Annotated in this window: 58 protein-coding genes, 1 other RNA gene and 1 pseudogene (2 of these 60 cut by a window edge); 17 read left to right on the top strand and 43 right to left on the bottom strand. The window is 34.2% G+C overall.

Annotation, left to right across the window (positions count from 1 at the left end):
- Nucleotides 1–926, bottom strand: the start of a protein-coding gene (locus tag ATN92_RS16145; RefSeq protein WP_056951724.1) for a hypothetical protein. 2,092 nt of this gene lie to the left of the window's left edge; only the first 926 of its 3,018 coding nucleotides appear in the window; it begins with the start codon at nucleotides 924–926; its stop codon lies off the left edge, out of view.
- A gap of 271 nt (nucleotides 927–1,197) precedes the next feature.
- Here ATN92_RS16145 and ATN92_RS16140 point away from each other — a divergent pair, with 271 nt between their 5' ends.
- Nucleotides 1,198–1,518 (top strand): helix-turn-helix domain-containing protein, encoded by a 321-nt coding sequence (locus ATN92_RS16140; protein ID WP_025086035.1) that lies wholly within the window; start codon nucleotides 1,198–1,200, stop codon nucleotides 1,516–1,518.
- A gap of 174 nt (nucleotides 1,519–1,692) precedes the next feature.
- Here the strand turns inward: ATN92_RS16140 and ssrA are convergent.
- Nucleotides 1,693–2,057: a transfer-messenger RNA gene (gene ssrA, locus ATN92_RS16135) on the bottom strand.
- A 144-nt stretch (nucleotides 2,058–2,201) separates the two neighbouring features.
- Between ssrA and ATN92_RS16130 the strand changes: the two genes are divergently transcribed.
- Entirely contained in the window at nucleotides 2,202–2,849 is a 648-nt protein-coding gene (locus ATN92_RS16130; RefSeq protein ID WP_056951721.1) for a DUF3862 domain-containing protein, read from the top strand.
- A 70-nt stretch (nucleotides 2,850–2,919) separates the two neighbouring features.
- Nucleotides 2,920–3,363 (top strand): hypothetical protein, encoded by a 444-nt coding sequence (locus tag ATN92_RS16125; protein ID WP_056951720.1) that lies wholly within the window; start codon nucleotides 2,920–2,922, stop codon nucleotides 3,361–3,363.
- Here the strand turns inward: ATN92_RS16125 and ATN92_RS16120 are convergent.
- The 3 genes from ATN92_RS16120 to ATN92_RS16110 all read right to left on the bottom strand — a co-directional run bounded on the left by ATN92_RS16120 (nucleotide 3,360) and on the right by ATN92_RS16110 (nucleotide 7,856).
- Complete coding sequence (locus ATN92_RS16120) at nucleotides 3,360–4,523, bottom strand: MDR family MFS transporter (protein WP_056951719.1); 1,164 nt, start codon at nucleotides 4,521–4,523, stop codon at nucleotides 3,360–3,362. The genes ATN92_RS16125 and ATN92_RS16120 overlap by 4 nt on opposite strands.
- A gap of 411 nt (nucleotides 4,524–4,934) precedes the next feature.
- Entirely contained in the window at nucleotides 4,935–6,902 is a 1,968-nt protein-coding gene (locus ATN92_RS16115) for a hypothetical protein (protein WP_056951718.1), read from the bottom strand.
- 195 nt (nucleotides 6,903–7,097) lie between these two features.
- Nucleotides 7,098–7,856 carry a hypothetical protein gene (locus ATN92_RS16110; RefSeq protein ID WP_056951717.1) on the bottom strand — a complete coding sequence of 253 codons (759 nt, stop codon included), beginning with the start codon at nucleotides 7,854–7,856 and terminating at the stop codon, nucleotides 7,098–7,100.
- A 117-nt stretch (nucleotides 7,857–7,973) separates the two neighbouring features.
- On the opposite strand from ATN92_RS16110, the gene ATN92_RS16105 reads away from it, so the two are divergent.
- The 3 genes from ATN92_RS16105 (at nucleotide 7,974) to ATN92_RS16095 (ending at nucleotide 11,479) form a co-directional block, all read left to right on the top strand.
- Nucleotides 7,974–8,300, top strand: a complete 327-nt coding sequence (locus ATN92_RS16105) for an ArsR/SmtB family transcription factor (protein WP_056951716.1) — start codon at nucleotides 7,974–7,976, stop codon at nucleotides 8,298–8,300.
- Complete coding sequence (locus ATN92_RS16100) at nucleotides 8,290–8,907, top strand: cation efflux transmembrane domain-containing protein (protein ID WP_056951715.1); 618 nt, start codon at nucleotides 8,290–8,292, stop codon at nucleotides 8,905–8,907. The genes ATN92_RS16105 and ATN92_RS16100 overlap by 11 nt, the downstream gene beginning before the upstream one ends.
- A 220-nt stretch (nucleotides 8,908–9,127) precedes the next feature.
- Nucleotides 9,128–11,479, top strand: coding sequence for an isopeptide-forming domain-containing fimbrial protein (locus ATN92_RS16095; RefSeq protein WP_056951714.1), 2,352 nt, complete (start codon nucleotides 9,128–9,130; stop codon nucleotides 11,477–11,479).
- A 132-nt stretch (nucleotides 11,480–11,611) separates the two neighbouring features.
- On the opposite strand, the gene ATN92_RS16090 is transcribed toward ATN92_RS16095, so the two are convergent.
- Nucleotides 11,612–12,250, bottom strand: a complete 639-nt coding sequence (locus tag ATN92_RS16090) for a GNAT family N-acetyltransferase (RefSeq protein ID WP_056951713.1) — start codon at nucleotides 12,248–12,250, stop codon at nucleotides 11,612–11,614.
- Nucleotides 12,251–12,560: 310 nt separating this feature from the next.
- Between ATN92_RS16090 and ATN92_RS16085 the strand changes: the two genes are divergently transcribed.
- The gene (locus tag ATN92_RS16085; RefSeq protein WP_056951712.1) at nucleotides 12,561–13,742 is read left to right on the top strand and encodes an MFS transporter; all 1,182 of its coding nucleotides are present in this window, start codon (nucleotides 12,561–12,563) and stop codon (nucleotides 13,740–13,742) included.
- Between the two features lie 39 nt (nucleotides 13,743–13,781).
- Here the strand turns inward: ATN92_RS16085 and ATN92_RS16080 are convergent, their stop codons facing one another.
- Both ATN92_RS16080 and ATN92_RS16075 read right to left on the bottom strand, forming a co-directional pair.
- Nucleotides 13,782–13,991 (bottom strand): DUF3923 family protein, encoded by a 210-nt coding sequence (locus ATN92_RS16080; protein WP_056951710.1) that lies wholly within the window; start codon nucleotides 13,989–13,991, stop codon nucleotides 13,782–13,784.
- A gap of 2 nt (nucleotides 13,992–13,993) precedes the next feature.
- Nucleotides 13,994–14,419 carry a GNAT family N-acetyltransferase gene (locus tag ATN92_RS16075; protein WP_056951709.1) on the bottom strand — a complete coding sequence of 142 codons (426 nt, stop codon included), beginning with the start codon at nucleotides 14,417–14,419 and terminating at the stop codon, nucleotides 13,994–13,996.
- 145 nt (nucleotides 14,420–14,564) lie between these two features.
- On the opposite strand from ATN92_RS16075, the gene ATN92_RS16070 reads away from it, so the two are divergent.
- Nucleotides 14,565–14,885 carry a DMT family transporter gene (locus ATN92_RS16070; protein ID WP_056951708.1) on the top strand — a complete coding sequence of 107 codons (321 nt, stop codon included), beginning with the start codon at nucleotides 14,565–14,567 and terminating at the stop codon, nucleotides 14,883–14,885.
- On the opposite strand, the gene ATN92_RS16065 is transcribed toward ATN92_RS16070, so the two are convergent.
- Nucleotides 14,882–15,559 (bottom strand): YoaK family protein, encoded by a 678-nt coding sequence (locus ATN92_RS16065; protein ID WP_056951707.1) that lies wholly within the window; start codon nucleotides 15,557–15,559, stop codon nucleotides 14,882–14,884. The genes ATN92_RS16070 and ATN92_RS16065 overlap by 4 nt on opposite strands.
- 133 nt (nucleotides 15,560–15,692) lie before the next feature.
- Here ATN92_RS16065 and ATN92_RS16060 point away from each other — a divergent pair, with 133 nt between their 5' ends.
- The 3 genes from ATN92_RS16060 to ATN92_RS16050 all read left to right on the top strand — a co-directional run bounded on the left by ATN92_RS16060 (nucleotide 15,693) and on the right by ATN92_RS16050 (nucleotide 17,129).
- The gene (locus ATN92_RS16060; RefSeq protein ID WP_056951706.1) at nucleotides 15,693–15,938 is read left to right on the top strand and encodes a hypothetical protein; all 246 of its coding nucleotides are present in this window, start codon (nucleotides 15,693–15,695) and stop codon (nucleotides 15,936–15,938) included.
- 77 nt (nucleotides 15,939–16,015) lie between these two features.
- The gene (locus tag ATN92_RS16055; protein ID WP_056951705.1) at nucleotides 16,016–16,882 is read left to right on the top strand and encodes a glycerophosphodiester phosphodiesterase; all 867 of its coding nucleotides are present in this window, start codon (nucleotides 16,016–16,018) and stop codon (nucleotides 16,880–16,882) included.
- Nucleotides 16,883–16,886: 4 nt separating this feature from the next.
- Nucleotides 16,887–17,129, top strand: coding sequence for a DUF3781 domain-containing protein (locus ATN92_RS16050; RefSeq protein ID WP_056951704.1), 243 nt, complete (start codon nucleotides 16,887–16,889; stop codon nucleotides 17,127–17,129).
- Between the two features lie 33 nt (nucleotides 17,130–17,162).
- Here ATN92_RS16050 and ATN92_RS16045 read toward each other — a convergent pair whose 3' ends face one another.
- The 13 genes from ATN92_RS16045 to ATN92_RS15985 form a co-directional block, all read right to left on the bottom strand.
- The gene (locus ATN92_RS16045) at nucleotides 17,163–18,410 is read right to left on the bottom strand and encodes an MFS transporter (protein ID WP_056951914.1); all 1,248 of its coding nucleotides are present in this window, start codon (nucleotides 18,408–18,410) and stop codon (nucleotides 17,163–17,165) included.
- A 304-nt stretch (nucleotides 18,411–18,714) separates the two neighbouring features.
- Nucleotides 18,715–21,333, bottom strand: coding sequence for a bifunctional acetaldehyde-CoA/alcohol dehydrogenase (adhE, locus tag ATN92_RS16040; protein ID WP_056951702.1), 2,619 nt, complete (start codon nucleotides 21,331–21,333; stop codon nucleotides 18,715–18,717).
- Between the two features lie 665 nt (nucleotides 21,334–21,998).
- Complete coding sequence (locus tag ATN92_RS16035; RefSeq protein WP_056951701.1) at nucleotides 21,999–23,675, bottom strand: oleate hydratase; 1,677 nt, start codon at nucleotides 23,673–23,675, stop codon at nucleotides 21,999–22,001.
- Nucleotides 23,676–23,841: 166 nt separating this feature from the next.
- Complete coding sequence (locus tag ATN92_RS16030) at nucleotides 23,842–25,038, bottom strand: acetate/propionate family kinase (protein ID WP_056951700.1); 1,197 nt, start codon at nucleotides 25,036–25,038, stop codon at nucleotides 23,842–23,844.
- A gap of 10 nt (nucleotides 25,039–25,048) precedes the next feature.
- Nucleotides 25,049–26,062 carry a class I SAM-dependent methyltransferase gene (locus ATN92_RS16025; RefSeq protein WP_056951699.1) on the bottom strand — a complete coding sequence of 338 codons (1,014 nt, stop codon included), beginning with the start codon at nucleotides 26,060–26,062 and terminating at the stop codon, nucleotides 25,049–25,051.
- A 245-nt stretch (nucleotides 26,063–26,307) separates the two neighbouring features.
- Nucleotides 26,308–26,781 (bottom strand): ComGF family competence protein, encoded by a 474-nt coding sequence (locus tag ATN92_RS16020; RefSeq protein ID WP_056951698.1) that lies wholly within the window; start codon nucleotides 26,779–26,781, stop codon nucleotides 26,308–26,310.
- Complete coding sequence (locus tag ATN92_RS16015) at nucleotides 26,759–27,037, bottom strand: hypothetical protein (protein WP_143444259.1); 279 nt, start codon at nucleotides 27,035–27,037, stop codon at nucleotides 26,759–26,761. The genes ATN92_RS16020 and ATN92_RS16015 overlap by 23 nt, the downstream gene beginning before the upstream one ends.
- The gene (locus tag ATN92_RS16010) at nucleotides 27,006–27,458 is read right to left on the bottom strand and encodes a type II secretion system protein (protein ID WP_056951697.1); all 453 of its coding nucleotides are present in this window, start codon (nucleotides 27,456–27,458) and stop codon (nucleotides 27,006–27,008) included. Before ATN92_RS16010 ends, ATN92_RS16015 begins: the two co-directional genes overlap by 32 nt.
- A complete protein-coding gene (gene comGC, locus ATN92_RS19245; RefSeq protein WP_056951696.1) occupies nucleotides 27,428–27,757 on the bottom strand; it encodes a competence type IV pilus major pilin ComGC in 330 nt (109 codons plus the stop codon). The genes ATN92_RS16010 and comGC overlap by 31 nt, the downstream gene beginning before the upstream one ends.
- On the bottom strand, nucleotides 27,757–28,743 hold the full coding sequence (locus tag ATN92_RS16000; RefSeq protein ID WP_234032520.1) for a type II secretion system F family protein: 987 nt from the start codon (nucleotides 28,741–28,743) through the stop codon (nucleotides 27,757–27,759). Before ATN92_RS16000 ends, comGC begins: the two co-directional genes overlap by 1 nt.
- Entirely contained in the window at nucleotides 28,736–29,704 is a 969-nt protein-coding gene (comGA, locus tag ATN92_RS15995) for a competence type IV pilus ATPase ComGA (RefSeq protein WP_056951693.1), read from the bottom strand. Before comGA ends, ATN92_RS16000 begins: the two co-directional genes overlap by 8 nt.
- An 86-nt stretch (nucleotides 29,705–29,790) precedes the next feature.
- Entirely contained in the window at nucleotides 29,791–30,768 is a 978-nt protein-coding gene (locus ATN92_RS15990; RefSeq protein ID WP_056951691.1) for a Gfo/Idh/MocA family protein, read from the bottom strand.
- A 1-nt stretch (nucleotide 30,769) separates the two neighbouring features.
- Complete coding sequence (locus ATN92_RS15985; protein WP_056951689.1) at nucleotides 30,770–31,810, bottom strand: Gfo/Idh/MocA family oxidoreductase; 1,041 nt, start codon at nucleotides 31,808–31,810, stop codon at nucleotides 30,770–30,772.
- 170 nt (nucleotides 31,811–31,980) lie between these two features.
- Between ATN92_RS15985 and ATN92_RS15980 the strand changes: the two genes are divergently transcribed.
- A complete protein-coding gene (locus tag ATN92_RS15980; RefSeq protein WP_056951688.1) occupies nucleotides 31,981–32,868 on the top strand; it encodes a MurR/RpiR family transcriptional regulator in 888 nt (295 codons plus the stop codon).
- Nucleotides 32,869–32,901: 33 nt separating this feature from the next.
- Here ATN92_RS15980 and ATN92_RS15975 read toward each other — a convergent pair whose 3' ends face one another.
- From ATN92_RS15975 to murB, 10 genes are all read right to left on the bottom strand, one after another.
- A complete protein-coding gene (locus ATN92_RS15975; RefSeq protein ID WP_056951686.1) occupies nucleotides 32,902–33,630 on the bottom strand; it encodes a YebC/PmpR family DNA-binding transcriptional regulator in 729 nt (242 codons plus the stop codon).
- A gap of 114 nt (nucleotides 33,631–33,744) precedes the next feature.
- On the bottom strand, nucleotides 33,745–34,443 hold the full coding sequence (locus tag ATN92_RS15970) for a hypothetical protein (RefSeq protein ID WP_056951684.1): 699 nt from the start codon (nucleotides 34,441–34,443) through the stop codon (nucleotides 33,745–33,747).
- 121 nt (nucleotides 34,444–34,564) lie between these two features.
- Nucleotides 34,565–35,083: a VanZ family protein gene (locus ATN92_RS15965; protein ID WP_056951682.1), complete on the bottom strand. Its 519-nt coding sequence runs from the start codon at nucleotides 35,081–35,083 to the stop codon at nucleotides 34,565–34,567.
- A 5-nt stretch (nucleotides 35,084–35,088) separates the two neighbouring features.
- A complete protein-coding gene (locus tag ATN92_RS15960; RefSeq protein WP_056951680.1) occupies nucleotides 35,089–36,684 on the bottom strand; it encodes an APC family permease in 1,596 nt (531 codons plus the stop codon).
- Between the two features lie 82 nt (nucleotides 36,685–36,766).
- Nucleotides 36,767–38,578 (bottom strand): glutamine--fructose-6-phosphate transaminase (isomerizing), encoded by a 1,812-nt coding sequence (gene glmS, locus ATN92_RS15955; protein ID WP_056951678.1) that lies wholly within the window; start codon nucleotides 38,576–38,578, stop codon nucleotides 36,767–36,769.
- Nucleotides 38,579–38,845: 267 nt separating this feature from the next.
- A complete protein-coding gene (gene glmM / locus ATN92_RS15950) occupies nucleotides 38,846–40,198 on the bottom strand; it encodes a phosphoglucosamine mutase (RefSeq protein ID WP_056951677.1) in 1,353 nt (450 codons plus the stop codon).
- 20 nt (nucleotides 40,199–40,218) lie between these two features.
- The gene (locus ATN92_RS15945; protein ID WP_056951675.1) at nucleotides 40,219–41,319 is read right to left on the bottom strand and encodes a CdaR family protein; all 1,101 of its coding nucleotides are present in this window, start codon (nucleotides 41,317–41,319) and stop codon (nucleotides 40,219–40,221) included.
- Nucleotides 41,303–42,160 carry a diadenylate cyclase CdaA gene (cdaA, locus tag ATN92_RS15940; protein ID WP_056951674.1) on the bottom strand — a complete coding sequence of 286 codons (858 nt, stop codon included), beginning with the start codon at nucleotides 42,158–42,160 and terminating at the stop codon, nucleotides 41,303–41,305. The genes ATN92_RS15945 and cdaA overlap by 17 nt, the downstream gene beginning before the upstream one ends.
- Before the next feature lie 75 nt (nucleotides 42,161–42,235).
- On the bottom strand, nucleotides 42,236–44,359 hold the full coding sequence (locus ATN92_RS15935) for a Na+/H+ antiporter (RefSeq protein WP_056951671.1): 2,124 nt from the start codon (nucleotides 44,357–44,359) through the stop codon (nucleotides 42,236–42,238).
- A 20-nt stretch (nucleotides 44,360–44,379) separates the two neighbouring features.
- Nucleotides 44,380–45,279: a UDP-N-acetylmuramate dehydrogenase gene (murB, locus tag ATN92_RS15930; RefSeq protein ID WP_056951669.1), complete on the bottom strand. Its 900-nt coding sequence runs from the start codon at nucleotides 45,277–45,279 to the stop codon at nucleotides 44,380–44,382.
- Between the two features lie 112 nt (nucleotides 45,280–45,391).
- On the opposite strand from murB, the gene ATN92_RS15925 reads away from it, so the two are divergent.
- Both ATN92_RS15925 and ATN92_RS15920 read left to right on the top strand, forming a co-directional pair.
- Complete coding sequence (locus ATN92_RS15925; protein WP_056951667.1) at nucleotides 45,392–46,144, top strand: exodeoxyribonuclease III; 753 nt, start codon at nucleotides 45,392–45,394, stop codon at nucleotides 46,142–46,144.
- 12 nt (nucleotides 46,145–46,156) lie between these two features.
- Nucleotides 46,157–46,693, top strand: coding sequence for a 3'-5' exonuclease (locus tag ATN92_RS15920; protein WP_056951665.1), 537 nt, complete (start codon nucleotides 46,157–46,159; stop codon nucleotides 46,691–46,693).
- On the opposite strand, the gene ATN92_RS15915 is transcribed toward ATN92_RS15920, so the two are convergent.
- From ATN92_RS15915 to ATN92_RS15900, 4 genes are read right to left on the bottom strand one after another with little or no spacing between them, the layout of a single operon-like run.
- Nucleotides 46,690–47,154 (bottom strand): GNAT family N-acetyltransferase, encoded by a 465-nt coding sequence (locus tag ATN92_RS15915; protein ID WP_056951660.1) that lies wholly within the window; start codon nucleotides 47,152–47,154, stop codon nucleotides 46,690–46,692. The genes ATN92_RS15920 and ATN92_RS15915 overlap by 4 nt on opposite strands.
- Nucleotides 47,154–47,612 (bottom strand): tRNA (adenosine(37)-N6)-threonylcarbamoyltransferase complex ATPase subunit type 1 TsaE, encoded by a 459-nt coding sequence (gene tsaE / locus ATN92_RS15910; RefSeq protein WP_056951655.1) that lies wholly within the window; start codon nucleotides 47,610–47,612, stop codon nucleotides 47,154–47,156. The genes ATN92_RS15915 and tsaE overlap by 1 nt, the downstream gene beginning before the upstream one ends.
- A 15-nt stretch (nucleotides 47,613–47,627) precedes the next feature.
- Nucleotides 47,628–48,596: a phosphate acetyltransferase gene (pta, locus tag ATN92_RS15905; protein ID WP_056951650.1), complete on the bottom strand. Its 969-nt coding sequence runs from the start codon at nucleotides 48,594–48,596 to the stop codon at nucleotides 47,628–47,630.
- Nucleotides 48,597–48,598: 2 nt separating this feature from the next.
- Complete coding sequence (locus ATN92_RS15900; RefSeq protein WP_056951648.1) at nucleotides 48,599–49,291, bottom strand: uracil-DNA glycosylase; 693 nt, start codon at nucleotides 49,289–49,291, stop codon at nucleotides 48,599–48,601.
- 81 nt (nucleotides 49,292–49,372) lie between these two features.
- On the opposite strand from ATN92_RS15900, the gene ATN92_RS15895 reads away from it, so the two are divergent.
- Together ATN92_RS15895 and ATN92_RS15890 are read left to right on the top strand one after the other, a co-directional pair.
- Entirely contained in the window at nucleotides 49,373–50,254 is an 882-nt protein-coding gene (locus ATN92_RS15895; RefSeq protein ID WP_056951646.1) for a Cof-type HAD-IIB family hydrolase, read from the top strand.
- Nucleotides 50,251–50,802 (top strand): hypothetical protein, encoded by a 552-nt coding sequence (locus tag ATN92_RS15890; protein WP_234032519.1) that lies wholly within the window; start codon nucleotides 50,251–50,253, stop codon nucleotides 50,800–50,802. Before ATN92_RS15895 ends, ATN92_RS15890 begins: the two co-directional genes overlap by 4 nt.
- A gap of 190 nt (nucleotides 50,803–50,992) precedes the next feature.
- Here the strand turns inward: ATN92_RS15890 and ATN92_RS15885 are convergent, their stop codons facing one another.
- The 3 genes and pseudogenes from ATN92_RS15885 to ATN92_RS19700 all read right to left on the bottom strand — a co-directional run.
- Nucleotides 50,993–51,559 (bottom strand): GNAT family N-acetyltransferase, encoded by a 567-nt coding sequence (locus ATN92_RS15885; protein ID WP_056951644.1) that lies wholly within the window; start codon nucleotides 51,557–51,559, stop codon nucleotides 50,993–50,995.
- A 245-nt stretch (nucleotides 51,560–51,804) separates the two neighbouring features.
- Complete coding sequence (locus ATN92_RS15880; protein ID WP_234032518.1) at nucleotides 51,805–52,155, bottom strand: hypothetical protein; 351 nt, start codon at nucleotides 52,153–52,155, stop codon at nucleotides 51,805–51,807.
- Nucleotides 52,156–52,167: 12 nt separating this feature from the next.
- Nucleotides 52,168–52,275: pseudogene (locus ATN92_RS19700) on the bottom strand (TetR family transcriptional regulator); the annotation flags it as partial.
- A gap of 237 nt (nucleotides 52,276–52,512) precedes the next feature.
- On the opposite strand from ATN92_RS19700, the gene ATN92_RS15875 reads away from it, so the two are divergent.
- Complete coding sequence (locus tag ATN92_RS15875; RefSeq protein ID WP_056951640.1) at nucleotides 52,513–52,989, top strand: hypothetical protein; 477 nt, start codon at nucleotides 52,513–52,515, stop codon at nucleotides 52,987–52,989.
- Here the strand turns inward: ATN92_RS15875 and ATN92_RS15870 are convergent.
- From ATN92_RS15870 to ATN92_RS15855, 4 genes are all read right to left on the bottom strand, one after another.
- Nucleotides 52,979–53,857, bottom strand: a complete 879-nt coding sequence (locus ATN92_RS15870) for a sigma-70 family RNA polymerase sigma factor (RefSeq protein WP_056951638.1) — start codon at nucleotides 53,855–53,857, stop codon at nucleotides 52,979–52,981. The genes ATN92_RS15875 and ATN92_RS15870 overlap by 11 nt on opposite strands.
- Entirely contained in the window at nucleotides 53,854–55,698 is a 1,845-nt protein-coding gene (locus tag ATN92_RS15865; RefSeq protein WP_056951636.1) for an N-6 DNA methylase, read from the bottom strand. Before ATN92_RS15865 ends, ATN92_RS15870 begins: the two co-directional genes overlap by 4 nt.
- A gap of 773 nt (nucleotides 55,699–56,471) precedes the next feature.
- Nucleotides 56,472–57,596 (bottom strand): GH25 family lysozyme, encoded by a 1,125-nt coding sequence (locus tag ATN92_RS15860; RefSeq protein ID WP_056951634.1) that lies wholly within the window; start codon nucleotides 57,594–57,596, stop codon nucleotides 56,472–56,474.
- A protein-coding gene (locus ATN92_RS15855) for a holin (RefSeq protein WP_056951632.1) crosses the window boundary here: on the bottom strand, nucleotides 57,593–57,671 show its 3' portion. Its footprint extends 212 nt past the window's final position; the window shows 79 of its 291 coding nt (coding positions 213–291); the start codon falls outside the window, past its right edge; it ends in the stop codon at nucleotides 57,593–57,595. The genes ATN92_RS15860 and ATN92_RS15855 overlap by 4 nt, the downstream gene beginning before the upstream one ends.

The following is a 57,671-nucleotide window of genomic DNA, read 5'->3' as shown; positions in this document are numbered from 1 at the left end:
GTCATTTCAAGTACCATACCAGTTTGAGTATTAGTTCCACTCGTACTGATAAAATAATTTGAAGTTCCCGAGGCGTAAGTTGATTTAACTGTTGAATTATTTATATTGATATTTTTCGAAATACTATCAGATGTAGAACTATAATAAAAACTCCTAGAACTATCTGTAATTGTCGAATCTTTGATAGATAGATCTCCACCTGACGATCCTCTAAATCTAATCGTAGGAGTGGAACTTGTATTTTGCGTTACATAGTTGGCATTAGTAAAAGTCAAATTGGTATAAATATTATTATTGTCTAAAATTGAACCAGTTAAAGAACCTATACCTGAAAATATAATTCCAGCATTTGAACTAGATCTTAGCATTGCTGATCCAGTTGAATTAATTGATGCATCAACAAAATTAATCTGATAATTGTTAGTATTCAGATATCTACTAGCCATATCTATACTGTGTCCGTTAAAAGCAACAACCTTATCATTTTGAAAACTAACCTTATTATCAGCGGCCTTTAGGTCTACGCCAATAATTATTTCCCCTACCGATGTATTATTAGCGGCATCAATAAAATCCTGCCAACTATTGACAGTAACAGAACTCCCCTTAACATCTAACACCGGAACACTGGATATCGATTGCACCCTAAAATTTTTCAATGTAGCATTTATTTGTTTATTTTTTAAACTGAATTCTCCTGAATTATTTATTTGATTTAAAAAGTCTGCTTTATAAGGCTGAGATACCCCAGTATCATTAGAATCATCGGATAAATTACTGTTTAAATTTAATGATTGAGATATTTCGTTATCTGAACTATCCGCTTTTACAAATGTAGTATTCGTTATTAAACCAATTAGGAATATTGATAAATATATCAGAAACAAATTCAATTTATTGCGATGTAAATTTTTTATAAAAAACATGTGATGACCCCCTCATCAGAAATTCCATATGATATCAATCAATGGATTCCTACTGGCAATCTGAAAAAAGAGATATTAAAAACATAACGAAAGAATCTAAAAATAGAAAAAAACTTGATTTTTTCAAAGAAATATCCCCCTTTTCTCTATATATGAGGTATTATAAAACAATTATGCGCATATTTTCAATATTTTAGAAAAAATGACTGTTATTTGACATTTAATTTAGTCTTATCGTAGGGGAGCTTAAGGCTTGAGGTGTATGACTACTATGGCTAAAAGTTACAATGATTTTATTAGACAAAAAAGATTAAGCAAGGGATTAACAATTGAACAGCTTGCCGAAATTTCTCATGTTTCTAGATATACAATCTCAAGGTTGGAACTGGGAGAATCAGGTAGCATATCCTTATCTAAGTTGGAAAAAATTGTCCACGCTCTAGATATGGAGATGGGTGATATTTTTAAACACAGTCTCATTGATGAAAAAACTGATAATTTCTTTAAATTTATGAATACAATGAATCTGAAAGATCGCCAATCTTATGTAGATTTATTCATGGAAATAATCGGCTTCGTTGATGATAAATAAATTGGTTATAAAAAAACAGTAACTAACCGTAGTTAGTTACTGCTCCCTTACTTATTTTTGACGATAAACATATTTATCCAATATACATGCCTAGTATTAGATAAATTATGAAAAAGAAAAAAAGCCAGCTATATCAAGGTATAAATTACCTGATATAGCTGACTCTTATTTGCTTTATGGAGGTGAGGGGAATTGAACCCCTGTCCAAGCGTAATGCTATGCAAGCCTCTACACTCATAGTTGTATTATTTAAAGTTTCGCCACTATGAACGCCATACAACCCGGCTAGCCACAATGACTATTCCGACAATCTCTTTTTAACTATTCAGAATGCGTAGTTAAACGTAGCCCAATATTTTTGAGACCCATTTCCAGCCCTTGGGCGAAACTAGAATGGATCACGCTTAGACTGTTTTTAGGCAGCTAATGCGTAGTTATTATTATTTTTTGCAGTTATAATAAACTGTGCGTTTTAAAGGGACGCAAGGCCCTAAGTGCAACTCACACGCTACTACACATGTCGAATCCAGAACACCCCCATTAGTGTTCACAGTCTATACTATCGAATTTTGTTTTATTTAGCAAATTATAAGTTTATTTATTATGAAAATATTGGTGCATCTAGGATGCTACTTTCAGTAAATACTAGTAAAATACTGAATATAGACGGAGGTATAAACATATTGAATGAAAATGAAAAGAAACCTTTCTATAGAAGAAACTGGTTCTGGATCACGATTCTTTCGATTATTATTGTAGTGTCAGCTACTACCTACATCGCCAACTATTCCTACTATAAAGATGAAGCTGATCAAGCTAATGTGGATCAACGAAAAGATCAATCAGAGAGAAAACAGGCCGAAAAGAATCCTTCTTTGGTTGCTAAATACAATTCCATTAAAACCGGCAAGAATGGCTACTCCAGAAAAGTCATCACTAATCTACTTGGAAATCCTACTGAAACACAAATAATGGATAAAAAAGGAAAAGAAATCACCGCCACATGGAATAAAACTGACAACAACAATCAAGTAATGATTCAAATTACTTTTTTCAAAAACATCGCTAAATCTAAATCCATCCAAGGACTTGATATTGATCGAGAAAATAGTTTGACCCTAGCCGATTTCAATAAACTTAAAAATGGTGACAATTACAACCGTGTTATCTCTGTACTTGGCGATCCTGACGATTATTCTGACATTAATGGAATTAGAACATTAACCTATGTTTCGGACTTATCTGAAGCAGATCCTAGTCAAAATGCTTCAATTGATATTAAGCTATCCGATAATAAAATAATCGCCAAATCACAAGTCAATTTAAAATAAGCCTCTACAAGAGTAGAAAAACTCCTTAATTATTAAGACTAACGGTCTTCATAGATTAGGGAGTTTTTATTTGCCAAAATTGCTTTCAACTTTTCTACAAATGCCAGATGATATTAACAGAGATCAATTACTGTCTAAGGAGATTGCATTGAAAAAAATTATTATAGTGCTTGCCACCATTCTAACCACAATTATTTTAGGCTTCTTTGTTATTCCTGAAATTTCTTACATACTTCAAATAAAAAGTGTTATTAATTCTGAACTGAGCAATGGTAATATTACTTACAAGTCTACTAATCAGAAAATTAAAGATTTCTTACAAAAACATCATTATCAAAAAGTAAAAGATATAACTGAATTTCAAGGTTCAGATGGCAAAAGTGGTTATCTAGTTGCTACCCTGGATAACAAAAATGATTTAGGTATTTTTATATCTTACGAGCACTTCGGTCCCTATTTGTGGAATCCACATATAATTTCCGTTAACCATTTTCCGTCTAATTATTATAACTAATTGTTAACAAGTAATTTTCGATGACCAAAACGCAAAATCACCAAAGACACTGCTAAAATAACAATCGCTACTAAATATAAAAGATTGTAAGAACCATGTTCTACAATCAATCCACCAACTAATGGTCCAATCGCTCTAGCAAAAGTTGAAGACATGCTCAACAAACTTTGATAACGCCCTGCCTCCGATTTTGGTGTCGATTCACTAACCATAGCTGGAATTCCCGGATAAACTAGAGTTTCACCTAAGGTTAAGACAACCATCCCAATAACAAACGCTAAATAAACTTTTGCATTAATAATTGAAGCAAATGCCGCAATAAACAAGATGACTCCAAGTGGTATCTGAATTCTCTTAAACCACGCTTTATTTTCAACCAAACGATTAATTAATGGCAAAACTAAAACAATCACCACTGCATTGATGGTCCACAACAAACTATAACGGCTAACAGGAATCCCTAAATTAGTTAAGTGAGCGGAAATGTTACTGCTCCATTGTGAATATGCCAACCATGATACTCCTAAGAACAACGCAATCAGACCAACTCCTGGTTGTAATTTAGTTTTTCTTACCTTTTTAATCTCATCCTTTGTACCATTTTCAACTACCACTTCTCGATTATTGTAACCAAAGATTACTAATAGGAAAAAAAGCGTTAAGAAGAAAAAATTAGCTACAAAAACCAATGTCATCTGAACTCCAGCAATATAACCACCTAGAGCCGTTCCGATAGCATTTCCTAAATTGGTTCCCATGTAAATTCCATTAAAAAGTTTATAGCGGTCAACATCATCTATCTGCGCCGCAAATGAATTAATGACCGTAAAGGCACTACCAACACCAAATCCTAAGATTGGTAACAAAATCGGATACGCTGGCCAACCATGGTCAAAAATCAAGCCAACCAATGCCAATAATCCAATTAACGTACTGATAATAACCGTTTTATGACCACCCCAACGGTCAAATAATTTTCCACCTAAATAATTTCCTAAAAAGGTTAATATCGAATTGAAAAACAAAACCATCCCAGCGACTGCCAATGACTTGTGCAAATAATTGTGGATAAATATCGTATTGATAGGCCAAATAAAACTAGCTCCGACTGACTCTAAAAAAGCACCCAAAATCAGAGTCTTAGCTGATACTCTTTTCATAATTTCCCCTTAAACACATTATAAAGTTGTGAAAAGTTTATCATCTAAATGCTCATTGTCAACGTATGATATTCTGTAATTAAGGAGGAAGTCAAAATGTCTGATAATAATCCATATTGTCATCAAGGAATGACTTGTTTTTCCAGTTGCCACTGTTCAAGTAAAGATGGAATCTGTCATTGTCCAATGCTTGATGATCAAAAATGTACTTGCAACAGTTATTGTGGCCCTAAAACTCCAACTACAATTTAATTCAAAGAAAAAAATTGAAATAGAATCCAATTCCTTTCAACAAAAAAATCAGTTTAATGTCCCCTTTAATGGTCATTAAACTGATTTTTTATTGATATTTTCTTTATTTAAAACATCTATATAAAAGTCCTAAAAATATTTTACGTGGATACTTTAATTTTAAATACTATCTTCAAAGGTCCAATGTAATTCAGTACTATATTTCCCAGCCGTCGGCAATGTATTTCCAATATAAAGCAGAATTCCTTCGTCTTTTTTCCATCCAATTGATGATATATTATCTTGATCAAAACTCTTAATTAATACATCACTATTTGATAGATTGGTATAATCGTCATTTTGATAATAACGTAATGTCATTCCATCACCTAAAGGTTTTGATTCGGATACCAAAACCTTCATTGCCTTTTTATCTCTTCTTTGATCACTAATATTAATTGTGCTATTAGGTAAATTGTTATCATCTTGACGGTAATATACCTTATTCAGCTGTGAATCTTTAATTGTTCCAAAACTAATATCATTTACCGCAGCATTAAACTTATCATTTACATAGTTTATCGTATGTTTACTTGCACTCTCTTGATAGACCGAACCTCCATAATCATCACCATAATAATAGGGAACTGATTCAAATTTTTCCGCATCAGTTACTCCCGATACTGTTGCATCTATTTTTAATGAATGTGACTGTGCGTTCTCATTAAAATCTATTCCATTAATGATAATATAGGATTCCTTCTTATCTGAGCTGTTATAAACAGTATAATTATCTGAATCTACTTCTTTTCCATCTAATTCAACATTATTTACAAGTGTCCCTTTATGAACAGGAACTACATAACTTCCATTAGTCAAAATCGAATTTTTATTATTATTTTTTAAGTTGAATTCATATGAAATATTATCGTTATTAGTTACCTTATTTAAGGTATCGGAAGTATTACTACCATCATCATAAGTATTATTAATAACTTTAGTAGAGATCGAAAGATCTGGATTATTTTTAACCGTCAATGTTGCCTTATTAGTAGTTAAACTATCCGTTTGAATAAAGCCCAATAAAGAGACGGTTATTTGAGCCTGATACTGTGTCCCATTGTCATCCATAGTCGTTTTGGGGATAGTATAATCAACATAATCTTTGTAATTGCTACTGTTACTTGTCGCTACAGTGGTTTTGTTTCCGTCTTTATCATACTTATACCATTTAATCTGAATACTCCCACTTGTATTCGAATTAGTTCCATCTATATTACCATGCATACTAAACGTTGCCGATTGTCCAACATCAACTGTCTGATCATCAAGTCCACCACCAACTCTGACATCAGTATAGCCACTCGTAGTTGATCCGTCGGGATTTTGCATTTTGGCAGTTACTCTAACCGTACCAACAGCACCACTTTTTGCTATTAATTTATTCGTTGTTCCACCATTTTCAGTATCTTCCTCAAAATTAGCTATTTCAGGCTTATCAACTGAATAGGTTATTTTACCGGTTGCATCCGTTGGCGTCGGATATGCATGAATAAAAGTATAATTTTGTGATAAATCTGAATCTGATTCATTATATATATATTTATTGTCAGCGCTTACTTTGAGGCTGGTGGCATTTACCGGATCCTTAACATGTACAGCTGTTACCTTAGAATATATGTGGGTTTTTAAATAAGGCGTGAGTAAAGTGTAATATTGTGTATCGAGCTGATACCAGGTCGTTCCTGAACTCTTAGGAGTTATTGGAAAATTCATACGGTGACCGCCATCAGATTCCGAAACACTACTCCAGTTCTCACCATAGTCTGTCGATTTATACCATCTATAATGTGGCGAATCAACTGGTCCAGTTAAGACTGTCCAAATGGATCGACTTGCAGAAGTATGAACTACAATTGATTGCCCCACTTGAGTATAATAATCAGTTTCTGGCTGTAACGAGTAACCATTAGAAAACCAAATACCTAAGAAAACAATTGGATCCGAAGTTGGAGTTGCATATGGTTTAACAGTTTGATCATCAGCTTTAACAGTTAGTGAATCATTCTTAATATTGACAAATGAATAGAATATTATCACCAATACTAAAATCAAGCCAAGCCTAACTTTGTTAAATTTTTTCGTCATTATATATCCTTTCTAATTTGACCATTAATATAATATAATAATTTTTTAAATTCATAAAACAATATTACTCAAAATTAACTAAAAAATTACACATATTTTGTATTTTAATGAATATTATTATAAAAAGACATACAAAAAAAACAGACATCTATCGAATTTATAGTACGCGCCTATAAATTCCAACGGATGTCTGCTCTATTTTTCCACTGTCAACTCATGTAAAGTTTGTCCCGATGGTGACTTTAATTGTAGCCAGCCATTAGTTCCTGCAAAATAGAGAAATGTTCCAACTTCATTAACACTTCGTAAAACAATATCTTTTGTCAAAACATTGTCATGTAATTCCTTCTCATGTTCCTGTCGCAATCGTAAGCCAAATCTGCCAGCAAAACCAATCACACCAGATTTAGTCAATGGTGCCTGACCAACCAATATAGCCCCAGATTTAACTAAGAACTGGCTACGTTTTTGCCAATAAACCGTCGCTTTACTACCCTTATAATCAATTTTGAAAGGTACATCTGCTAAGGAAGCCATAAATTTGTGACGTGGTTTAACCCTTTTAACTGGAGTAGTTCTTAAACCAAAAGCAGACAGGATTGGCAACACATTCTGCCAATATTTTTCGTACAACTGTAGTGAAACCTGTGAAATTTGCATCTTATACTCAGCATTGATCTTATAACCCGATTGCACCATATGTTTAGTCAGGAAATAAAAGAAGTCCGTAACGATAAAGTTTTCCGGTACCACAATTTCAATATAGCTCGTAGCGGCCTCGGTATTGTCCAGATCTCCAATTCCTAATCCAATAATCTCACGGTTCTGCATTATCAAGAAGATTGATTCCTTACTGTATTCCTCAGGCTTCGTGAAATAATAATTAATACTTCCCAAATCCTTTAAATCTATGGTTATCTTTTGATCCGAATAATTTCCAGTGAAATCCGTCATGACCAAATCCTCCACAATTTATTAACATACAATAAATAAATCTTACCACAATATTATTTCTCTTGATGGTATGTTATCATTTACATATGTTAAAAATAACATATGTAGGAGAGAAATATGTCACAACTAAAAATCATTGCTCCTGATCTCTTAAACGAATCACAAAAAATTCTAAAGTTGCTTAGCAATCCAACTAGAATTCAAATGCTCAATATTTTGGAACAAAAAGAAATGAACGTCAGCGAGCTCGTCGAATTATTAGGCGTCGAGCAGTCAGTCATTTCTCACCAACTAGCTCTTCTTAAAAATTATCAACTAGTAAGCTCCCATCGAGTCGGAAAGGCTAATTATTATCAATTAGATGATCCTCATATTTTAGATGTTATTAATGAAACTCTAGAACACGCTGATCACGTTATGCGAGGTAAAAAACATGGTGAATAAACTAGATTATGTTAAAAAGAGTCTTCAAATAGAATATCTCTCAACTATTTGGATGGCCTTCGAATTTATTGTTGGTTTCTATTCTGGAATAAAAGCCGGTTCAATTCTTTTAATTGCTTTCGGTTTAGATAGTTTTTTAGAAATCATTTCTGGAAGTACCTTGATTTGGCGTTTAAAAAAAGAATTCAATAATGATTCGGTTGAACAAATCGAAAATGCCGAGAGAAAATCTTCTTTAATCGTTGGTAGCGTATTATTACTGCTATCAGCCTACGTTGTCGCCGTATCATTCTTTAATTTGATTACCCATCAAGCCGCTGACACTAGTATTTCCGGTATCTCAATTGCCATAGCATCGGTCCTATTAATGCCATTCTTCACCTTCAAAAAACGTTCTTTAGGTAAAAGTATTAGTTCTGACGCACTAATTGAAGACGGAATGTGTAATATCACCTGTGCATACATGGCAGGAACTGTACTTTTAGGTGCCATTCTAACTGCCCTCTTTGGTCTATGGTGGGTCGATTCAATTGCCGCCCTAGTATTAGTCTACTTTATCGCAAACGAAGGCTTGGAATCATTCAAAAATGGTTTAAATAAACATTAAATTAAATTTAATGTTTATTTTTTTTAGTGTTTCCTCTATTTTATATAAATATCTATATAAATATGAGGCTGAAAAATTAATCAAAATATCAATTATTCTTTTCGATATAGTATTATAATTACTGTGAATAATAGTATTTACGGGAGGAATTTATTATGAAGAGATTTAAATCTATCAATTTTTATTTGATGTTTTTCTTATAACTTTCATTCTCATACTATTGCTTCCCGTCACGAACGTACACGCAGCTGATCCTGACACCCAAACAAGTTATGATAAAGATATTACTTGGAATTCGGGTACATCCTCAGTAAATTCTTATCAACAATTGGAAATTGCTCCTGGAATTAGTCTAGGTTATGCTTTTGGTTTGACTCAAGATACAAACGGTAACGTAAAATCCATGTCTGATAATACACTTAATCAACCATCAGATACTCAAGGAGGTAACAATATTTACCGTTCAAAAATCAATATTTTTCTAAATGATAATGGAAAATATGTTGGTTCAGTCTTCCAGGGCTCTCATACTAGTACTACTTCATCAGTTAATACGGATCAAGTATCATCCACTTCACCAGATTTTTTAATTGCACCACTTAACACTAGTTTCGGACTTAGTGGTCTAACCGCTAGTAAGTATGCGCTTTTGGGCAGTAGTACTATTGGCCAACCCTCAACTGCATATATGCAAAATAAAAAATTCTATATTGGTAAAGATTCTAACGGACACGCTGCTTACAAGATTGTTGGTGACTTTGTAAGAGGAACTGGGACAGGCAATAATGTTTTTGATTTAAAGGCAGAAATTGTTTTACGCGCTTCGCCAACTAATTCTGCCATCATTCAAAGAGAGTTATTTTTAACCAATAATTCTAGTCGAACACAATCATTCCAGGTTCTATATGGTGAGGATACTAAATTAAGTGATAACGACCGTGTTCTAATAAAAGATTTGGGAAATTCTAACGGTCTATTCATTGAAGATGGTTCCTACAAATTAATGGTTACTAATGAAACTCCGGACGGATTCAATTACTACGCTGGTCAAACATTTAGTAGTAGCGGTATGGATTGGATCAAGGGGTTCGATTCTAAAACCGGAGCCGGTGCTGAGTCAAAGAACTACAAATACGGAGATCCAATAACTGGTACTGCAGCACTTAGTGACTCCAGTTATACTCTAAAGTGGGATCCAACTACCTTAGATCCTGGTGAAACTGCGCACTATGGCTCAACAATGGGTGTTACTGCTAGTCCCTATGCTCTGCCAGTTGTAAGTAAAACTTATACTAATCAAACTAATAGTACCGGAGTCAACAATATCGGTGATAAATTAAAATTCTCTTTAAAAGTTCGTAATAACGGATATGGAAGTTCATGGACCTATGAAAAGCTTAAGGATACTATTCCTGATGGTTTACAAATTGATCCTAATAGTATTGTTCTAACCTATAATGATGGTACATCAACTCCTATTAATGCTAGTGATTATGATGCTTCAACCAAAACGCTGACCATCCCACCGACATTATCTTTAACTGATGGTCAAGAAGCCACTATTTCATACAATGCTAGTATCACTCGAGATGCCAGTGGAAAAACCATTACGAATACTGCTTACTTCACTGGTCACGATACCAAAACATCAAGTAAAACCTATGATGCTTCGGTAGATATTCCAGTCAAAAAGTCTAAATTTGATTTCACATTTAACAAGTACGTCAAGAACGTTACTAAAGGTGAAACCAATTTTACAACAAGCACTAATGCTAATATTGGTGACATTGTTGATTTCTATATGGTTTATAAAGTATCTGCCGGTAGTGACTCTCTATTAGCTGGTACCAAATTAACCGATGATCTTCCTACTGGACTAGTTTTAGATGGAAAAGTTCATATTAAAGGTCCTAAAGATACAACGCCTTATCAATCTTCTCAAATAAATACTGGTATTAACCAGGTCGATGCTGGGGAAAACGTCACATTGGAATTCAATGCTAAAGTAACCTCTGCAGCAGTTGGTCAAGTAACCAATGTTGCTACTGTTTCTGGCGGAGTGAGCTCCTCAAATGAGACAATCCGTGACATGGTTTCTAACGGTGCTTCAGTTAATATTCAAAAGAGTGACGCCTTTACTGAAGTTCCTAGCCTGATAGATTTCGGCTCAGTTAATGTTTATGGAAAAGAAATGGTTCTTAACAATGTTGCCACTAAAGGTGGATTGATTGTTGCTCATCCCGACGACAATAATTTTAACGTTTCCGTTTCCTATGACAATAACAATACTGATACTCAAATGAAGAATTCCAATAATGAGACTTTGCAGGCTGACGACTCAGGCTTATTATTTATCAGACAAAGAACAAGTAAAGTTACCGATGATGGTACTTGGCAACCTATTACAACTGATGGCGTCCCTATTCAGACAGATAATTTTTCAGGAAGTCAAGATACCTTAAACCTATCTAACTACGTTGGTGCAAATGATTGGCAAATTCATTTAGCTCCGGGTACTTCAGCTGGAAATTACAAAGGCATATTATCGTGGAATTTGATTGAATCGATTTAAGAAAATCTCAAGAAAATTTAAATTTCCTTAAGAAAAACACCACTTCAAAAATAATTTGTTATTCTTATGAAGTAGGAATTAGTTGTTTTTAGTAAAAAAAGGACATTCACAATCGTGAATGTCCTTTTTGCTTTAGATAGCCTTTGATAAGACCCAATCTTTAACATCACCATGGCTCAAGTTAACTTTCTTAACTGAGCGTACGGCAAAATTATTCTTTTTATAAAATTTAACGTTCTTTTGTGTATTGGTTTCCAAAATAATATTGCGGTAACCAATTTTCTTAACATAAGGGCTAATATGATTATTTAGCATCTTACTACCAATTCCTTGACCACGTAAACTTTTATCTACAGCTAAATATTCAACAGCACATTTCTTCTTACCTTTTACTAAATCGAAAAGATCTTCGAATTTAAAGATATCGAATGCATTGAAACCATTGAATCCACTCATAAGAATCTGCGGTATCAACTTCAGACCATCCATTGATAGATAATCCCAGTTGCTTATCTGACGACCTTGATTGAATTCAATTAGAGCAACTGCTCTAGGCTTTCCCTTTCCGTCAGCTCCAACATAAACCAAACCTTTTTTCATGAATACATTAACTTCCAGAGCAAAGTATTTATGCAACAACTTATCAAACTTAGCACTAGATCTGAACTCTTGTTGGAACATGTTCTTAGTTGTGATGTATTCCTTAAATGAATCTACTAGTAAATTTATTATCTGAGGCTTATCACTGTTCAAGCCACTTCGAAAATCCAAAATATGACCTCCTTATTAGTCATACCTAACATATTAATACCATCCATACAAAATGTCCATTTATAAAATCATTTTTAATAAATTTATATGCCAAACGTTATTTTTGTTATATATATTTAATGAAATAGTTAGTTTAAAGTATTAGACATTAATATGGAATCATAGTAAGCTATGAGGTAATGTGAGATTTCAAGTTCATATCTAGCCGATATCTAAGTTCTTCTTAGAATATCGGCTTTCTTATCGTCAACTACTATCAGCAGATGGTAGTTTTTTTGAACTTAAAAATATTTATCATTAGGGGGGAAATATGGGGAAAAACAAGAAATCAATCTATATCCTTGTAGTCAGTAACTTTCTAATCTGTTTAGGAATCGGATTAGTTATTCCAGTTACACCATTTATCAAGAACGAGTTTCACTATACGACATCTCAAATGGGGGTCATGACGTCACTTTTTGCCTTCGCTCAATTTGTCGCCTCACCTATTGTCGGTAAGATGTCGGATAAAGTTGGACGTAAACCGGTAATTGTTATTGGTTTGTTCACCTATGCTATTTCAGAATTCATCTTTGCCATCGCAACTAGTTTACCTATCTTTAACATTTCACGTGTTATTGGTGGTTTATCGGCTGCGATGGTTGTACCAACTTCTATGGCGTTGGGTTCTGATCTAACAACTTTAAAAGAACGTGCCAAAGTTATTGGTTGGCTTTCTGCTGCCTTTAGTGGTGGTTTGATCTTAGGACCAGGACTTGGTGGTATTTTAGCTGGCATCACTTATAAAACACCATTTTACTTTGCTGGTGCTCTTGGTATCATCAGTGCCATCTTTACTTTATTCCTATTAAAGGAAAACAAAGAAGTTCTCGAAGAAGAGGCCTTGGAAGCTGAGAAAAAAGCCCAAGAACAAGGTTCTATCAAATCAATTTTAACTTTACCGATGGTCATGCTCTTCGGAATGATCTTGGTTTCATCCTTTGGTTTGCAAGGATTTGAAAGTATTTATAGTATCTACGTTAACCAAGTTTTTAACTTCGGTTTAAGTACCATCGCTCTAGTTTTAACTCTAAACGGAATTATTTCTTTAATTCTACAAGTTGCAGCTTTCAATTGGATCATTAATAAAATTGGAGAAATGCGTTTGATCAGTATTGCCTTTTTACTAAGTGCCGTCTGCGTCTTCTGGATCACTCAAGCACATTCACACGTCGAAGTCATCGTGGCAACGCTAATCATCTTTTCATCATTTGATTTATTAAGACCTGCTATTACAACTCTATTGACTAAATCTAGCCGTTCCAATCAAGGTCTTATCAATGGTATGAATATGTCATTGACTAGTATCGGGAATGTTATTGGACCACTAATGTCTGGAGCATTAATGGATTGGAATACTCATTATCCGTACTTAGTCGTAACAGTTATTCTGGCTGCATCTTACTTACTAACCTTTGTCGTTAGAAAGCATCCTATCGTACCAGCTGAATAAACAAAATCCTGATCAAATTTAATTGGTCAGGATTTTTTATTACTTAGATTTTCTTTTGATAAAAAACAATACTAATAATTGACATAAACAAACAAAAATAAAGCATCCACCTAAAACAGCTAACGAAACCATTCGTATTGTCGGATTCTGAATAACTCCAGCTCCGTCAATTCTTCTATTTAAAAGATAAATTGCACTAGCAACAAATAGTACTAACCAAGCAATATTAATTCCCCACCAAACTTTCATTCTTATCCCCTTTTCCATAACATCTGATATTCAACTTCATTAGTTGATTCATCAATACCTTCATGATCCACCTTAAACTCATTTTGTAGATAGAATTTTTTAGCCTGGATATTTTTGGCATAAACATCTAACGACAATTCTGAACATTCTTGTTTCAAATAATCTAATAACTTTCTGCCTACTCCACGACTCCGATATTCCTTTTTCACAAAAATTCCAGCCAAATAATTCCCATGTAAACCGGCAAATCCTACAATTTGATTCTTATCAACAAACACATATATATCAGCTTCTTTAAACTGTTCCTTAACAGAATTCAAATTGTCAATCCAATAATTCCTTTGTATAAAAGAATGAGCCTCCAAGTTCCCCTGTAACCAAATATCACTAACAATTTCAATTTCATCTGGTTGCATCTTTCGAATCATATTTGCCATTTCTCCTCAAATTTGCTATTCTTTATAGAAATAATTATACACCGCCGGGTGTCAACTAAAAAAAGTACTCTTATAAATTCCATTAGGCCATAGAAGGAATTTATAGGGGTACTTTATTTTTTTGGAGGAAATTATTATGAATTGGATTTATTTAATTATCGCTGGAATTTTTGAAGTCGTTTGGTCAACCACTATGAAATTAAGCCACGGCTTTACCAAAATCAGTTTCACTATTTACACCATTATTGGCTTATTTCTCAGCATGTTCTTTCTCGCCATTGCAGTTAAGAGAATGCCAATGAGTTTGGCTTATCCTATCTGGACCGGGATTGGAGCTGTTGGTTCCGTTATCATTGGAGTTGTCCTCTTTGGTGACAAATTATCACCACTGACTTGGGTCTTTGTAGCTCTTTTATTAATAAGTATCATTGGTATTAAGATTTCATCTGGTAATTAATACTTGTCTCGTAAGTAAAGTAAATAAGTATAATATCCACCAACTATTAATAACAAAACAGGAACTATCCAAATTGTTCTTACAAATAGCCACTTCTGAAGAAGAGCTGATGATACAGCTCCTAAAGCAAAACCGAGTACTAATTCAAAATAGATCACTGCTGTGGTTACATCACTCTTACGACCATGATAAAAATATTCAACAAAGGAAATAACAGCTTTTTTCAAATTACCTGTTGAAAAGACATTATTATATCCCATACCTTCAATTTGACTGAAGGCTACATTTTGCATCGCCATAACAAATGCTAGTGGTGGCACAATATAGATATTAGAAATTGTCTTAGGCATAAACCCAACAATTACACAGACCACGAACTCTACAATAAGGCTGGTTAAGCGCCAATAATGACTACGATTATTTTTATGTTTCATAATTTCAACGGTTATAATTCCTAAAACAAAGAACAACATTGTAAAAATTTTGGTCATAATCCCTGGTAAATTTTGCCGTGCAATATCTACACTGAGGAAAACAATATTACCCGTTTGACCTGCTGCTAAAACTCGACCGCGTTGAACATACGTATAAGCATCAATAAAACCACCAATAAATGTTAAGCCGATGGCTATCTCTTTTAATTGGAATAATTTAAAACTTTGATATCTTTTCATCTGTAACCTTCTTTTTATGACAATCATAATTTTATCAAAAAATAAGATAGTTTGCTTATTCCTTCGCCTTAATTTAATGACAGCGCAATCATTATGGTATATGCTGTAATTAATTAAGAGAGGATGCGATATTATGTTGTTACCAAAAGATGTTCAAGAAGAAATCAATCATTACAATGAAGAAAGTTTTCAATTACTTCACGATAATCCTTGGCTAATTCCAGCAATCCTAGGTTGCATGACATTACCCGCAGCTGTATGTATTCATGGTTTCTGGAAGAATAGACAATTAAAGAAGCAATTAAAAATCGAACGTGAAAAGACAAGACAACTAAATCTTCAGAATAAACATACTCATTTACTTTCACGTCATCTATAGAAGCGTCACCGTTATTTACGGTGGCACTTTTTTTATGTTTCAACTATGATGGAATATATCACAATAAGGGGAAAATCATGTTAAAAAAGAAATTTATTGCATTCTTACTTTTTTTCACAGTCCTATTAGAATTACCTATTTCATTAACTAACGTGGCTGCAGCGGCTGCACCAAAGGCCAAAGACCTTACCTCGATAACTCAAAGTGTCAATCACGCTTCACCAGAAACACCAATTATTTTTTCACATCGTGGTAGTCCTTATAACAATCCCGATCACTCTTTCAGTGGTTACAATCGTGCTATAAAGGATGGTACACAATATATTGAGCAAGACGTTTGGCTCAGTAAAGATAATAAATTATACGTTTCTCATGATGATAATTTGAAAAAATCAACTGGTTCAAATGTAACAATTTCTAAGTCAACATCTGCTAAATTGGACAAAATTAAACTACGTAATGGTGAAAAACTACATCAGTTAAAAGATGTCTTTAACCGTTATGGTAAAAAAGTTCACTACATAATTGAAACTAAAAAGAATGCTGGCGACAATACTGACACTGAAAAAACACTTGCTAAAGAAATCAAAAAATACAATATGAAGAATAATTTGATTATGCAAGATGAGAGTATCCCTGGTATCAAAGCTTTTCATAAATCATTAAAAAATGTACCTATCCTATGGCTACTAGATTCAGTTACCGAACGTCAATACAGTGAGGAAATTGAAAATGCTCCTCGCTACATCAAATTTATCTCTATTCGTTTGGAACAATGGACACCTAAATTAGTTAAACTGGCCCACAAAAATGGCTTCAAAACTAATGGTTGGATCATCAACACTTATAACGACAATTACAATGCCCTCAATACACTTAAATTAGATAGTGTCTTTACCAACAACACTAAAGAGACCGCTCATCTGATAGATAAATGGAAGTAATAATATGCCCAATCAAAAAACATTTTTAGAAAACATTTGTTATACGCCACTAGTTTTCGGGCGATTCAACAAAAAATTAAATTTGAATTTATCAGAACTCGAAATCAAACAGTTAGTTAATCAAATTATTAGTGCCGACAATACTATTTTTCAAAAAGAAGGAAAAAACTATTATCTTCAACATGAAAAAATTGAACTAGTAATTAATTCTTTTAACTACCGCTTAATTACCGCTAATAGAATATAAAAAAAAACTGAAATCAGATGATTTCAGTTTTTTTTATTTAGAATTCTTGACCATTCTAGGTAAAATAGCAAAAATAACTAATCCAACTAAGAACAATACACTTAATGAAGCTGCTCCAATAGTCGATTTACCAGTTAGTTGTGTAACAATCGCTACAATAAATGGACCCATAACTGCTGAGAATTTTCCTAAAATATTGTAAAAACCATAGAACTCACTACCTGATTCTTTAGGGATAATTTTCCCAAAGTAAGATCTGCTCAAAGCTTGCAAACCACCCTGACTAGTACCCACCAAAATAGCTAAGACCCAGAAATCAAAACTGGATTTTAGATTTAAAGCATACAGACAAATTAAAAGGTAAACTACAATTCCTAAAAGAATACCTTTTCTAGTAGAAGTTTTATCAGCAAACCAACCAAATAGAATGGAAAACGGTACTGCAATTAATTGTACGACTAACATAACAATCATTAATTCAGACGTTTTTATACCGATGTCCATCCCAATAGCGGTTGCCATTGTAAAGATAGTATCGACTCCATCTATATAGAAGAAATAAGCCACTAAGAACCAGGCTACTTGTTTATACTGTTTAATGTGTTTAATAGTTTGAAAAACTCGTTTAAAACTCCCTTTCAAAGGAGATGCTGTTGATTTAACAGAGTATTTTTGAGTAACATTTCTTTGTAGCGGCAAATAAAATACCAACCACCAAAGCGCTGCAATCACAAAGCTCCAATGAGCTATTCCTGTTCCATCTAATTTTCCAAAACCACTAGTTAATTCCAAAACAAGGAACAGTATAAAGGCAATTACCCCACCCAGATACCCATAAGCATAGCCATAAGTCGATATTTTATTCATTTGCTCATCATTAGACACATCAGTCAAAAAACTATCATAGAAAAGATTACTTACTGAGTAACCAATTGCTGACAGAACATAAACTAATAATAGTAAACGCCACTGTGAGGCAGGAACGAAAACTAATCCTACCGTCATCACTATCCCTAACCAACAAAACATGCTTAACAAGCGTTTTTTGAAGTGAGGATAATCCGCTAATGCCCCCAAAAATGGGGCTAATAATGACACTAAAAGTGTACTAAAACTATTGGCATATCCCCAGTACGCCGTAGAACTAGCTGCTGAAACATGATTAGCTGAAGTCATCGACTTAAAATAAACTGGTAAAACGGCCGTCGTAACAATTATTCCATAAGCAGAATTGGCCCAATCATACATGATCCAACTCCACTGCTCTTTATTAATTTTCAAATTGACACTTCTTTTATTCTTTAAAGAAATCATCAATTAACTACCCCCATCCATTTGCGTGAAGAAAACAGATTTATCTAACGCGAAGGAATTATAGCATGGGAAACGTTTTTTACGATACAAGTAAATACAATCGATTTTAATGACAATTATCTGTCCTAATAGCCATAACATAGGCTTTAAAATATTTTGGATTAAAAATAATATCGGTTAATATACAAAAATAGTCCCAATAACTCATAATCAAGTTATTAGGACTATTTTTTTAGTGCTTGAGAATCCGTTTTAATTCATTCTCAACTTATTATTTTTCAATTCCCTTACCAACATACATGTCTTCAAGGATTTGTTTCAATTCAGAAATTAGTGGTTCTTTAGGATTTGTGAATGAGAATTGATCTCCAAATGCTGCTTCTGATAATGCATCAACATTTTCATCAAATTCCTTCTTATTAATATAGTTATCTTTAAGACTTAACTTGATACCAAGTCCATGTGCAAGATCAATAATCTTCTTAACCAAAGCATCCTTCAAAGCTCTGTCATCTTTACCTGACAAACCAATGTATCTAGCAATAGTTGCATAATCTGAATCTGCTCTAAAGCTTTCGTACTTAGGCCACATAGTAATTTTTGTAGGTTGTTCGAAGTTGTAGTTGATTACTTGTGGTAAAGCAATGATTGAAGCCAGTCCATGTCTGATACCATAAACGTTTGTCAAAGCATCTGTAATTGAATGACCAACACCAGCAAAAGCATTACCGAATGACATACCTGCAAGTGTTGAAGCATTATGCATTTCTTCTTGTGCATCCTTATCACCAGTGGCAGCTTTTTCTAAGTTATCAAAGACTAATTTAATAGCTTGTAGTGCATATGGTCTTGTGTAATCTGAGGCCATATTGGCTACATAGGATTCAATAGCATTGTTCAAAACATCCATACCTGATTCAGCAATGATGTCTTTTGGCATTGTTTCAACAAATTGTGAATCAATGATAGCAACATCAGGCGTTAGGGCATAATCAGCGATTGGGTACTTTGTTCCTGTTTGTGTATCAATAATAGAACTAAATGGTGTAACTTCAGCTCCAGTTCCGTATGTTGTTGGAATAGCAACAAATTGTGCTTTTTCAGGCTTAGGGAACTTGTAAGCACGTTTTCTGATATCAATGAATCCTTGTTTTGCACCAAAGAGATCAACATCAGGATGTTCGTAGAACAACCACATATCTTTGGCTGTATCCATTGTTGTACCGCCACCTAATGCAATAATTGTATCAGGTTTGAACAAATTCATTTGAGTAACACCACGTTTTACAACATCTGTTGTTACAATATTATCAACATCAGAGAACATTGAATATTCAACATGGAACTTGCTACGTTTCAATTCATCAGTAATTGTATCAACAAAACCAAGTTGAACCATGACAGGATCACAAACGATAAAGGCTCTCTTCATACCTTCAAGATCTTCTAGATAACGAACTGAAGTCTTTTCAAAGTAAACTCTTGGTTGTTTAATCCATTGCATATTATTTCTCCGTTTTGCGATTGTCTTAATGTTAAGCAAATCAAATGAAGATACGTTATGAGAAATAGAATTCTTCCCCCATGAACCAGTACCAAGAGTAAGTGATGGAATCATTTCATTATAAAGATTACCAATACCACCAATAGCGGCAGGAGTATTTACCAAGACACGACTAGCTTTCATCTTAATACCAAACTCTGTAGCTAAGTCTTCATCCATTGTGTGAATACCAACTGTGTGACCTAAACCACCAAAGTGTAACAATTCATCAGCTTTTTCGAAGCCTTCTTTATGCCCAGCAACTTTATAAACCGAAAGTACAGGTGATAATTTTTCAGCTGAAAGTGGCTCTTCTGGGCCAACCTTTGATAATTCAACACCAAGTACTTTAGTATCAGTGGGAACCTTGATACCAGCTAATTTAGCAATTTCGATAGCTGATTTACCAGCGATAGGACCTTTAACCCCACCCTCTGGTCTAAACATTGCATCAGCTAATTTCTTATAATCTGATTTCTTAATGAAGTAAATCCTATTCTTTTCAAATAGAGATTTAACTTCGTCATAAATATCAGCATCAACGATGGCACTATTTTCAGAAGCACAAACCATACCATTATCAAATGTCTTTGATAAAACAATATCGTTAACAGCACGTTTGATATTAGCAGTCTTTTCAATGTATGCAGGACCATTACCAGGACCAACACCCAAGGCAGGTTTACCAGTTGAGTAAGCAGCCTTAACCATTCCAGGACCACCAGTAGCAAGAACACTAGCAATACCTTCGTTATTCATCAAGTATGATGTTGCTTCAATACTTGGTTTTTCGATCCATTGAATGACACCTTCTGGGGCACCAGCATCAACGGCAGCTTTTAACATAACTTTAGCGGCGGCAACAGAACAATTTTGAGCTTGGGGATGGAAACCAAAGATAATTGGATTACGTGTTTTCATGGCAATCAATGACTTAAACATTGCAGTTGAAGTTGGGTTAGTAACGGGTGTAACACCTGCTAAAACACCAAGTGGTTCAGCAACTTTGATCAAACGATGTTCTTTATCGTCTTCAATAATGCCAACAGTCTTGTCACGTTTGATTGAGTGCCAAATCTCTTCTGTAGCATACATATTTTTAATAACTTTATCTTCAACCATTCCACGGCCAGTTTCTTTATAGGCTAACTTAGCCAATTCAAAACTAGCATTCAATCCAGCAATGGCCATTTGGTGAACAATATGGTCAACTTGTTTTTGAGTAAAACCGTCCATGATATCCAAGGCCTTGTGAGCCTTAGCAACCATAGCATCAATAACTGGTTTTACATCTTCTTTTTCATCTGATTTTGTAGAAACCTTTGTATCTTTGGAACCTTTCAACATCTGATTACCTCCAAGATTTAAAAATCGATATATTTGTTAACTAATTCACGTTTTATCTTATCACTGTACAATCAATGTTCAAGTTATTTTGTTCAAAAAGCTCAAGTAAACGTTTTCACGTTGATATATCAACACCTGCAACTCAAACGATTGTCAAAAAATAATTTCACATCTTATTTCAATTGTGAATATTTCTTCACAATCTCATCAAAATGCCTATTCTAGGTTGCTTTCCAATTCACAAAAAAAAGAGCTGAATTGAAATTCAGCTCTTGCTTGTGAAAATATTTATCTTTTTTAATGAGATGTTTTGTCGTTTGATGTTAAATTTTATTTGTTTCAAATATAGATTGATTATAGGCATCAACCCCCTTTTTGTGGAGATTTTCGCTTAGGTGTTCTACTCTTAAATACATTTTGTATTGTGAAAATTTGGTCTATTCTATTCTCAATAGTTTTCCTTCTACGTTTCTAATAACTATACTTCAGATTCTAACAACCAAATTTTTATATTTTTCTTCTCAAGTATGCTGCCTAAACGGGTTGCGCAAGGGCAACCTCCTGTGGTTTGCTACAGTGCTGGAATTGCCCGCATAGTACGCGTGCGATTCCAGTACTTAGGCAAATCCTCGGAGGCTGTTCGCCCTTGCTCCACCCTCTCTCTATTATCTAAACATGGTCTTAGTAGCACGTGCCATTACTTTTGGATCTTTCTCATAATGGTGCATTGGTGTCATCTCTGACAATGGAATATTCAACAATGTATATACGGCACGTTGTGCTGCACGGAATGAATATTGTTCCGTAAAGACCATATCGAATGGTTGTTCACAGAATTGACTGATGAAGGCCAAATTCTTACTGTTCTTTGGAACTACATCTGGACGATCTCCGACGGCTCTTTGATTGAACATTGCACTTGCATATGGTAGGTGAACAGGAATTACATTGACAATGCTGTCCATAATTTCCTGTGTATGGTTCTTGATATTGTCTTTGCTTGGATCTACTTCTGCTAAGTGGCCTAATAATTCTTCTAGCATTTCTTTACCTGTCATTTCCATTACAGGCTTTTGTACATAATCACCATTTCTTCTTGGATACATGAAGTAACCCCAGAATGTTGACTCATTAGGCTTTTGTGCCTTGAAGTGTGGTTGATGATGAACAACGATTGACAACAATGGTGTACTGTTAATCCATGTATTCAAAGCATTTCCGGGCTCTTGTTGTGTAATACGTGAAATTTCATTTACCAAGAAGTGGCTGTTGGTTGTAACTGTGAGACTGACCCACTCACTTTGTGTACGATCACCAAAGAATTTGTCAGGATTACCTAGAGAATAGAACTTCTCAGCTGCTTTCTTCCAAAGTGCTGCACTAGGTGCATAATCCATATTTTCCTTAAATGGTGTATTAAAGTCACCAAGTGCTGAACTATCAGTAATTGAACCATTAGTATCGAAGACTAAGTCGTTTTCAGCAATATCAATGTGTCCTTCTTTGTTATCATTGTCGACTTCTTCATACTTGAGTCCAGTAACGATAATATCATCTTGAAGTGGTGTATCTTTGAATTCCAAATCAGTAACTTTACGGTTATTGATGAAGGTTACACCACGATCTTCCAAATACTTGCGCATTGGCAAAATGATACTTTCAAATTGATTGTATGGACTTCTTGTAACACCTTCTAGTGTATTGATACGACTGAATTCAAGAATCATACGATTCATATAACGACGTAGCTCAACAGCTGAACTAGCACGTTTGAAAGCAAATGTTGTTTGCCACATGTACCAGAAATTAGTTGTGAAGAAATGTGGACTGCTTGCAAACCATTCAGCAATACTAATGTTATTTAGTTTTTCTTCATCCTTTTCAGGCATCAACATCAATTTAGATAATAAATAACGATCCTTATTATCAAATTGCATATGTCTGTAATTGTCTTTATTAGGTTTTACACGTGGACCATCGCTATCGATCAAACGTCCAACATCATGTGTTGGATGAGCGTGGTCAAAATTCAAAATGTCATCCGTAACTGTTTGTCCAGGATGATCCAATGAAGGTACTGAACGCAATACATCCCAAAGGTTTTCAAATGTCTCTTCGTTCAACATTCTTCCACCTTTTGCTAGGAATCCTTTGCTGTTCGATAAAGCTTGGTTACCATACTCTGTTTCATAGTCTTTAACTGCAGCACCATCGTTTGCACCATGGTCTTCTAGACCCATCATTGTAATTTGATCGCCATTAAATCCCCCATCACGAATCAAATAAATAGCAGCAGCTAAGTTACCAACACCTGTACCAATCATGTAGGCTTTTCTTGTCATATCATGAACCTCCATTCCAAATTTGCTCTTTTCTATACACCCTTAATATAACAGTAAAAATAAAAAAGTAAAGGCTTACATCGCATTATTGGCAACATTTTTAATCTAATTTTTAACACTAAAAAAGGAATCAAAACAACTTAAATTTGTTTTGATTCCTTGATTTTTAATCACTATATTTTATTAATCTAACTACATCACGAACAATCATTAATTCCTCGTCAGTTGGTACAACCAAAACATCAGTAGTTGAATCTTTTGTACTGATACGACGAATTCCTTTGCCATTTTCGTTAGCTTCTTTATCAATTCTTATACCACGATAATTAAAGTGGTTTACAATGTCCTCACGAATTTCAGCACTTCCAGCACCAACGCCAGCAGTAAAGATCAAGACATCAGCTCCACCCAGTAGGGCAATATATGAGCCAATATACTTAACAATTCGATTGACAAAAATCTTGATAGCCAAATCAGAACGATGATTTTCATCCTTAGTTGCTAACAAATCACGCATATCTGGTGATACACCTGAAAGTCCCAACAAACCAGATTTAGTATTCAAAATTTTTACCATTTCATCAGGATCAGTAATCTTCATCTTTTGCATCAAATAAGCAACCAATGAAGGATCAACATCCCCAGAGCGTGTACTCATAGTAATACCAGCCAATGGAGTGAATCCCATGGATGTATCAACTGATTTACCGTCTTCAATTGCATCAATTGAAGCTCCACTACCAAGATGGGCAGAAATAATCTTAAGGTCAGCTAATGGTCTTTGTAAGTAATCGGCCGCTGCTTGTGATACATAGCGGTGACTTGTACCATGGGCACCAAATTTACGAACTCCATATTTTTCATAATACTCATAAGGAATACTATACAAGTAATTGACCGGATCCATTGTTTGATGGAACGAAGTATCAAAGACTGCTACTTGAGGAACATCTGGCAAAATCTTTTCAAATGCTTCAATTCCAGTTGCTTGACCGGGATTATGTAATGGGGCATATTCAGAAAGATTTCTGATTTGTTGGATCACGCGTGGTGTTACGATGGCTGAATCTTTAAAGATACTACCACCAGCGACAACACGATGACCTACTCCGGTGATCTCGTCATAACTTTTGATTATTTTCAATTCAATCAATTTATCAAGCATCATATTAACAGCAGTTGTATGATCAGGAATGTCTCCCAATTCACTGATTTTCTTGCCATTATATTGAACTTCAAAGACTGAATCTGGTAATCCCAAACGATCTACCATTCCTTTGGCGATAACCTTCTCATCAGGTACTGTATATAGTTTCCACTTCAATGTAGAGCTACCAGAATTAACGGCCATGATTTTAGACATTTAATCTCACCTAACCTTTAAAATTTTTTGCCCAGCTTTGCAACTGGTCTTTAAATCCCTCAAACAACTTAGGGTTATTGGTATCTGGTATTGTGCCCATCAAAACATTTTCCACTTGCTTAGCATTATCGCCATGTTTTTGTAAAACTACGACTGCCTTTTGTGCTTCTTTTGATGCAAATAAGCTTGTTGGCAAATCTAATACAGCTTGCAGATAAACACTTGAAACCATCCATTCAGATAATTTCTTTGCTTGGTCAGTTTGGAAAATCTGTGAAGGTACAATGAATATACCGATTCCACCGTCATTTAAATTATTCATAGTTTGTTCAATCAACAAATGGTGAGCATAAGAATGTCCCTTGTCTGATTTTGTTTTGAAATTCTTAGCATTGTCATCAATTGGATAATAGCCAACTGGTAAATCAGCCACTGCCAAATCAATATCAGTAATATCCCAATCGGCGACACTATCCTGATGATAAGCGTCTAAATTAAGATTCATTACTTCACTAAATGATTTTGTTAAAGAAACTAACGCATCGTCATTATCAAGTGCCGCAGCATTGATATTGAATTTGTCAGTCATATTCAATTGTTCAATAACTTCAATCAGCAAGTTACCTGTTCCAACAGTTGGATCGACTATGTTCACGTCTTTCTTATTTTGAACATTTAGTACCTCATAAGCAATTAAGCTAGTTATCAAACCAATCGCATCAGGAGTCATTAATTTATTAACTTCAGCTTTATCATCTTTTTGAGCTTTGATAATTGATACTGTAATCGCTTGCTTAAGTTGCAGTGGAGTTAGATTTAATTTCTTCATCTCTGCATAGATATTTTCTAACTTAGAAACAGTATCTTTGTCAGGAACACCGTTCTCGACATAAACGCTGCCATCAGAAATATCTGTTAATGTTTCGGCAAGTGATTCAATGTTGTTAACTCTTAAGGACTCCTTTAATAAAGAATTAGCTTGATTCATCTTATCAAAATATGTTTGCATATCTTTTTCTGACATGGTTAACCTCTTTGCTTAATAATTAAAATTTTAACGTTGAAAACGATTTTATTCAAGGACTCGTCAATTCACAATAGTCTATTTTATTACTTTTATTAATTTTCTTGTTAATTTGTTGCTCATAAATCTCATCTAAACGCCGGTATCCCGAGATTTGTTCGCCAATCAAATTACTAGTGTATCCTACAATTAAAATTACGACCGATAATATTAAAATACTATTTAATAAAACCGCACCGCTTCTTTTACAATTTATGTTCATCCAACGTTAAGTACATTTCAGATTTTTCACCGGCTTTATTCACTGTTGTTATGATAACTAAATTTGAGATTTTTTCAATCTTAATTTCTCTTTGATTTACTAAAATAGGCTCATGTCCACCACTGACAACGGTCTTATATCGTAACATTTTATTATCCCCTTTGCCAAAGATATTAAAAACAAAAGCCGGATGCTTATCATTAAGCCACTCCGGTTTTGTATAAGATATATGATTGTCTTTCACTTCATCTATTCTTAAAGCATGGTCCATTTCACTTTGAATCTTCTCTTGAGTTACATGCCAACGTAGCTGATCTCTAAACGTAGTATGTTGCACTGTCCTCATTATCAACAATGATTGTTGCAAGATTCCTAAAGTCATTAAAGTTATCATCAAAGCTAAAATTGATTCATACAGAACAAAGCCCTTTCTTCTAGCTCTTAACTTGATAGACATGATTATTTACCCTAACTTGATATGTATTTCCAATCTTTTGATAGTAATAGATTCGATTCTTTATCGTTACTCTATTAGGCATATGCGAATTTTCCAAATGCAACAATATTATTTTGTGAGCATTGACTCTTTGTTCCCACTGATTGATCAATTTGAACTGTTCACTGACACAAAGCGACAACATAAAAATAATGGTTAAAGAAATCGTTAAGGAAGTTAATGCTTCAACCAGGATAAAGCCGCTGTGTCTTTTCAATAATTTCACCCCATCCCATTTGAATTCGATATTCATACTTACGATGTGTCAGTTTGGATTCAAATATAATTATTTTAGGATCCGACTGACCAGACCTCCTAATAAAATAATCAATCGGACCGTTAGTATTCCTCAAGGTTTTTGGAAAAATCTTTTTCTTTAAAACAATTTTTCCATTAACTGCATACCGCCCAAAAGTAACGTGATCACCACGAATTTTTAGATAAGCCGGTTTCTGATTAAGATAAGAATAATTCATTTCATTTTTAAACGAATTCTTAAACCACTCTAAGGATTCTTTTTCTTCAATACGAGCTTGATAATCTTTGAGGTTCCACACTGATACAGCAACCAAACTACAGACGATTGCTAAACCAATTACTGTTTCAATTAATGTGAACCCGTGTCTACTAGTGTCCATTCTCCGGTTTCTTTATCCTTCTTCAAATCTAATTTAGCATTATTCAACTTATCAAATTGTTTCTGACTAATGTAATTAGCTTTTTTTAATGTGCCTATATTGATTTCATCTTCAGAATGATCTTCCGAATATAACCCAGCTTGACTAACAACAGTAGTTCTTAAAGCCTCATTCGATTTCTTATTGGCGTTATCACGTTGCTTAGTTAAATTGGGAATCATAATCAAAAGTAACAATGAGATTATGAACAAGACGATAACCATTTCAATTAAAGTAAAACCTTTTCTTATTTTCTTCATTACGAGATTCCCTTCATCATTCCATAAATTGGTAACAAAACTATTAAGTAAGTTACGACAATTACAATCGCTATAACGGCAAATAAAATTGGCTGTACTAGTCCTAATAATTTTTTGAGATTACGTTGTGTTTCTTCAAATTTTAATTCTGACATCAACAAGATATCTTGTGCCAATGCCGTTCCACTTTCACCAGCTTGTAAGATAATCTGTAATTGTTTTGGCAACAGTGGTTCTTTTTCGACCAATGTTAATAAGCTTTTCCCACTAATCAAATTATTAATAAATTTAGTCGCCAAATGCTCTTGAATTGAACCTTTTTGAAAGTGATTATTATTTTCACAAATGCTTTGGAGGTTCATTCCGTTAGCCAATTGCATTCCTAATCCTTGTAATATCAAAAAATGAAAAAAGCTCTGATAAATTTTCCCTACAAATGGTAATTTCACAAGAAACAAAGCCCGATCATACTCATCTTTTTTTCTAAGAAAGATTGCTAATGAGAAAATACTTAAGGTTATCAAAAGCAGAACTAGTAAAATTAATCCTAGAAATAAGTCTATTGCCTGACTACCACCTGCGACAGCTAACTGAGGAACAATATAGAGTTTCATCCCTATTAACATTGTGATTAAAAACATTAATATGAAAGCAGGATAAGCCAACAATTCTTTAAATTTGTTCTTCTGTTTAGACTGACTTTGTAAGAGAACCCCAGTCTGTTCTAAGGCTTGAGCCAATCTTCCATGGTTTTGGGCGATAATCAATTGATTATAAATAACAGCGGGTAATTTAAAATGGATCAATGATTGTGAAATCATTTTCCCTTGCTGTAAATCCTGATAAATCAGATCAAATACACTTTTCTCATCGTCCAGTAAACGGAGACAATTGATTGAATCACTTAGTGAAAAACCATTTTTCAAAAGTTTACTAATTAAAATTAAATATTCAGCTTTTTTTGCCGTTGAAAACTTTTTAACCATAAATATATTCCTGATAAGTTTTTTGATTGATTCGACCGACTTGATAGGCTTCTTCTAACATTGTTTGCCAATTTTTATCAGCAACTTCATCTTTTAAATATTTCTCAATCTGTGTTGAATTTAAGGTATCAATAAACAATTCCAAATCATTAAAGGTCGGTATTAAACGTTGATAGGAAATAAAATTAATCCCATTCAAAATATCAATCTCGTCAATTCCAAATTGTCGCAAACGCTGAAGAATGGAATACTTAGATTTTCCATGAATCGTTGACATCACTGTATAACCACAGAGTGCCGCTTGAATGGCCTGCTGTGCTGTATGTTTATCCCTAATTTCACCGATAATTAACACCTCTGGTCGATGACGAAGACTAGTTTTTATCAATTCTTCATAAGTCATCCCTGCATCATCGTTGACTTGTAACTGTAAAAAACTATCTTCAACAATCTCAATTGGGTCCTCAATACACATAACTTTCTTATTAATACTTAATTGTCGTCCCAGAGTGTACATCAAAGAAGTTTTGCCTGAGCCCATTGGTCCAGAAAATAACATCATTCCTTTTCGTCGGGCGATTGGTAAAATTTTCTGAATTAAAATTTCATTCACCATTGAATTAAATTCCTGTGGATAAATTAATCTCACGACCATGGATTCACGATTCTGAAAATCTCCTACTGAGGAAATTCTGATAAAGATACGTTTATTTTGATAGTTAAAATTAAACGATCCTTTCTGTGACCGACGTCGCTCAGATACATCTAATCCACCATTAAATTTTAAAAAATTCATAATGGCAAAACTCTCATCATTAGTTAAATCGGCTACTGTGTAGTTCTGAAAAGAATTACTCGCTTCAATGTGATAAAAGTTATCGTGTGGAAAAAAATAAATATCTGAAATTTTATTGATACATGCTTCCGTTAATAAATTATTGACCATTGTTTCGGCTGTCATCAAATGCCCCCTTTCAGGTAAAAATTACGAAGAAAAAAGCAAAAAAATACTCTCAGTAATCTTTTTTACAATTACTGAGAGTATTTTTAACCTAATTTAATTCCTGAATCTTTCAATGCAGCATCGACAACGTTCATAACGGTCATACTGTGTTGCATTCTTTCTTTAGCGGCTTTCATATCGTGTTGTTTGATCATTTGATTGAAAGTTTTAAACTCTTCATACATGCGATGAGAATGAATTTTTTTATCTACCTGTTCAGATTCAGCACCATTTAGTTGTTCACTGTAATCCTTCATTACATTGGTTGGTCCATCAACAACAATTGATCCTTTATTGCCTTGAATAGTTGAAGTAACCTGAGCTGAACAATCCTTAGCAGCAATGCAGACCACTTTTGTCCCAGGATAATCGAGTACCAAAATACCGGAAGTATCAATTCCTCGCGTTACGTTAGCATAATAATGAACTGCCTTAGGAGCACCCATCAAACCAATTACAAAATGAATATTGTAAATATTCAAATCCATTAGAGCGCCGCCACCTTTTTTAGGATCAAAGACTGGCAAGATTTTTCCAGCTAAAAAGGCGTCATAACGATGCGAATATTGTGAATAATTGCATTCAATTACCTTTAAAGATCCTAGCTCCGGTAAGGCTTGTTTTAGTGATTGATAATTAGACAAGTATTGATTAGTAATTGCTTCAACCAAAATTAGATTTTTAGCTTCAGCTAATTTTTTTAACTCAACTAATTGGATCGAATTCAATGTAAATGGTTTTTCGCAAATAACATTTTTGCCAGCTTCCAAAGCCATTTTAGCAAACTGATAATGTAAAAAGTTAGGCAATGCCACATATACAGTATCAATTTCTGGATCAGCTAAGCACTCCTTTGCATCAGTATAAATCTTCTTGATCTGATTAGTTTTTTGCAATTCTTCCATAGTTGATAAATCTTTTGGTGTTCCCATAATAGCAGTTAATTCCACTTCAGGGATATCGTGAATCATCGTTAGGAAATCTTTGACGATCATGCCAGCTCCAAATATCGCTAATTTCATCCTAATTACCTTCCTCTTCCGTAATTTGATTTATACCCATTTCGAGCATATGAATTTGATAAATAGTCTCTTCATCTTTTACTGTCTTAGGCTTGCCGTTGATGATAGCATCATATAGTCCTTGATAGACACGACTATAATCGCCAACTTCAGAAACAACTTTTTCCTGATGATATTGATCGTTATCATCTAAATAAGTTAAAGTTCCATAATCCTCTGGACGATCAATACCGAAATCATCATGATCTGGCATATAAAAATGCTTCAAATCAACTTCTTGACGATCCATATCCTGTTTCACAAAGACACCTTTTTTACCATAAACCGTAAAACTAGGACGTGGTACTAATCTGAAATAACTCGACTTAACTGAAACCTTCATAATTCCGTAATACATATCAATATCAAAGTAATCGTTCATGCGATTTTCACCTAATAGTTGACGAACATCGTAGTGAACTTTATCTGCTTTGCCAAAATATGAAATAATTTGATCCAAGGTATGGCAGGCATGACCATACAAGAAACTATGACCAACTGAAAATTGTTTTTCGCCTTCAGGAACATAAGGACGGAAATAATCATAGGTCGATTCAACTTCCAAGATATCCCCAAGTTTTCCACTTTCAATCACTTTTTGAACAGTTAAGAAATCTGAATCGTAACGACGATTTTGATAACATTGAATCAATAGATGTTTATCATTTGCCAATTGAAATAATTCTTTGGCTTGGGCTTCTGTTTCTGTAAATGGTTTTTCTACCAATACATTCTTATTATGATTGAGTACTTCTTTTGCTAATTTATAATGTGCTTCAGCTGGGACTGACAAAACCACTAATTGAATTTCTGGATCATTATAAATATCATTTATATCAGTCGTATAATTGATTCCGTCAATCCTCTTCCAAACATCATGGCTGATGTGACGAGCGTAGATTGTCTTTACTTTAATTTGATCCTTTAATTTTAATGAAAATGGTAGATGATAACGGTTAGCACTTTTACCATTCCCAATATATGCGATAGTCAATTTTTTCATAATTGATTCCTCCCTTTATCCATAAACACACTCTACAGGCAAAAGACCAAATTGATAACCTTTTGACTTGAAACTGGTCATTATGAACAAAGATAAGTATCAATTACACCAATCTCATAAACATTATGTTCAATGGATTCGGTATAATCAGTTTAGAAGGAGATCTGCTTATGCTTTTTTCAGATAGAATTACCCATATTAATGATTTAACCGATAACGAACAACGTATCGCTAAATACATCGAAAACAATCTTAATGCCGTCTCGACCATGGCAATTCAAACTTTAGCCTCAAAAACTTATACATCCCATTCGGCGATTGTCCGTTTTGCCAAAAAATTAGATTACAGTGGCTTTCGAGCCATGCGACAAGACATCAGTAAGGATGTTCAACAAAATATTACCAAGCTAAATGATGTCGATGCCAATTTTCCTTTTTCTTCGACTGACTCAGCCCTTGATATTGCCAAAAACATTTCCGACTTAACTATCAACGCTGTAAAAAGAACTTTAGCGCAAATAAGCGAAAAAGAACTAAACGCTGCTGCTGCCAAAATTATGGAAAGCAAACGTCTAGTTCTCTTCGCAATTGGTGACACTCAGATTCGAGCTCGTGGTTTTCAGAGTAAACTTGTTAAGATTAATAAATTTGCCATCATCGCTGAAGAATACAGTGATGAATCATGGACTTCCGTCAATTTGGATGAAAATGACTTAGCAATTTTTCTTTCTTATACTGGTAATAGTTCCAACTATTTGAATCTAATAAAATTTCTAAAACAACAGAAAGTTCCTACACTCTTGATAACAGGTAATCCTGACAGTCAAATGATTCAATATGCCTCTCAAACTATTTCCATCATTCAAAACGAGTACGATATTTTTAAGGTCAGTACTTTTGCTTCCCAAATCACCTTTGAATATCTACTGGATACTCTCTTTGCCATCGTTTACTCACAATCATACAAAAAGAATTTAATCAAATTGCAGAGTAACTATAATAAACTAACTTCTAACGACATCCTTGATAGTATCCCTAAAGACAAAAAAAGATCGTAAACATAATGTTTACGGTCTTTTTAGTTAAAGAACTTATTCTTCATCGTCAGCAGCAGTATAAACTTCTGAAACATCTTCATCATCTTCAAGTTGATCAATCATATGTTGAAATTGTTCTTTTTTCTCTTCTGGAACAGGTGTAGTGTTTTGAGGAATCATTGTTAATTCTGAATCAGCAAGTTCGTAGCCCTTTTCGATCAAACCATCACGAACGGCTGCAAATTCTTTAGCTTCAGTATAGATTTCATAAGCGTCATCTGATGTTTGTAGATCATCAGCACCAAGGTCCATGATATCCATCAAAACAGTATCTTCGTCTTGAGTATTCTTTGTACGGTCCAAAACAATGTAACCTTTACGGTCGAACATGTAAGCAACTGAACCACTTGAGCCCAAGCTTCCTCCGTTACGGGTAAATGCAACACGTACGGCAGAAGCAGTTCTGTTCTTGTTATCTGTTAAAGCTTCTACTAGAACTGCAACTCCACCTGGAGCGTAGCCTTCGTATGTAACTTCATCATAATGTTCATCACTGCCACCTTCAGCCTTGTCTAAGGCACGTTTGATGTTGTCCTTTGGCATATTAGCTGCACGAGCTTTATCTACGATTAAACGAAGGGCAGCATTATCGTTAGGATCGGCACCACCCGATTTAGCTGCCATGAATAACTCACGAGACAGCTTTTGGAAGATTTTACCACGTTTTGCATCTTGGGCGCTTTTTCTACCTTGGATGTTATGCCATTTTGAATGTCCTGACATTTCTGTTTCCTTCTTTCATGATTATTGTAAACCGCATATAATTTTATCAAACTAATCGCGGTATTTCAATATCCGTAGGCTAAATAAACCATAAAAGAAGATATTTTCTTTAACTCAATTGAATTTTTTAAAATCTAAATTGATCAAAGCTAAAAATCCCAGTGCAACGCCTAATAGACGGACTTTAATGTCATTATCGTTACCTGTTTGTGGAAAAGTTTTTAGATTATTCGCTGGATTTCTGCGAGCGCTTACTAAATTATCCTTAAAATGGGATTGTTCTGTCTCTTTTACAGCTTCCTTTTTTACTTCTGGAGCTTTATAAACAGTTCCAAACATAACCATCCCTGTCGTCTTTAAGGGCTGCACATGATTTTTGGATTTATTAACAATTTTTGTATCACTTTTATTCTCAGTATTCGAATTATCAGTTGATTTTACCGGTGCAATAGGCAAAATGGTCAAATGAACTGTAACATTCTCTCCATTGGCTGTACTTACTACAACATCATAAGTACCCTCTTTAGCTAAATCGACTTTAGTCAAATCTAATCTAGTAAATTTTTGTCTATCACCGTCTGAATTCACAAAATCCTTCAACATTGGAGCTGAATCACCTAAATGTATCGTGAAATCATGAACCGTATTCGAGGATGTATCAATATTCTCGTCTTGTTTGGTAGCATTCACATTCTCCACTACATCACTATTATCATTAGAGGATGCATTAACTATATCAATTTGGCCTAACCCCAAGATCAAAATCCATCCCCATACTAAACCATTTGTTAAAAACATTTTTTTCGTCTTCATTTTTTTGACCACCTTTATAAGATGACATCAAATTATATGTTTAAACATCTTACATAGAGAATACACCCTTCTGGACAAAATAAAAAACTTTATCAACCCGTAAACACAGGTTAATAAAGTTTTATTTATTTTTAAATTCATGTCGACGAATTAAGTACAGAACAAGCACTAATATTAAAATCCCCACTAAAGCACCTGTACTATCCAAAATAACATCCTCAACTAACGGTGTACGTCCACCAGTTAAACCTTGATGAAATTCATCAAACGCCGCTAAGCCAGTCGCTACCATCCAAGGAATAAAAATCATCAAAACGAAGTTCTTCTTGAAGTACGTGTATAACGCTAAACACAAGAAAACTCCTAACAACAAGTAAATTCCAAAATGAGCGCCTTTTCGAATGAAGAATTCAACAAACTTAAAATAACCATCATTCTCAACGGATTGATACTTGCCGCTGTAGGTAAAACCAATTTTAGATAAAGCATTATAAAATGGTTTACCTGCTAAATATTTTTCTAAAAATGGTACTGAAGTCTGTTCTTTATAAGTCATCGAAGAACTGTAAAAAAGAATTGCCTCAATTGCGACTACTAGTCCCCAAAACCATTTCTGTTTTGTTTTTAAACTATTATCCATTAACTCTAATTATTATCCAACTTAACAGTTGAATTGATTTCTTTAGCATCATCGAAGTAACCAGAATAATACAATGAATGAGTTGCCCAATAATACATTACAGTTGAGAAAATCAAGATAACAACAAAGTCCATTGGATACTTAATCAAATTCATTCCACCGAAATCTGATCCACCAATCCATGAAATAATTGATAAACCAAACAGATGAACTATCAACCAGAGACTGGCATACAATTTCTGCTTAAACTCTTTAAACCCACGGCGATAATCGTAAACAAAGTAAATTGGTAATCCAACAATAATGATTATAATAACTTCGACCGTAGTTGGGAACATAGCCCAATAAATTGCCAAACTAATTAAATCAAAAACAACTGGAGCTAGAATTTTCATTCCTTTAATTTTTGTTGGTCTTCTCATTTCCGGACCCATTTTACGTAAACTTCCTGCTACCACTGGACCAGATAACAAGGAAATCAGCGTTGATGCTGCAACCACACGTGATAGTAATGACCAATTCTTGAATAGTAGAATCAAGATAAAACTAACAACAAAGTCGACCATTAAAGCTATCCGTGGTGAATTGTATTTATTATTTGAATTACTTAAGAATAAAGGCAAATGCTTATTCTTAGGCATTGAAGATAATGATTTACTTGCAGATGAAGCAAAAGCAATTCCACTACCTACTGGAGAAATGAAGGCTGTAAAGTAGACCAAAGTTGATAACCAATAGATATTCAACAAAATAGCCAAATCAGCAAATGGTGAATTAAAGTTAATTTTTGACCATCCACCACTGATAACTGACTGTGGCAATGCCCCGATAAAGACAATCTGCAACGCAATATAAATCAAAGCACTAATCAATAATGATAAAATGATTCCCCGTCTAATATTAACTGACGGCTTCTTTATGTCATTACTCAAGTTAATGACCGTTTGAAAAGCCACATATGAATAAATAATTCCGGCACTACCAATTGCCACGAAAATCGATGAAGTACCATTAGGCATAAATTCACTGAATGAACTCCCCATGTTATTGAAATCAAAATGAGCCGTAACCAAAACAATCATTGTAACAATTGGCACGATTACTTTTAACACAGAGATGAAATTATTAAATTTAGCCATAATCGTAACTGACCAATAATTAATAATTGTAAAAATGAACAACATAACTGTTGCCATCATAATTCCTTGAGTGCTAAGTTGTCCGCCCTTCATAAATCCATGCGTCCAATTAGCCCACTCCCAAGGCCACGTGCTCATGTACTGAACCGAGGCCACAGCTTCAATCGGTAAAATAGCTAATAATGAAATCCAATTAGCCCATGAGAAAATATGTCCTAACAACGAACCATGAGTGTACATTGTAAATCGACTCATAGCTCCCTCTTCCGGAAACATCGTCCCAATTTCGACATAAACCATTGCAATCATTGCTACTAAAACTGCTCCCACAATCCACGCAATAATTGCTGCTGGACCGGCTATTTGTGCTGCCTGACTAGATCCAAACATCCAACCTGAACCAATAATCGCACTTAGCCCAAACATTACTGTTGAGAACAAATTTAATTTTTTATTCCTCATAAAACCACCAATCTATAATTTTTATAATAAAAAAATAGCCTTCATTACGAAGACTATTATATATCCATTATGTAAATTTAGGCTACTCTACTGTCACACTTTTTGCAAGGTTACGAGGTTTATCAACATCATTACCACGTGCCAAACTTGCATAATAAGCAATCAGTTGAGCTGGTACGATACTGATGATTGGTGAAATCAATTCATCAATTTCCGGAATAATGATTTGGTCTCCAGCTTCAGCATACTTTTGACTAGCAATTACCAAAACATGTGCTCCACGGGCTTCAACTTCTTGAATATTACCACGAGTATGGCTAGCATCAATTCCATCATTTACGTAAGCAAAAACTGGTGTATCCTTTTCGATCAAAGCAATTGTTCCGTGTTTCAATTCTCCAGCAGCAAAGCCTTCGGCATGAATATAAGAAATTTCTTTCAATTTAAGAGCGGCTTCAAGAGATAAGGCATAATCGACACCTCTACCAATATAGAAAGCATCGGATTTATTTGTTAAGTAATCGGCTGTTAACTTTTTAATTTTATCTTTTTCGTCAACGATTGTTTGAATACCATTAGCAGCCAAAGCTAATTGTTCTTTCAAATTAAATTCTTTAGCAATTTGAAGATTTTTGGCTTCACCCAAAGCTTTAGCCAATACTGCTTCAACAGCAATTTGTGCTGTATAGGCTTTTGTAGAGGCAACGGCAATTTCTGGTCCAGCTAACAATTCCATTGTGTAAGTAGCTTCTCTAGAAAGAGTTGAGTTGGCCACGTTTGTCATTGTTAGACTCGGTAACTTCATCTCATTAACTTTAACCAATACTTGACGACTATCAGCTGTTTCACCACTTTGTGATAAGAAAATAAAGAATGGTTTCTTAGAAAGTTTTGGCATATGATAACCAAATTCACTACCCAATTCAACATCTACTGGTACGTCAGCAATCTTTTCAAAGATATTACGACCAACTAAGCCAGCGTGATAACTAGTTCCAGCAGCAACAATATACAAACGATCGGCCTGCTTGATTTCATCCAATAAATCTTGTTCAACATTTAAAGAACCATCATCGTTGATATAATTTTTAGAAATCTTTCTCATAACATTGGGTTGTTCATCGATTTCTTTCAACATGTAGTGATCATATGTACCCTTAGAAATATCATTTTCATCAATATTTACAGTATAAGGATCTCTTTGAACTTTAGTACCATCAATCTTACTAATTTCAACTGAACCCTTCTTCAAGATAACAACTTCGCCATCATGAATTTCAACAAACTTATGAGTTTGATCAAGCATAGCCATAGCATCGGAACAGATAACGTTGAAACCATCACCTAATCCAATTAGAAGTGGGCTCTTATTTTTAGCGACAAAAATACGATCTGGTTCTTCTTTGTCGATCATAGCAAAGGCATATGAGCCTTCAATTAGGCTTAGAGCTTTACGGAAGGCTGCTTCGCCATCCATACCCTTCTTAGCAAAGTAGTCAACCAATTGTACGGCTACTTCTGTATCAGTTTGACTTTCGAATTTAAAGTCAGATAAATATTCATTTTTCAACTCAGCATAGTTAGTGATAACACCGTTGTGTACTAGATAAAAACGGTTATCTTCTGAGAAATGAGGATGAGCATTTTCAATTGTTGGCTTTCCATGTGTTGCCCATCTAGTATGTCCGATTCCGGCTAGGCCTTGAACATCACTCGTAACGGCATTTTCTAATTCACTTATTTTACCAACTTCTTTAACCAAGAAGTCTTTACCTGTTTGATTATTAACGTAAATACCAGCTGAATCATAGCCACGATATTCAAGTTTTTCCAATCCATTTAATAAAATATCAGTTGTATTATTATTTCCAATTACTCCGACAATTCCACACATAATAATTATAGCCTTTCTTAATTGGTATAGTTTAATTTATTATAAATGGTATAGTTCATTTGAACTGTACTCATCACCTTGCGACAATGACTAGAATACTAATCTATTATCATTATGTCAAGAAATCTTTAATATTTTTTATAAATGGTATATATGGTATGTACCGATTATAAATATTGGTATACATTATATAGACCAATAAAAAAAGAGAAACTAAGGGTCAATCCCTCAATTTCTCTTTTTTCGAATTTCTTTATCTGTATTATATTAGCTTAATTCACTTTTAACAACTTCAACGATTTGGTCACAGTATTCATTGACCTTTTCTTCAGTTGAAGCTTCACACATTACACGAAGCAAAGCTTGTGTACCACTAGGACGAACTAGTACACGACCATCGCCATCCATCTCATCCTCAACTGTCTTAATAACGTCAAGAATTGCTTGATGTTTGTCCCATGAATTCTTGTCAGATACAGGAACATTAACAAGTTTTTGTGGATAAACTTTTACAGGAGCAGCTAATTCGGCTAGGCTCTTACCAGTTTCCTTCATAACATGAAGTAGATGTGTACCCGTTAGCATACCATCACCAGTATTCATGTATTCATACAAAACAACGTGTCCTGATTGTTCACCACCGATGTTGTAGTTATTCTCACGAATTTCTTCAACAACGTGACGATCACCAACAGCTGTTTGTACAGAATGCATGCCATTAGCTTCAATAGCCTTGTACAAGCCAATATTACTCATAACAGTAGTTACAATAGTATCCTTCTTTAAACGGCCACCATCGTGCAAATATTTACCAAGGATAAACATGATCTTATCACCATCAACAATGTTACCATCGCCATCAACTGCAATACAACGATCTCCATCGCCATCAAAAGCTAATCCAGCTACAGCGTCTGATTCTTTAACACGTTGAGCCAATTGTTCTGGGTGAGTTGAACCAACATTTTTGTTGATATTGATCCCATCTGGATGTGAAGCCATGATATCAAAGTCCACATTTAAGTCAGCAAAAAGTGTACTTGCTAAACGACTTGTTGAACCATTAGCAGTATCAAGCACGATCTTCATACCACTAAGGTCATCAGAAAGAGTTTGCTTCAAGAATTGTAGATACTTTTGAGCACCTTCTGGATAGTCAGAAACACTACCTAAACCTTCAGCAGATGGTCTTGGCAAAGTATCTTCCTTAGCATCCAATAGTTCTTCAATCTCTTCTTCAACGTCATCTGGCAACTTGTAGCCATCTGATCCGAAGAATTTAATACCATTATCTTCAGCAGGATTATGTGAAGCTGAAATCATAATACCAGCATCAGCTGAAACGGCACGAACAAGATATGCAACGGCAGGAGTTGTAATAACATCCAAATTCAAAACTTCAATACCAACTGAAAGCAATCCTGAAATTAAACTAGTTTGTAGCATTTGACCAGAAATACGTGTATCTCTAGCAACTAAAACACGTGGATGTGCGTTCTCGTTATCTGAGTGTTGTGTTAAAACATAACCACCACATCTACCTAATTTAAAAGCTAATTCAGGACTTAGCTCTTTATTTGCAATACCTCTTACTCCGTCTGTTCCGAAATATTTTGTCATGAAAAATTTACCCCCAGCGTTTATTCGCTATCATTATTGTCATTTGTGGAATTAGTGCTTGATGAGCTTGTGTTATCACTAGTACTACTCTTGGAATCCGAACTAGTTGAACTAGTTGATGTAGCTGTATTTCCTGTCGTACTAGACAAAGCACTAGAATTAGAACTGGCACGATTAATCGTCACACTAATAGTAGTTGGATCAGTGAAAGTAACTTTGTTACCTAAAACATCACTCAAATTGATAGTCTTCTTTGTACTACTACTATTTACGTCTGAAACATCAACCGGTACGTCGATTGAGCCACCAATGGCGCTGATCTGATCTTTTGTACCGAAAACTCTAATATTTTTAACATCAGATTCAAACGTATAACTCGTATCCGATGAATTTCCTTTTTGTTTCAAATTAATATTTACTTGCTTACTTTGAATCGAAATAGGAATCTTCACATGAATTGTTTGTGGATCTAATGTAACATTTACTGTTTTACCATTTTTATCGAGAGCTTGCACTAAAACTTCTTGATCAAACGTAGATTTTATTCCCTTAGGCAAATTGGGTTTAACAACTACTTTATCAATCTTATTAATTTCAGAGGCCGCACCTGTTACAGTGACAGTATCTGGAGACTCTTCAATTGTTCCAGTCTCATAACCACTTGCTAGTGAATCTTTATTATAATCAACATCCACTGCAAATTTCTTTGTTACACGTTTTTGAATATTAACTGTGACATATTTTGGTTTAATACTATATGTCAATTCACTATTTAACCCAGTTTCTTTAATTTGAACTCGATGTTGACCGATAGAAAGGTCTCTTAGATTCAAATACAAATTAAAATTCTGTGTATTCTTTGTTGCTGTAACCAGTGCTGCTGGACCCTCAATTGTTATTTTAACTTTTTCAGGGTATCCAGTTATGTAGTACTTATCAACATCTGCTTGTAACTGCAATGGTACTGTAATCGTAGCCTTTTTAGTTACTGTAGACGTATTCGATTGATTAGAATCTCTTGTCGAACCCACACCAGGTGTACTTACAAAGAAGAATAGCCATAAGGCACAACAGAGAGATATAAATGCATAAAAATAATTACTGTTAATTATCTTTTTCATCTTGTCTCTCCTTCTTCTTTCGACTTAACTTCAAGAATCCCAAAATTGAATGAGTTCCACTTTCATTAGGGTCCTTCAATTGAGCTTGTAGATACTTTAGATAATCATCCCGAGACAGATCCAGCATCATATGACCGTTCCGAGTAATCATAACGCCACCAGTTTCTTCAGAGACAACAATCGTTATTGCATCAGTCACTTCACTGATACCAACGGCCGCACGGTGTCTTGTTCCCAATTCCTTAGGAATAGTATTACTTTCCGACAGAGGCAAATAAGCAGCGGCTACGGAAATCCGATTATTCCGTACAATAACAGCTCCATCATGCAGTGGTGTATTCGGGATGAAAATATTGATCAATAACGCACCAGTAACTTCAGCATCCAAATCAATTCCGGTTTCGACATATTCTTCCAAACCAGTATTCATTTCCAAAGTGATCAACGCACCAATACGACGTTTACTCATATACTGAATAGCTTGATCAAGACTCTCAATCAAATGATTCTTTGTTTTGCCTTCTTCATTACTAGTCGAACTAAAGAATGGCAATCGACCTAGATGTTCCAAACCACGACGAATTTCAGGCTGAAAGATTATCACAATAACAATAATCCCCCAGTTGATCAGCTGATCCATTAAGTAAGAAACAGTATGCAGGTTCAAAGCCCAACTAATAAGCTTTATACCAAAAATAATTATTATTCCTTTTAACAATTGAACAGCTTTGGTGCCCCGTAACATCGACAGAACTTTATACAAAAAATACCAGACTACCAAGATATCAACCAAGTTAGCCAAATTCTGCCACGTAAAAATATTGCTTGGTATAAAATTCATTTTCATAGCTCCTTAGTAGTTCGAACTAATTATAACAAACAATAAAAATTATAAAAGTTCACCATATTTTGTATTTTAATCTACACCAATACTAATAACTTCTTCACTATAATTAATGTTTTTGCGCAATTCATTAGCTGTGATTTTGCTAATTTTTCCTTGTTCCAACATATCTTGAACAAAAGCTCGACGATAACTCAAAGCTTTTATTTCAAGATTCATACGTTCACTATTGAATTGAGGCGAGCGTCCACGATACTTCCCTTGTAACAATTCCAAACGATCTTCGTAATGACGTTGAAAAATATAGATTAAATCATCATCAATACCGTCAGAATCTGATTGATTCAATTCCTGTAATTTCTCTAAGGCATTCTTAGCACCAGCAATAGAAATCTTAATTGAATCCTGATTGATCTGTTGAATATCATCTGAATTCACAGAACGATAAATCAAATGCTTAATCTGTAAATAAGTTCTTCGGAAGTAATTGTAGAAAAATTCAACCGTTTGATTAGAACGGCGATGCACAATCTCTCTTTTATAACGAGCAATCTTCTTTATTGCCAAATCATAAGACTCGTCAGATATTTCGTGATTATCATATAATTCATCAACTGCTTCTAATTCACAATTAAAAGAAATATCCCACAATTCAGCATCTTTTTTACCACGAACCCGACGCTTACTAATTTGACTAGTTTTAACCTGGTTACGTGATTGAATGCCTAAATTACGAACATCATACAAATATTCAGCAATAACAGATGAGTAAACTGCCGTATCGCCATCATCCATCTCTGAACGTAGTTTTTTGACAGTCTTCTCTAAAATAACTCGGTTAGCCTCGTATTCTGTTAACTCAATTGGTGTTTCATCAGTATCTTCATCATTCTCATCATCCTCATTTTCTGAGGTAAGTGTGCTACCACGATAAGCAACTGGCGCACTATTCTTAGTCAAAATAGGAATCAACAAGGTTGCCCCTAACAAACTGAAAATAATAACTGCACTGGCAATGAACAATAGAAGTGTTCTAGATGGAAAAGCAGCTCCACCCTTGATTGTCATTGGAATTGACAAAGCACCAACCATTGTAACGGCGCCACGAACACCAGAAATTCCTGACATCAAACAGTCATCAAATCTGGTTTTTGACCACAAAACAATCTTGCCATCGCCATTATTTGAAAATGTTGAATAAACGTAACTCCAAAGAAAACGAATTACAACTAACATTATCCAAATAATAAAGGCTAGTAACGTGGCTCCAAAAGTATTGATATTATCGTTATGGACCAATTCCTCCATTGCAAAAGGAATTTCGATTCCCAAAAGAACGAAAACAATACCATTAAGTACATAAACCACTAAATCCCAGGTTCGTGAAGTAACCAATCTGATTTCAGGAGTAAAGTTACTAATATTTCTACCAGAAGAAATATTTAAAATACCCGCTATAACGACCGCTACAACACCTGAAACATCAAAAACATCTTCAGCCACATAGTAAATAATAAATGGAATAATAATCTGAATAATCGCATGCAAAATTGAATCATCGACACCTTGATTAATCAGATACAATCTAATTCCATTGAAAATCCATATCATCACGGCACCAACCAAAGCACCGATAATTGATATATGGAAAAAATCCATTGTTGCACTTTTCAGTGAAAAAACTCCTGTCACTGTTGCAGCAACCCCGTATTTAAAACAAATCAAACCAGATGCATCATTGATCAAACTTTCTCCATTAATCAAATGCATCAGTTTATCCGGAATATGAGCTTTTTTTGCAATGGATTCAACCGCAATTGGATCAGTTGGCGACAAAACCGCCACTAATGTAAATGCCGTTGCCCAAGGTAATTGAGGAATGAGCCATTTAACAAACACTCCCCCAATAACCGTAGATAAAATAACTAAGATAATCGCATTTCCTAAAATAGGACCCTTTAATTTCCAGAGCTCTCTTTTGGGAAAATTATTTCCATCATTAAATAGAATTGGCGCAATAAACGCCAGTAAAAACCATTCCGTATCAACATAGATCTTCACATGTATAAATAGAGCCGCTAAAATCCCCGCCGCAATTTGTAACAAACTGGGTGGAATCGATACAAAATAGTGACTTACAATATTGGCAATAATTAATAAAGAGAGAATCAAAATAATTGATTCAATTATTTCCACAGACAACACCTACCATTTTTTTATTTTTCATCTTCACCAATAATCCGAACTTCGGTATGAAGTTCGACATCAAACTTTTCTTTTACAGTCTTTTGAATCAGATGTATCAAATTCATATAGTCAGTTGCTGTGGCATGTTTAATATTTACAATAAAGCCCGCATGTTTCATGGAAACTTGAGCTCCACCAACAATCTTACCTTGCAAACCAGCTTTGATAATCAAGGGACCTGTGAAATGACCTTTTGGACGTTTGAAGACACTACCACAAGAAGGATATTCAAGCGGTTGTTTCGATCTTCTTAATTCGTTCAAACGATCCATTTCTTCTTGAATAACTTCCTTTTTACCGCGTTTCAATGCAAATGTTGCACTAATTACAATTCCACCATTATCCTGAACTATACTATGACGATATGAGAAGTCCATTTGTTCATGGTTAATAGTGGTGATATGACCATCAGGTAATAGCACTTCAGCGGATTCAAAGACGTCCTTAATTTCACCACCATAGGCCCCAGCATTCATAAAGACTGCTCCACCAACACTACCTGGAATACCGGCAGCAAATTCAATGCCAGTTAAACCAGCTTTTTGTGCAGCAATTGTTGTATTAATAATTGTTGCGCCAGCTTCAGCAGTAACTTTAGTATCAGATACTGTAATTTTATGGAAATTAGGCAAGATGATAACAATTCCCCTAATTCCACCATCTTTTATGATCAAATTGCTGGCATTACCAATAATAGTAATATGCACATCATTGACCCTAGCAGTATCGACAATTTTCACTAACTCTTCACGAGTTTTAGGGAATGCTAAAACATCAGCATTTCCACCCGTTTTAGTGAAAGTATACTTACCGAGTGGTTCATTTATTTTAAATTCAATATTAGGTAATTCATCAACTGGAAAATTCAATATTCATCATCCTTTATGTTGCATAGACTTACATATAATTTTATCACATACTTAGATACATAACGAACTAACAAACACCACAATAATGCTATAATTGTGCCGAGGTGATTTTATGAAACTTATATCTTGGAATGTAAACGGTTTACGTGCTGTAGTCAAAAAAGATTTTGTTCAAACTTTTGAAGAATTAGATGCCGACATCTTCAGTATCCAAGAAACTAAATTGCAAGAAGGTCAAATTGATCTCGATTTAAATGGCTACCATCAATACTTTTTCTACGCTAAAAAGAAGGGGTATTCTGGCACTGCCGTTTTCACCAAGAAGGAGCCTTTAGACGTTCATCAAGGCTTAGGAATCGATGAATTTGACGATGAGGGCCGAACATTAACTCTAGAATTCAAAAATTTTTATTTAATTAATAGTTACACCCCTAATTCCCAACAAAAGCTTAAACGCTTGGATTACCGCATGCGTTATGACGATGCTTTAAGAGCATATATGCAAAAATTATCAGCTGATAAACCAGTCATTCTATGTGGTGATCTCAATGTTGCTCATGAAGAAATTGATATTAAGAATGACAAAACCAATCATAAAAATCCTGGTTTCTCTGATGAGGAAAGAGCTAAATTTACGGAATTATTAGATAGTGGTTTCATCGATACCTTTAGAATTTTGCATCCCGATGATGTTAAATATTCATGGTGGAGCTACCGTTTCAATGCTCGCCAAAATAATGCTGGATGGAGAATCGATTACTTCGTTCTATCCGACAATGGTAAAAAAATGTTAAAAGACGCTGACATTCACACTGATATTTATGGTTCAGATCACTGTCCCATCGAATTAGACTTAGACATATAAGGAGTTTAACTTATGAATTTTGTTTCTATGGATTTTGAGACTGCTAACGGAAGTCGTGATAGTGCTTGCTCATTAGCTCTAGTACTCGTCCGTGACAATCAAATTGTTGATAACTTTTATACATTAATAAATCCTCAACAATATTTCAGTCCTCGTAATATTCAAATACATCACATTAGACCAGAGGATGTTCAAGATGCACCTACTTTCGATCAAGTTTGGGCACACATTCAGCCTTTGTTCGACAGTAGCCATTTAGTTGCGACTCATAATGCTAGCTTTGATAATAGTGTTTTAAAGAAAACCTTGGTTAATTATGGAATTATGGTACCTAAGTATTTAACAATCGATACTTTAAGAACCAGTCGTAAGTTTTTCCCTGATTTTCCTAATCACAAATTGAACACTGTTTCTGAACGTTTAAATATTGATTTACGTAATCATCATAATGCCCTAGCTGATAGCGTTGCTTGTGCTGAAATCCTTGTTAAGACTGAACAACAATTTGGAACTGAACAAATAAAAAAGATGGTTAAGCTTACTAGCTAGACCATCTTCGACATAATTAACGTTTTATCTTTTGTTAACTCTGTTGCAAAACCATATTTTTGATAAATATGAATTGCGACAGGGTTATTTTTATATACTTCTAAGAAAATTTTCTTTAACGGTGATGACTCAAGCCAATCAAGGGTATCTTCAATTAGATAGGACGCTATCCCATTATTCCAAAAATCTTTATCGATTACGATTCCTAATTCCGCTTGCTCATTATCTTTAGCTTCAATTCGACAATAACCAATGATTCCTTCATCAAAAACAGCCACCATCAATTCATCTACTTTAGATTGATAAATAGCATCTAAAGATTTCTCTTCAGTTTTAACGGTTAAATCTTTCAAGTCTTCGAAAACAATAAAATCTGACTGTTGACTGGCCTTTTTTAAAAAGCTTATCAATTTAGCAGCATCACTAGGAATTGCTTCTCGTAAAGTTAACTCTTCACTCATTAAAGATCTCCAAACTTGCGGTCAGCGTATTTTTCACCATGTAGCTTAAAGACTATTTGACGATCAGTATCTGACAAACGGGCAATATTAATTGAAATATGCTCCGCTGGAATTTCATCTTTAATGAATTGAGGCCATTCAACAATAGTAATTCCATCACCATTAAAATATTCATCGAATCCTAAATCCTCATCCGGACTACTTTCCAAACGGTAAGCATCCATGTGATAAAGTGGCAATCTTCCATCCTTGTATTCACGTATCAGAGTAAATGTAGGACTTTTAACATTTCTTTTAATTCCTAAGCCACGCGCCAACCCACGTGTCAAAGTGGTTTTACCGACACCCAAATCACCATTTAGAACAATTACATCCCCTGCTTTTAACAGTTCAGATATTTTTGCTCCCAATATTTCAGTCTCTTCATATGAATGGGTTGTTAGTTGATATTCAAGCATAATTTCTCCTAAATTTTATAATGCTAAGGCAGCAGTCAAAATGGCAGACTTGTAAACATCCTCTTCATTGCAACCACGTGATAAGTCAGAAATTGGCTTAGCAAGTCCTTGCAAAACAGGTCCAATTGCTTCAAAACCACCAAATCTTTGAGCAATCTTGTAACCAATATTACCTGATTGTAGATCTGGGAAGACGAAGACATTAGCATGACCAGCAACTTGTGAACCTGGAGCCTTTTGAGCACCAACACTTGGTACAAATGCAGCATCGAATTGTAGTTCACCATCAAGGGCCAAATCAGGTGCCAACTTGTGAGCAATTTCAGTAGCTTCAGCTACTTTAGTTACGTCATCACTCTTGGCACTACCTTTAGTTGAGAAGCTAAGCATAGCAACTTTAGGATCAATATCAAAGAGTTTTGCACTCTTAGCAGTTTGAACCGCAATTTCAGCCAATTCTTGAGCATTAGGATCGATATTAATTGCACAATCAGCAAACATGTAACGTTCGTCACCCTTTTGCATGATGAACGAACCACTAATTCTTGAATTACCAGGAGCTGTTTTGACAATTTGAAGAGCTGGGCGAACAGTATCACCAGTTGAGTGGATTGCACCAGAAACCATACCATCAGCTTTGCCAGTATAAACTAACATTGTTCCAAAATAATTATTATCTAAAAGCATTGTTTCAGCTTGTTCTTTAGTATTCTTACCTTTACGACGTTCAACAAATTTATCAACTAAAGTATCAAAATCAGCATATTTCTTAGGATCAACGATTTCAATTCCAGAGATATCAAATGATTTTTCGTTAGCAACTTGTTCAATCTTATCTTGTTCACCAATTAAGATAGGCTTCAAAATATTTTCTTTAAAAAGTCGAGATGCGGCGCCTAGAATTCTAGGTTCTTCACCTTCTGGGAAAACAATTGTCAAATTCTTTCCATCAATTTTACTTTTAAGGCTTTCAAATAAATCCATTATTATTCCTCCGTCTCATCGGCATTCTCAGGTAATTGCCAATTTATTTCCTCTTCATTATAGTTTAAAAGTGCGGCATTTGCTTTAGAAAATGGTTTGGAGCCGAAAAAGCCATATCTAGCAGCAAATGGACTAGGATGTGGTGAAAATATAATTGTATTCTTTGACTGATCAATCAAAGGAATCTTACTTTTAGCAGCATTTCCCCAAAGAATGAAGACCACTTTTCCACGTTCAGATAGTGCATGGATCGCATAATCAGTTAGTTGTTCCCAACCTTTTCCCTTATGTGAGAAGGCTTGTCCACGTCTAACGGTTAAAACTGAGTTCAAAAGCAGTACACCTTGTTGAGCCCAAGCTTTAAGATAACCGTGTTCGACTGGTGTACAGCCCAAATCATCCTGCAATTCTTTATAGATGTTTCTCAGTGAAGGCGGTATTCTTACACCCGGAGCCACTGCAAAACTACAACCAATAGCTTGATTAGGTTCATGATAAGGATCTTGTCCCAAAATTACGACTTTAGTGTCAGCAAATGAGGTCCACTGAAAAGCCTGATAAATATGGTGCATTTCTGGATAAATTGTTTGGGTATTATATTCATTAACAAGAAATTCACGCAATTGTTCATAATACGGTTTGTCAAATTCACCTTGAAGAACACCTTGCCAATCATTTTTTATTAGCGTTTTCAAATTTACACCTACCTGTTTGATATTAATTCCATAAAATATGGTAACATTCACATATAGCATAACGCACTCGGAGGGAACTTTATGATTAAATTAATTGCATCCGATATGGATGGTACATTATTGAACGATAAAATGGCTGTTTCAGATCGCAATATCAAAGCCATTAAAGATGCCCAAAAGAATGGCATTGAATTTATAATAGCAACTGGTCGAAGCCTTGATGAAGCTAAGCCTTTTTTGAAAAATCGAGTTCATCCCGGATACATCACTCTAAATGGTGCTGAAGTATACGATGAAAATGAAAAACTTATTTCAAGTAATCCTATTTCTGAAAAATCAAAAACAGAAGTTATCAATTACTTAAAGGAACACAAAATTTACTTCGAAGTAGTCACTAACAAGGGAATTTTCTCAGATAACAAAGATTTACGTGTTTCTAGCTTAGCGGAGTTATTGGTTAAATTAAATCCTAGTACAACTTATGAACAAGCACTTCAAGATACTTTAGCTCGTGTCAAATTAACACCAATGAATTTTGTTAGCAGCTACGATGAAATTCTCAGTGATCCTTCCTACAAAGTTATGAAGCTGTTGGCCTTTAGTGGCAAGGATACAGAAGTTTTAGCACCCTTGAGAAAAGACATCGAAGAAAACATTGATGACGTTGTTGTGACATCATCTTCACCAAATAACGTAGAGATCAACAGTATTGATGCCCAAAAGGGTATTGCACTTTTACAATTTGCTAAGGATAAAAACATCGCTCAAGAAGAAACCATGGCTATCGGTGACAATCTCAATGACGAGTCAATGATTCGAGATGCTGGTGTTGGTGTTGCCATGAAGAATGCTATTCCCGCTATTGCCAAATTAGCACAGATTCAAACAGATAATAACATCAATGATGGCGTTGCCCAGATTGTTGAAAAAGTTATTGCAAAGGCAAAGAATCAGAATAAATGATGAATCTTTATATTCGAAAAGCGGACTTAGCGGTTGGTAATATCCTAGTAGTGATCAATCAAAACAAGGAAACCATTTTTATTGCATCCCGCGATAAAAAAAATCCTTTCTTAATTAAATTGTATAATCGTTTGAATACGTTGATCGGTGAAATAAAATTAAAAAATAACTTTTTAAAAATTTATTCAATTGAGATCAATGGTGAGGAAAAAGCAACAATCAATGCTATACCCATGCTAGATCTAAAGTACGTCCATCTTAGTAAGATCAATTGGAATGTCACTGGCAATTTAGTTATATCCGATTATCACGTCACTAAAGATGGCAAAGAAATTCTCTGTGTGCAACCAACTATTCTGGCACAGGGTCATCCCGGACTGGAACTAGACTTTGCTAATATGGACGATGGTCCTATCGGTACTCTTTTAACTATCTTTTTAAATAAATACATTAAGCTACCAACTCTTACTCCTAATGCAGATCTGGATAACAATTTACTGAAAAATAAAATTCCTTACTTGAACAATTTCAAGAGTAAATGTAATTAAAAAAGTGCTCATATCAATCCAAGGCAACATTGCCATATGGTTGATACGAGCACTTTTTTGTTTAGAAAGATTATGTATTATTTTCTTTAACAAAACATTCAAAATACTGTTTAGTCCAGAGTAAAATTTGAGAATTTAAACATATTTCCACTCTAACCAAACTTTAGTAAGAAATATTTTTCCTTCAAACTTACTTTGCTAAATCATATTGCATGTGATCGTATAGATGACTACCGATATACAATTGACCGACTTTCTTAAAACCAGTCTTTGTGTATACATGTTTAGCAGGCTCATTATTTACGTCAACATTCAAACTAAGGATTTTCTCACCACGGTCACGCATAACCTCAATGAATTGCTCCATTGTTTTTGTTCCAATACCCTTATTTTGATAATCTGGAGCGACTGCAAATGAATCTAAATACCATTCACCAGGCCAGGCCTCTTTATCGCCAAACAAATTCTTTTCTTTAATGCCGTACTTGTGCATAATTTTGATCAAGGGTTCATCAATGCCATCCTCTAAACTTTCAGGATAGCCGACCATAATTGCCACTACTTTACCATCGATTTCGTTAACGAGAATATTATCCAATCCATAACGATAGCCAGGTTGGAAGAAACCTTCCTTAATAACTTGAGCCATCTTTTCATCGCCAACTTCTTTAAATACATCGAGTTCCATCTCATCAAAGATTTGGAAAAGGATTGGCAATATCTGATCCGCATCCTCTGCTTTTGCATTTCTAAACATTTTTCCACCTCAAGTATATATAATACATGAAATTTAAATAATCTCAAACCAAGCGTTAAACACAAAAAAGCGATGACTCTTATCATCACTTTTTCTACAAAATTATTACTCGTAACCCCTTTACTTAGATTTAATCAAATCAGTGCTTAAATATCATCAACTTGATTACAGTTATTATCATAACTAAATGTTTTTCAAGTTTATATATGCAGTTTTCTGAAAGTGTTCAAAAATTGAACACTTTTTTAAATCTGTTTAAAAGTAATTTGAAAAAATTCTAAGTAATGATTAACTTCTTGAATAACGAGTTCTGTTTTCATTTCTAATCCATTATCTAGCCAATTAATTATAATAAAGCACAAACCACTAACGAGATATATATTTTCTGGATTAATTTTGAAATTACATTCTAAAAGCTGACTATTAAAAATATTGATCAAGAACTTCTTTCTAATACTCAATTCAGCTAATCGATAAAAATTTAAACTAAAGGTTTTATTCTTACTAATATATAGAATAAATTTACTGACGAATTCGTTAAAATCATCGCTCTCCTTAATTGCCATATTTAAAATCTTTTTCTCAAAAGTAGCCATATAAATATCTTCAATACTATTGAAATAATAGTAGATCGTACCTCTAGTAACTTTTGACGCCTTAGTCAAGTCGGTTATAGTAAATTTTCTCACTCGATTGACTGATAGCTCCTCAAACATTATATGGATTAGATGATCGACGGTTCTATTCACAGCATTACCTCGCCTCAATATTTACTTGTATCCTAACAAAAAAGTAACTTTTTTAATATGCTTTTTGATCGATTTTGTGAAGAAATTACTAATAAATAAAATGCTACATTTTATCAAAATTTACATAGTCAATTTTCTACTTTTGATGATATTTAAGAATTATAATGATTTTGAAATTGAAAATTTTGAGGGAGAAACATTGATATGAATAGAAAGAAGATTGCCCTGTTAACTGGTTTAACCATTTTTGGTGGTACAAATATTCCATACAATAATTTGATCAATAACCAATCTAATAATGTAATTAAAGCAGCACAAAGAAAAAAGTCATCAAGAACTGAATCAAAATATCCAAATATTATGAAAAAACTGGATATAACTTCTATGCAACAATATGATAGCAATATCCTTTTCATGAGTATTACTTTAAATAATTTTTACATTAAAGACTTTCATACCGATAATTCTGGTAAAACCAATCTACTATTGGTACCCTTGAGCACCAGTGACCAGTATTTTGTTACCTCCGTTAAACTTGACCACAAAATAAAAAAGAATCAAAGGATAACAATCCAAGGATTCTTAAATGGTAAAACCAAAATTAGTAAGAAACAAAATTTCAACGATAAATATCTCGACAAAAGCGCTGTCTCCGTTCTAGTGGATCACATTAATTATTAAAGAAATAGTCTTTTAATCCATCTATATCACGTAATTTATCAATAGCCTGTTTTTCAATTTGACGAACACGTTCTTTAGTAACTCCTATTTCCTGTCCAATTACCGATAAAGTTCGCTGACCTTGATTATCAAAATCATAGCGTTCAATAATAACCTTAACTTCTCTTGAAGTTAAACGTTGATGCAATTGTTTGTATAGGTCTTCTCTTAGAAAATCATTCTCGATAATAGCCTGCATACTTTGTTTTGTATCCGGTAAAATATCGGCTAATTGACTGCTTTCATTATCGGATATTGGATGGTTCAAACTCATTGGTTTCAATTTTTCTTGGTCAACTTGTATCAAACGTCGGTATTGTTTTTTAGTAATATCGGCTTTTTGACAAATCCAAGCTACATCTATTTTCCCATACAGGTCCATGCTTTGATTTCGAAGTGACTTAATTAATTTGGCAGCCGTTGCTTTATGATTGGGAATTCTGATTATTGAATTGACACTGTCCTTTTCACTCAACATTTCTTTTTTGATCCACCAATAAGCATATGTTGAAAACTTATTATCATGATTACGATCATATCGTTTAACGGCCTTCATCAGGCCAATATAGCCAACCTGAACCAAATCTTCTTCAGATAGACTCGAACCTAAATAATGAGAATAACGGCCAGCCAAACTATGAATTAATCCACTATTAGCCTTTATCAACTTGGTCATTGCAGCAGCATCTCCATTATTATATTCCTTAACATACTGTTCATTATTTTTATAACTGACTTCATCTGGACGTTTAACATTCTCATATCGATAAATCATTTTATTGTCTGAATCATTCAAAATTATAATAAAGCCATAGAAATTATAAATCATTTGTCTTTTCCTCCGTCATCAACTTGATATAGGCCACCTAAGCCCATTTTTTGATACAATTCTTGGTTAAATTTATCTTGTAAATCTTGTAATTGCCTCATTTTTACCTTAATTTCATCACTTTTATGTAAATAATCTTGAACAAATTTCTTTTGTTTATCTACATCGACTTTAGGTACTTCAAATTGACTCAGACTCTTTATAGGTATCTGTCGAACCGTTGTACCTACCATAATATCTTCTAATTGAGCCCTACCGATAGGACTATTTATAAACAGTTTCAAAAATTGTGAATCATATACACTGGAATTGACCCTTAATCTAACTAAATTGCTATTAATCAATGTGTTTGGGCGAATATCTTCAACTTTTAACAATTTGAATGAACCACGAACGGCCATTACAATATCACCGTTTTGTAATTCGTAATTATCAACTTTAGTCCGTTCCTCAACGTCACCGCGAGACATTTTTGTATAACTAATTCCGGTCGAATTCATATCTGAAATTCTCATGATCCAATATTTCCCCTGCAAACTTTCATTTTTAGAGATCATATTGTAACCACGATCTATTTTAGAAATATTCTCTAATGGGACCGTATCCCCGCTATAATAATCAATTAAATTAATTAAATACTTTTTGTCGTCGAAGTTATACACCGTTTTTTTAATATATCTTTCAACCATCATACTGTCATCCGAAATTTGATCAATTGGTACTAACAAAGAATAATTTTCTATTTCCGTTAAATTACGGTTAGTAGTTACAATCTTTTCAATTTCATTTGATTTTAACCACAAATTACGACGAATTTGTAACGTTTCCTCCTTAGAAACCTTTATGAACAGAACTTTATTTTTATGCTCAATCGTCTTATCTCGATTAAATACTAAGACACTAGTCGGAATTGATGTATTAAAGAGCAGCCCTCCAGGTAAAGAAATTACCGTTTCAAAGAGGTCTTCTTTCAAAACATTATGACGAATATCTCGTTCTAATCCTCCCCTAAACAGAACTCCAGTAGGAAGCAATAATACTACTCGACCAGATGACTTTTTAGAAGAACTGATAGCATTCATGATAAAGCCCCAATCAGCCTTTCCATATGGAACCTTCCCAAAAGAGTATCTATCGTACTTATCTATATCATTTAGACCTCTGGGGAATTGCATGGCAAATGGCGGTTCCGTAATCACTACATCAAATTTCATCAATTTACCATCTTCAACATATTGGGGATCTGATAAAGTGTCACCCACAAAAAGCTGATGATTCGTTGAACCATTAATATCTAATAACATCTCTGCAATAGCGACACGTAGTGGGTTTATATCCTGGCCATATACACGCTGTTGAGGATTATTTTTAATGATTGTAAGTAAAGTCCCCCCAATTCCACAACTAGGGTCTAAAACGGTATCGTTTGCTCTTATATTAGCTAATCTTACCAATAAATCATTTATATCATTAGGCGTTTCAATTTCATCGTATAGACGTCTAGAGTTCACATTGAAATATTCTTGGACAAATAATCCTATATCTTCTCCATTCATTTCATCAACACAATCGACAATATGCTGATAAATGTCCGAGGAAATATTATCTGTTACAAGTTCGATTACTGGAATAACCGGTTCTAACACCTCAATATCCTTAGAATCTATTAATTGAGAAAAATTTCGACTAATTCCATTTTTAGATAATTTACATCTACCGCTGCTTGATAGATAAGAGATTGCTACAATAAAAATACATTTTTCTAAATCTGGTATATCGAAACCAACTTGAGTAAGGGTTCTTCTTAATCTACCACGTACTCTCTCTTTTTCTGTTATCATTATTTCACCTTTTGTTTCAAAAAAAGTATTAATTATACTTTTTAAAAGATTTGAAAAATAAAAAGCAATATCGTTGCTCTCGAATATATTAAAACACCTTACTCAGTCATTTACAATAGTTTAATTTAGTATTTCAAATACTTATTTTTAATAAATCTACAAAAAAAGCTCTAACCATTGATTTAACAATGATTAGAGCTAACTGATATTAATCGCTTAATACCGGTGATCGGGGTAGTTCCTTCCTATTACATAGGGTCTCAAGCAACAAAAGTGCACCAAAGGTGCACCTTCTGAAAATCAGTCGGTAAAGGGTTGACCCCTGCCTACAATTAATCAGTTCATTTGCCAGTTAGTTTATCTATTCTTCAAAGATGAAGGGATATTTATTAAACCTCTTAATCTTTTACTTTTGATTCTTTCTTAAACCAAGTCATTCAAGATTAAATTAAATAATAATTAAAATGCAGAACTCATTCAAATGAAATCATCTAAAAGCAGACTATTCAATATTTCTGAATAGTCTGTTTTTTAACCATGGTTCTAAGGGAAAAATATATTTTATACTTTATTAAAAATAGATCAAACATCGATGACATTAAGGAACTTCGTAATTTATTGGATGAACGCGAAAATAAACTCAAATAAGAAAAGCTCTCACCTGTTAGAGTGAGAGCTTTTTACTATCGTCAAAAAAATAATCAAATTGTACTCTTTAAATATAGCAATTAACTTTGGTAATATCTTTATGCACTTTTAATGAAATGTCGAAACTAACCTTTAAATCCTGATCCCTGCATATAATTTAATGGAATATACATATCAGTAGCAACCTTATAGCACCAGCCGACATTAGGAATATCATACAAAGTATCAAAAGTTTTCCATTCTGTACCACCTTTAAATGTTTTATTTGAATCCTTAATAGATTGCCCCTTTGAAGTATACGCAAGAACGCCATAGTCAGAACTATAATTAACAACTACCTTTTCTTTGAAAATTGTTGATGATTGTGGAAGATAAATGTTTCCACCAATTAAGAAATAAGGCTTCATATTAATTACTTTGATACCACCAGATAGCCAATCCGTAGCGGAAACTACATTTGTTCCAACATTTGGAGTTCCATCAGCTTTATAGGTCGTATAAGCCTTATAGTCGTTTCCTTTTACAGAAACAACATTACTGATTGTTTGTCGTGGATCAACTTTAGCAGATTGATTGGCTGTATAAAAGTCATCATAGCTTTGAGAAACATCAAAATTACCATAGCTCCCGTTAAAGCGATATGTACTCCCCCACTGCCAAGCATGAGTATTTGAATACCAATTTTTTCCCGAAGCATTATAAGGATAACTTGCAATCCAGCCTCCAGAATTAATATCCATCTTATTTCCTAACCAACTAGACATAGTATAAATATCTGAGCGATATCCATATTTAGCCACTTGATCCATAAAAGCTTTGTTATTAGCATTATTCTGAGCACGACTTAATCCATTTTGCTGTTCAGCTTCAACATCTGTAACTAATACAGAACCAATTGGTAGACCGTCTGATTTAGCCATTGTAGCAGCATAGTTTGCCTCAGCAATCGCACCTTGAACACTAGTGTATCGTGCAAAATGATAGCCATTGATATAAAGTCCTGCCTTTTGAGCAGTATTAATATTATTAGCTGCTGTGTAATCATGGTAGTAAATACCTTCAGAAATTTTAGTAATCACTGATTTAACACCATAATTATTTAGCATATCTTGAAAATTAGCCACAGTCATATACCCATTGTGATTAGATACATCAACAATGTCAGTTCGTGCAGCATCCACATTTGTTGTGCAAAAAAATAGACCTGCGGCAAGCAGACCTACAATATATGTTATTTTTCTTTTTTTCATTCAGATTTTCCTCCGTCATTTAAAAATCCTTGAACTCCATCAAACATCCCTGATGTCCAACCACCAATTAATAAA

It is taken from the genome of Companilactobacillus bobalius (assembly GCF_009764355.1).
This window is presented reverse-complemented; position numbering and strand designations above follow the sequence as displayed.

What these genes read in the sequence shown, in the direction of transcription:
- ATN92_RS16115 (WP_056951718.1), bottom strand. Translation starts at nt 6,902, where the DNA reads ATGACGAAAAAATTTAACAAAGTTAGGCTTGGCTTGATTTTAGTATTG.
- cdaA (WP_056951674.1), bottom strand. Translation starts at nt 42,160, where the DNA reads ATGAATTTTATACCAAGCAATATTTTTACGTGGCAGAATTTGGCTAAC.
- ATN92_RS16020 (WP_056951698.1), bottom strand. Translation starts at nt 26,781, where the DNA reads ATGTCTATCAAGTTAAGAGCTAGAAGAAAGGGCTTTGTTCTGTATGAA.
- ATN92_RS15880 (WP_234032518.1), bottom strand. Translation starts at nt 52,155, where the DNA reads ATGGCTACTTTTGAGAAAAAGATTTTAAATATGGCAATTAAGGAGAGC.
- ATN92_RS16075 (WP_056951709.1), bottom strand. Translation starts at nt 14,419, where the DNA reads ATGATTCGAAAGATGCAACCAGATGAAATTGAAATTGTTAGTGATATT.
- ATN92_RS15965 (WP_056951682.1), bottom strand. Translation starts at nt 35,083, where the DNA reads ATGGATAATAGTTTAAAAACAAAACAGAAATGGTTTTGGGGACTAGTA.
- ATN92_RS16030 (WP_056951700.1), bottom strand. Translation starts at nt 25,038, where the DNA reads ATGTCTAAAATCATGGCCGTTAATTCTGGTAGCTCTACATTGAAGTGG.
- ATN92_RS15920 (WP_056951665.1), top strand. Translation starts at nt 46,157, where the DNA reads ATGAATTTTGTTTCTATGGATTTTGAGACTGCTAACGGAAGTCGTGAT.
- ATN92_RS16060 (WP_056951706.1), top strand. Translation starts at nt 15,693, where the DNA reads ATGTTGTTACCAAAAGATGTTCAAGAAGAAATCAATCATTACAATGAA.
- ATN92_RS16140 (WP_025086035.1), top strand. Translation starts at nt 1,198, where the DNA reads ATGGCTAAAAGTTACAATGATTTTATTAGACAAAAAAGATTAAGCAAG.
- ATN92_RS16110 (WP_056951717.1), bottom strand. Translation starts at nt 7,856, where the DNA reads ATGACGGATTTCACTGGAAATTATTCGGATCAAAAGATAACCATAGAT.
- ATN92_RS15960 (WP_056951680.1), bottom strand. Translation starts at nt 36,684, where the DNA reads ATGAGGAATAAAAAATTAAATTTGTTCTCAACAGTAATGTTTGGGCTA.
- ATN92_RS15875 (WP_056951640.1), top strand. Translation starts at nt 52,513, where the DNA reads ATGAATAGAAAGAAGATTGCCCTGTTAACTGGTTTAACCATTTTTGGT.
- ATN92_RS15885 (WP_056951644.1), bottom strand. Translation starts at nt 51,559, where the DNA reads ATGTTTAGAAATGCAAAAGCAGAGGATGCGGATCAGATATTGCCAATC.
- comGC (WP_056951696.1), bottom strand. Translation starts at nt 27,757, where the DNA reads ATGAAGAAAATAAGAAAAGGTTTTACTTTAATTGAAATGGTTATCGTC.
- ATN92_RS16055 (WP_056951705.1), top strand. Translation starts at nt 16,016, where the DNA reads ATGTTAAAAAAGAAATTTATTGCATTCTTACTTTTTTTCACAGTCCTA.
- tsaE (WP_056951655.1), bottom strand. Translation starts at nt 47,612, where the DNA reads ATGCTTGAATATCAACTAACAACCCATTCATATGAAGAGACTGAAATA.
- ATN92_RS16010 (WP_056951697.1), bottom strand. Translation starts at nt 27,458, where the DNA reads ATGGACACTAGTAGACACGGGTTCACATTAATTGAAACAGTAATTGGT.
- ATN92_RS16100 (WP_056951715.1), top strand. Translation starts at nt 8,290, where the DNA reads ATGGTGAATAAACTAGATTATGTTAAAAAGAGTCTTCAAATAGAATAT.
- ATN92_RS15925 (WP_056951667.1), top strand. Translation starts at nt 45,392, where the DNA reads ATGAAACTTATATCTTGGAATGTAAACGGTTTACGTGCTGTAGTCAAA.
- ATN92_RS16025 (WP_056951699.1), bottom strand. Translation starts at nt 26,062, where the DNA reads ATGTCAGAAAAAGATATGCAAACATATTTTGATAAGATGAATCAAGCT.
- glmS (WP_056951678.1), bottom strand. Translation starts at nt 38,578, where the DNA reads ATGTGTGGAATTGTCGGAGTAATTGGAAATAATAATACAACTGATATT.
- ATN92_RS16070 (WP_056951708.1), top strand. Translation starts at nt 14,565, where the DNA reads ATGAATTGGATTTATTTAATTATCGCTGGAATTTTTGAAGTCGTTTGG.
- ATN92_RS16120 (WP_056951719.1), bottom strand. Translation starts at nt 4,523, where the DNA reads ATGAAAAGAGTATCAGCTAAGACTCTGATTTTGGGTGCTTTTTTAGAG.
- glmM (WP_056951677.1), bottom strand. Translation starts at nt 40,198, where the DNA reads ATGACAAAATATTTCGGAACAGACGGAGTAAGAGGTATTGCAAATAAA.
- ATN92_RS15985 (WP_056951689.1), bottom strand. Translation starts at nt 31,810, where the DNA reads ATGAAAAAATTGACTATCGCATATATTGGGAATGGTAAAAGTGCTAAC.
- ATN92_RS16050 (WP_056951704.1), top strand. Translation starts at nt 16,887, where the DNA reads ATGCCCAATCAAAAAACATTTTTAGAAAACATTTGTTATACGCCACTA.
- ATN92_RS15980 (WP_056951688.1), top strand. Translation starts at nt 31,981, where the DNA reads ATGCTTTTTTCAGATAGAATTACCCATATTAATGATTTAACCGATAAC.
- ATN92_RS16080 (WP_056951710.1), bottom strand. Translation starts at nt 13,991, where the DNA reads ATGAAAGTTTGGTGGGGAATTAATATTGCTTGGTTAGTACTATTTGTT.
- ATN92_RS16085 (WP_056951712.1), top strand. Translation starts at nt 12,561, where the DNA reads ATGGGGAAAAACAAGAAATCAATCTATATCCTTGTAGTCAGTAACTTT.
- ATN92_RS16000 (WP_234032520.1), bottom strand. Translation starts at nt 28,743, where the DNA reads ATGGTTAAAAAGTTTTCAACGGCAAAAAAAGCTGAATATTTAATTTTA.
- ATN92_RS15970 (WP_056951684.1), bottom strand. Translation starts at nt 34,443, where the DNA reads ATGAAGACGAAAAAAATGTTTTTAACAAATGGTTTAGTATGGGGATGG.
- ATN92_RS16065 (WP_056951707.1), bottom strand. Translation starts at nt 15,559, where the DNA reads ATGAAAAGATATCAAAGTTTTAAATTATTCCAATTAAAAGAGATAGCC.
- ATN92_RS15975 (WP_056951686.1), bottom strand. Translation starts at nt 33,630, where the DNA reads ATGTCAGGACATTCAAAATGGCATAACATCCAAGGTAGAAAAAGCGCC.
- ATN92_RS15945 (WP_056951675.1), bottom strand. Translation starts at nt 41,319, where the DNA reads ATGAAAAAGATAATTAACAGTAATTATTTTTATGCATTTATATCTCTC.
- ATN92_RS16105 (WP_056951716.1), top strand. Translation starts at nt 7,974, where the DNA reads ATGTCACAACTAAAAATCATTGCTCCTGATCTCTTAAACGAATCACAA.
- ATN92_RS15990 (WP_056951691.1), bottom strand. Translation starts at nt 30,768, where the DNA reads ATGAAATTAGCGATATTTGGAGCTGGCATGATCGTCAAAGATTTCCTA.
- ATN92_RS15870 (WP_056951638.1), bottom strand. Translation starts at nt 53,857, where the DNA reads ATGATTTATAATTTCTATGGCTTTATTATAATTTTGAATGATTCAGAC.
- ATN92_RS16035 (WP_056951701.1), bottom strand. Translation starts at nt 23,675, where the DNA reads ATGACAAGAAAAGCCTACATGATTGGTACAGGTGTTGGTAACTTAGCT.
- comGA (WP_056951693.1), bottom strand. Translation starts at nt 29,704, where the DNA reads ATGACAGCCGAAACAATGGTCAATAATTTATTAACGGAAGCATGTATC.
- ATN92_RS15865 (WP_056951636.1), bottom strand. Translation starts at nt 55,698, where the DNA reads ATGATAACAGAAAAAGAGAGAGTACGTGGTAGATTAAGAAGAACCCTT.
- ATN92_RS15860 (WP_056951634.1), bottom strand. Translation starts at nt 57,596, where the DNA reads ATGAAAAAAAGAAAAATAACATATATTGTAGGTCTGCTTGCCGCAGGT.
- pta (WP_056951650.1), bottom strand. Translation starts at nt 48,596, where the DNA reads ATGGATTTATTTGAAAGCCTTAAAAGTAAAATTGATGGAAAGAATTTG.
- ATN92_RS15915 (WP_056951660.1), bottom strand. Translation starts at nt 47,154, where the DNA reads ATGAGTGAAGAGTTAACTTTACGAGAAGCAATTCCTAGTGATGCTGCT.
- ATN92_RS15890 (WP_234032519.1), top strand. Translation starts at nt 50,251, where the DNA reads ATGATGAATCTTTATATTCGAAAAGCGGACTTAGCGGTTGGTAATATC.
- adhE (WP_056951702.1), bottom strand. Translation starts at nt 21,333, where the DNA reads ATGTTGAAAGGTTCCAAAGATACAAAGGTTTCTACAAAATCAGATGAA.
- ATN92_RS15895 (WP_056951646.1), top strand. Translation starts at nt 49,373, where the DNA reads ATGATTAAATTAATTGCATCCGATATGGATGGTACATTATTGAACGAT.